We start from the raw sequence: 55558 nt of genomic DNA on the forward strand, positions 1-55558 counted from the left end.
GCGGGGCCGCCGGCCGGGCCACCCGGCCCGCCGGGACCACCCGGGCCGCCGAAGCGGTGCGGATGCATGAAGGCCGCGTGGTGCTTGTGGTGGTGGTGCATGCCGCCGTGACCGTGGTGCCCGAGCGCCATCCCGGTGAAGAAGATCACCGAGACGATGAACACGACGCCGGCAACGATGGCCACCCATGCTGCGGCAATGAAGACCCGAGGGGTCCGGAAGAGCGCCGGCTCGGCCGCCGGCGCGGGCGCGGTTGCGGTTGAGGTCCGCACAGTTGGTGTGTCAGATGTTTCACTCATGAGACTCATGATGCTGGCGTTAACAATAGTTATGGCTATGCGCTACTTAAGTAGCGGCTATGAGCTGGAAACCCGGTTGACCTGCAAAAACCGCCGGCCGAGAGGCTAATCGGGCTTGAACGGGTTGACCGCGAATCCGTTTCTCGGCGTTTGGCAAAGCGGACGTAAATTGGAAGAGATAGTCAACGCAGGTCAGGGGTGTTTGCATTGTTGGCGGCTAACGCGCTGTTCCTGATCTACTGCGGACGCACTGCGGACGGAAGGTGAAAGCCATGGCGAAACAGACATGCCCGCGGTGCGGGATGGAGTCGAAGCGCGACGCATGGTGGGACCGGCACCCGGTCGCCGCGGTGAGCGCGGGTCTGTACACGCTCACCTTCATGGCGATGATGCTGTCCGTGTACCCGGTCGCGGCCGCGGTGATGATCGTCGTCGCCGCGGCAGCCGGCGTGCTGTACGGCGCCGCCCGCGAACGACGACGAAGGGCCGCGATCGCCGCCCGGGCCGACTGGGAGCACCGCGAACTGATGGCTAAGGCCGTCTTTCGGGCGCAGCTACCTCAACCCAGGCGACGGACCCGGCCGCGGGGAGTCGATCACTGGTCGCGCACCGAGCCGATTATTGCGCTTGACTCGGGATCCATGGTCGGCCCTGGTTCAACCCCTCGCAAAACTGCTTGACGTCGTCCCACTGCTTTGTCAGTAGCGGGATCGCGGTCGAACCGAGCTGCGCAATGTCGTACCGCGTGCGCCGCGAGGCCTCGTACAGACTCCGGTACTGAAGGTGGATCTGCGGATACAGCGCCTTCACGAGCTGGTTGGTCCCACGGCTGCCAGCATCAACACCGGAGTGCTTCCGCGGATTGCGCTCGTCCTTATTGAGGCTCGGCTCATCTGCCAGTGACGAGTGCACATAGTGCATGGCCGAGTAGAACATCGCCACAACTGCCCAGTCATCGAAATGGCCAAGCAGATAATCCGAAGCATCCTTATGGTGCTCGGCACGCTTAAGGTGCCACTTGCGCACGCCCATCAGGCTTCGGCGAATTCCTCGTTCTGCACAGGTTCCAACGGCAAGACGTCGAACTCAAGAGCCCACTCGTCGGCGTGGTCCTCCTCGAATTTGAGAAGGGCCTCGAGCACCAACATGCGGGACTCCCAGGTGTAGCGGTCGATGCAGGCGCCCACCCGAACGATGCGCGCACCTGGCTCCCATCGAACGCTGAGATGGGTCTTCCCCGTCTCAGCGATCAAGGGTTGAAGGCGGCCATCGAGCTCAAACTTGAGGGTGTCGGCCGTGATCATGGGCTGCTTCTCCTGGCTGGACACACCATTAACGGTAACGCCAGTGAATCACTGGGCACCGACAAATCAGGTATTGAGGCTACTTCGTGACTGCTGATGTCGCATTTCCGGCCATTTTCGACTACCAGCGACCTGCGGAAATGCCTGCGTGGCAGACCAGTCAAAACAGCGGGATTTGCCATCTGAGCAGCGCGGATATTCGGTGTACGAAACTCGGGCTCGAAAAAGATTCGAGTTTTGCACGCACCGGCGGACGCTATGCCAACCGGCGGGAGGCCACCGGTGACCGTCGGGGTACCCCCCAGGTATGGCGGTTGCGGTGCCTCTTAGCTGCGGAAACTTTGGCCCTTTGGCTGGGCTGATGCTCGCCAACGTCAGCCCAGCCTCGGGGTTTGTCCCATCGGCCGCGACTGGCTAACGCCTACCAACCGCGGGGCTGATGGGTTTCGTGTGGAGCGGGCGCAGCGGTGCCGCCGCCATGACCCGACAACTGCTGCTGCTCCGTGCCGCGTCACGTCTAGCTGCCGCCGGCGTCGGCGACGGTGAACCTGCCGATGCGGACCAAGCCGATTCGAGCGGTTGGGAGGCGCGTCGTGATGCGCCGGTCCCTGTACGACGCCGCTGTGGCGGCGGAGCTGCTGTCGACCAGTCAGCGGCGTATTCACGAATTACGGCGCGCCGGCGTGCTCGGCGCCGTCCAGGACGGCCCGGGAGTTCAAGTTCACCGCCGACGAGCTGCAGCGCTACGTCGAGAGCATCCCCCGCCTACGAGCCGCCGGGAAGCCGAACCTCGATCTCGGCGACCGGTGCGGCGGTGCTGACGGCGATGTAGTCGCGTGCCATCGCTTCGATCTCGCCGGGAAATCTCGCTTGCGTCAGCCCGTTGATTGCGGGAATGTGGATCATCCACCAGCGGCCGTCTCGGGTGACTTCGATGTCGTAGCTGGGCATCCTCGGGTCTTCCTTCGTGGAGGGCAAGAGAGCGATGCTAGTAGCCGAGACCCCACGCCGTACAGCCTGGAAACGGAGGCAAGCCTTGTTGATCCCGGTCAGCAACGCGCGTGCGCGCCTATCGGAATTAGTGCGCCGATCCGCCGACGAAGACGTGGTGCTGACGAACCACTCCACGCCCACCGCGGTCATGGTGTCCGCCGACCGCTACAGCGCCATGCTCGAGGAAATCGAAGACCTCAAGGACAGGCTCAGCGTGCACGAACGCACCGGCGTGACGGTCTCATTCCACGATCTCGCCGCCGAAATAGGTTTGGACGCCTGACCATGGACCACAGAATGAGCCGCACGCCTAACCTCACACGATGCAAGACGGGCCAAATCGGGTAGTCGTGAACCCGTTTCGTGAAGTCACGCTGCAACTCCCAGATGCCCTGTTTGGCGGCGACCCACGTGGCCTTCTTCAACATCTCGGCCTCAACGGGCGTCGTTTGAGCGATGGACAGTGGGCGGTTAGGCCAAATGATGACCGAAGCTTCGTCAGCGTCCGCAACCTCGCTGGCGAAACAGGTTTCGCCAATAACTTCGCCCCTCTAAACCGCGTACCTGACCCAGGCATCCCCTTGGATGATCCTGACACGCTCCAACAATTCAGCGAGCTCCAAGAGCACTTAGCAGAGCGGACGGCCGGCGGCGACGCCGGCGCGGACCTCGCTGCGCCGTTCCACCAAATCCAAACCGACGTTCTCAGGTCGACCAATGGCCAGGAATTGATCGACGTCGTCCAACGGGCTTACGACAGCATCCGACTAAGGCGGCTAGAAAGCACAGGCGAGTCAGTCTTCCATGGTGCTAGCGCCACTCTGGTGAGCGGGACTGATCTACTCATCCACCGAGCCAAACTGCCCGCCATCTTGTTTCGTTTCGATCAAGAACCCGACGCCATGAAGACCATGAGCGCCGTGAAGGGAAACGACGCCGGGCACTTTGCATCCTCTGCACACTGGTACAACGAAGTCGTTGGCGTAATCCATTACCTAGGACCACTTTTGGGTTGTCTGACTCCCCGATTCTGGTGCCTACCCACCGGGCGGCCGCCCTTTGCCGTCCTATTCAGCCTGGGAACAGATATTGTCGGGCTCCGAAGATCCCCGATGGAGCCCCTACAGCTGCTGCCCGGGCTGGGTCGGATGGAACCGGCACCACCTGTAAGCATCACACCCGCGTCGTGTCGCCTTGCGATCATCTGGTGGGTCAACCAATTGAATCGAATGTTCGAATACCTATGCGATCCAACAACATTCGGCGACGTTGCCGGCTTCTACGATCCGTATGAACACCAACACTGGCTGCTCACTTTCGGGCAAGTTTTTGGCCTCACGACTGCCCTCCAAACGTCCGGACGAAATCACTCCGTGCAACGAGCGCTGATGAACACTCTGCTTGACACGTATGCGGATCGCATCTCGCGACGCAAATTTGAGCAGCTGTGCACCTACAGGACCGCCAAGGCAGTCGCTGACCGTGTGCGTACGCGGATGCCCGCAGATGTTGCGTCGGTGCTCATGCCGGTCGCGGACCGAGCCGTGGAAAGTCTTCAGCGCGTTCAAGACGGCTTCTTCATTCGAGAGCAGCGTGGGGATACGAACGTCGTCATTAGGATCCCGACCGACCGGCGGCCGCACCATCGGCAGCCGCAGCGGGCGGTTGCTGTTCTGTTGAAGGTTTTCCGAAACGCGACGCACGGATTCGGTGGTATCAACCCGAATCCGCGGGACGATAGGGATCTGGTGGCTGAACGGCTCTTGGCTCACCACACTGGCGAGATGCCAGCGGATCTAGTGTTTCTGCCCTACTTGTATCTGCTGGATACGCTGAGCGATCCCGCGCAAATTCGCGACAATATCGTGAGGCGCGTGCTGACCCGTCAACACCTCACCGCTCCTGCCGACCCCGGCGAGTCCACCGGACAGTGACCACCCCATAGCCCACCGCGGCGGACCGAACTGAGCGCTCATCTTCCGGCTTTCCTCACCGGTACAACGACGTCATCGCTGTGCACCAACCATCCGACGATTGATCGGTCCCGGTGGTGAGTTAGGCGAAGCCGCTCATCGGGCTCACTGTGACCGCCCAGGCGCCACGACGGCACCTCGACAGGCTCACCAGCCTCCAAAGCGTCCAACAGATCCGACTTTGAACGGAATTCATCGGGGCAGGGCTCGCCGCGCAGCCCGGCTTCGGTGTGGAGCCACCGCGGATCCGGGCGTCCGGCATTCTCGCGTTCGCGCTCAAGCAGCCGGCCATAGATGCCGGGCACCGTGATGCCGCCGCGCCGGCCGGGCGCCGAGCCGCGTCTAATGCGAGCCATGGCGCCACCTCACATGCGCAGCCGCACTGGCCTTCTGCGATACCCGCGACGGAGCCTCGACAAGGTCCGTCTTCACCTGCTTCAGCAACCGCGCGATACTCGCCTCAAGCAGCCGGATCTCGGTCGACACCTTGACCCGCACCTTGTTCTCATCGCTGGCCAAATAGCGGGCATACAGGTCGACCTTGCGGTCAACGGCGTCGGCCACCAGGTCCAAGATGGCGCGCTCGGCGGCCGACCACGACAACGCATCGTCGCCGGCCAGGCCGCGATCCTCCGAGTTCTCCGCGAGCTCGGCGTCGAGTGCCGCCAGCAGCGCCACAGCCTCCGCGGAATGACCACCTAGGGACGAAACTGCGGGCCTCTGGCCCTCGGAAGGAACGCGTTTGGAACGCGACCCTTGGCGAGCCGTAACCGTTGCATCAGTGCAACGTTTATCCGTCTGTCGCGACCGATGCCCCCGCGATCGACACGTCGCCGAGCAGTACCGTGCACCGCCACGGCCAATGAACCCATCGCCGCAGGCAGCACACACTTTCTTGGCAGCAGCCATCAATCACGCCCCTTCACCGGATTGACCCTGAAAGGCCCCGATTCGGCGGCTGTAACCGTTGCACGAACGGTGCGTTTATGCGTGCGGGCAGCATATTTCACAGAACAACGCGGCGGGGGAGGCAGGGCGGGCGTACCCCTCCCCCGTATGCCCGTGGTGGGTGACCGGCCACGTTGTCGACGCCAGCAATCTGGTTTGGCGGCGGCCGGCGCAGGTACGTCCTGGGCTGCATTGTCCTTGGGCCGTCGTGGGTCGTCCTTGCCCGTCGATGCAGTGCACGGGTTTGACGCCGGCCGCCGCCAAGTCATTAGGGGCCTTCGAGGGTCGTCACGCGGGTTTCGAGGCTGCTCAACGCATCCAACATCGCGCGTTGCGAGGCATCGTTGGCGCATGGCCCGATGACGTTGCCGCTCATGGTGGTTGGCATTGCTGCGATGATGGCGCGTGTCAGCGGCGGCACCGAGCTCGGGTTGGCTTGGTAGGTATCGAAGGTGTCGCTCACGCTGTAATTCCTTCCTTAGCAGTTAGTTTCGGGATTGGTGTGTTCAGCGCGGTCGGCGCTTGCCAACGTGGTAGGGGCTTCGGTGTCGGGTTCGGTGTCGGGTTGGCGCGCTTGCGGCGATCCTCGTTTAGCCGGTAGAGCTGGGCCAGGGTCGGCACCCAGGGCTTTGCGGTGCTGCTGAGCAGCCACACGAGCTGTTCGATCGGGTCGGTCGGCCACGGGCGGCGATCGGGTGGCGATCCGCTGATCACGACGTGCGCTGGTGCGCGTCCGCGCCAGCCGGGCAGTACGTCGTCGAGGTTGGCGATCGCGAGGTCGGTTGCCATCTCGTCGTCGAGGTGCGGGGACTGGGCTGACTGGATGTGTACGACGTCCGCGGCGTGCATCACGGTGAGCTGTGCGTCGCGGAGGTCGTCGTATTCCTCTCGCAGTGGCGGCAGTTCGCGCCAGGCGTCTGCGGTGCCGTTGGCGATGGCGGCGGTTGGCGTAGTTGCACCATGCAGCCTGCTCACGACATCGGCGACGTGTCCCATCAGGTCATCGAGGTCGGCGGCCAGTGATTTCAGCAGGGTTTCGGTGTGGACTTCGGCGATGGCCACGATTTCGGAGTCGATGTCGCGCAGTAGGTCGCCGAGCGCGCCGCGCTTAACTTCGCGGTCTCGTTGTGCGTTCGCGGCGTGGGCGACGTCGGCGAGCCATGCGTCGAGGTCGGTTTCTGCGTGGGCCGGCGGCGGGATTTCCGGGATTGGCGCGAGGGTGCGTTGATGCTCGAAAACACTGGCGCGCAACGCGACTAGGCGCTCGTAATCCGGCCACGATGTGAGCGCCTTGCGCATGTACTTGTTGGTTCCGGCTTTCGCCATCAGGGCTGGTGCGTTTGGCATGGTTTAGCTCTCTTTCTGTGGCTTGCCGAATCGGCGTTGCGCTGCGGCGCGACCCGCTGCGCCGGGGGTATCGCTACCGGCGGTGGCCTCGGCGTCGGGGTCGAGTTTCTGGCCGAACCGCTTCTCTGCCGCGGCGCGGCCGGCGGCGCCGGGACGCCCCCACTCCTGGTTTCCGCCGGCGCCTTGCGGCACACCATAGGCGGCGGCGAGATGATCACGAACCTTCACCTCGTCAATCCGCCCGTTAGCGCCGACGAACTTGCTCACGTCCGCGAACGCGACGAAGGAATTCGCCGCATCTTCGGAAAGCACCCGCGCAGCCGCGGTTCTGAGCGCTTCGGTGCTGTCGGGCGCGCGAACCCGTGCGGTGAGCGCCGCGAAGTCGGCGTCGGACAGGTCGGCCAGCTGCTGTTCGACGCCGGCGGGCAGATCAACCATCGATGCGTCCTCTCGCGTATTCCTCGACTGCCTGGCGTGGGAATAGCCAGCGGCCGCCGACGACCTTGGCGCCGGGGATTTCCGGTCCGAGCCGCTGCGCCTGCCGTTTGGACAGTTTCAAGACCGTCGCCGCCTCTCGTGCGCTGATGGAGTCGCTGATCTCAGATTGTGGTGCATCGCAATCAGATTCATGTCCTGACTCGGACATGGCTACCGCGATGTCCAAGTGCTGCGAAAGCTTCCGAATCCACGGCTGGACACCAGGCCCCTTACCCGCCGCCCGCGCACGCAGCTCTTCGCCCACGCAATAGGACAACTGACGCAGCTGATCTTTCGTGAACACCTCAGCGGCCCTTAGTATTTCGGCCAGCTGGCGGCTTCATCTGGGCCACTCCGAAAGTTGACCCCCAAAAACCCCAGACTCAGGCGGAATCCGAGCCGCAGAACGACGCGGCGAGGGAGGGCGGGGGCGGGGACGGGTGGGTGGATGGGGTGGTCGTGGGTGCCCTGTCCGCGGGTTCATGCTGGCAGGCCGCCCTCGTAGACGATCTGCAGCTCGGCGCCGCGGTCCTTGGCCGCCCAGTACGTCAGGGACGAGACCATGTCGTTGCTGCCCGTGTGTGCGGCGGCTTCCTTGGCTCGGCGCTTGCCGTTGCGGATCCACTCCTGGGGGATCGGTGTGTAGCCGTTGGCAAAGTCGCGGCGGGGGAGCGCTGCAATGAGTTGTTCGTCGACGCCGAGTAGCAGGGACATCGCGGTAGCGTCGAGCATGGGTTCACCGTTGATGACCTTCACGGTCAAAGTCAGTTGGTGATCGGGGCCGGTGGTGGTCATTGTTATGCCTCCCTGGCCGCCGGGTGGCGTGGCTCGCCGAAGTCGTGGCCGTAGGGCTTGCCGTCGCCGGTGCCGACGCCGGCGGCCGCCCGCTGGACGCAGGGCACACGGCGGACGCGGCCGTCAGGCTTGGTGCACCAGTGGCCTGGTTCGGCCGCGCAGTTCGGGCAGCTGATATCGAGCGCGCCGGTATCGGCGTAGGCCTGCCAGATCGGTCGCTTCACGACGCCTCTCCGTCGGATCGGAGGAGCCACACTCGTTCGTTCTTCGACAAGCCGCGGGCACGCTGGGATTCGACCCGAGGGTGACCTGTGGCGGCTTTGAGGGCTGCGTCCCAGCTGTACCCCGCTGCTGTTGCTGCACGCCGATAGTCGGTCTGATCGATCTCCGTCGAACCCGCCGGAAGGGTAGCCAGGTAGGAAGCAAAGAAGTCGGTGGCGGGACGGTAGGCGCTTTCGTGGTCGCCGAGAAGTGACCATGTCGCACCCCGGCTGGTGCGGTTGACGGTGACGATGTCGGGGTGGGCGGATGCGGCCTGACCGAGGCTGCCCCGCGTGTACCCGGCGTTCATGCCGGCCCGGTACACAGCAAACGATTCCGCGGTCGTGTGCCCGGCCGCGCGGAGTTCGGCGATGTGGTTGTTGAACCACTTCTGACACGACAGCTTCGGGCGCTCGGATTGGTGCGACCTGCGGGAATCAAGAGCGGTGATGTTATTCGATTGGTCACCCTGACCAATGTGGTCACCCTCGCCGACGTGCGGATATCTACCCTGACCGGGTTGGTCACCCTGACCACTTCGCAGTAACCGGTACCGCGTGCCGCGATCAACCGCCAACGACTCCACGTACCCATCCGCAGCTAACTCGCTGACGGCCTGGTCGAAGAGGTCACGTTTCTCTCGCTTGCCCAGTCGGCTACGGAGTTCGTTCCCGGCTTGCTCGCCATCGTGGTCGAGCATTCGCACGATGCTGCGTTTGACGCTGTCGAGTAGCCGGCGGTCGTAGACCTCGTCTCCGACGGCCCTGGCGATGGCCCTGGCGCGGACCTTCTCGCGCTCGGCCTTCCGGGCCTCGTTGACGATCCATTCGCGCGTGGCGTCGGAGACGGCCATGACGCCGGCGGACATCTCCCAGTCGGCTTGGGAGACCACGCTGCGGTGGTGCATGATCGCCAGGAGCGCGGCAACCTTGAGACGGGTCAGCATCCAGTGTCCGTCGAGTGGATCAGCTTCCCCGCGCTGGCGCGCGATATGAGCGGCAATGACCGCCTCCGCGATTTCCGGTACCCCGTAGGTAATCTCCACGACACCGTCTTCTCCCGGGCACCAGAGCGGCAATGCGGTATCCAGCGGGTCGGGGTCCGGCGATGCCGTGGCCGGCATACCGGGGTCGGTGGTCGGTGACCACAAAAACCGTTGCGGCGTGCCGCCGGTCGTGTCGTTGAAGATGACCCCGGTGTGGCCGGGTTGGGCGCCGACCGATAGGCAGCACCGATAGGAGTGGGCCGCGACGACGCGACTGGTGGCCTTCGAGGCGTTGGACTGACCCAGTTGTTCGCCCATCGCCATCGACTTGAGCTGAGCCAACAAGATCGAACCCTGGCGGGCTGCGATGCCGGCCAGCGTGTCGATCTCGGGAATGCTGAAGATCGCCGCAGTGATGGGCTCGTTGTCCGCGTCGGGCTTATCTGGCTTCTTGAATGTGGCGGCGATGCCTTCGCCGCTGCCGATGGGAAGCTCGAGGATCGGGGTTGGCCACGCGAGGCGACCAACCTTGTCGGAGATGCCTTTTCCGCCGCCGGAGGCGCTGACGAAGGCGCACATCAGGTTAAGGCTGGCGCGGCCGCCGATAGTGCCGGGCAGTTGCACGTGCGCCCCTACGCTCGCGGCCACCCGCAGCAGCACGGCGAAGAACACCGCCCACGGCGCCGCATACCGAGCACGGGCCCAGTGGTAGATCTTGGCCAGCTGGTCGCTGCCGGAATCGAGGAAGAACGCCTCGGTGTCGGTCAAGCTGACCTCCTCCTCGGGATGCACACCGCGTCGCGCCGGCGGATGTCGCGCGCGACGGCTGCCCAGTCGGTGGCTACCGAAACGCCTTGGGCGGCTTGGGCGAGTGCGGCTTGGGCGACCTCGACGCGCAAGACGTGGTGCTCGCCGTCGATGGCCAGGGCCAACAGTTTTCGTGGATCACCCTCGGCCAGTGCGCACCACGCCGGAGTTCCGGCTGCCGGCAACGGCCCGTAGTTGGCCTGTCGCACAACGGCTTCGATAAACTCGTGGACCGGCCACCAGCTTCGCTGCCTGGACGCAATCATGGCGTCGCCCATGCGCTGGCAGCGGCCGCCCGGATTTCGGAGTCGTCGACCGCGGTGTAACGCTCGGTGGTCAACACGCTTTCGTGGCCGAGTAGTTGCTGCACCGCCCGCAAATTGCGGCTCCCGCGGTAGGCGCGCGTGGCGAACCGATGCCGCAGCGTGTGCATCGACCATCCCGACGGCAGCACCCCGGCCACGAGATGGCCGACCTCGCGGGCGGTCAGGTGACCATCACCCTTGCGGGACGGGAACACCCAGCCGCCGGCGGCGCGGATCGCGGCCGCCAGCTCGGCGGACAGCGGCACAATCCGCGCCTTGCCGCCCTTCCCGTGCACGATCAAGCTCGGCCCGTCGATCAGGTCCCGGGAGTGAACGGCCGCGACCTCACCGCGCCGCAGCCCCGCCTCGGCGGCCAGCCGCAGCATCACGCCCACGCGCGGTTCGGCGGCCGCCAGCGCCGCGTTCCACACCGCGTCCGGCGCCGGGCGCGGCTGCGCTTTCGGCAACCTCACGGGAGGCAGATCGGCAGTGAAGTCCCGCGGGACGCGGCCAGTTTTCGCCGCCCACCGGAAAAAACCAAGCGCCGCTTCCCGGTGCGTCTTGCGGGTCGCCGGCGACCAGGTGCGGGTGCCGAGCCAGCCCATCAGCTGCTCGGCGGTGGCCTGCTCAGGTGCACCGCCGAGCCCGCGCGCGATCAGCGACAACTGCTCCGACCGAAGCTTGACCGTCGCGTCCCGATACCCAGCCCCGGTGATGTGCCCGAGATACGCAGCGATCGCGGGCGCCCATTCCGGCGGCGGTGGTTTACGCGCCCCAGGCCGCGGGGCCGCCGCGCTCACTGGATCTCCTCGGCGACCGCGATCAGCATGGCGGCGAGCTGGCGGGCCTCGTCCGCGGCCAGCTGGAGGTTGGCGTCCATGTCGATGTGGTCGTTCTCGCTGGGCCTGTACAAGTGGAGTAAGACACCGCTGCGCCAGCCGGGCCGCGCGCGGTACGAATTCACGCCGATGCGCGGCGGGTCGAAGTGGTGCGCCATGCCAGGCAACGCCTCGTGCGGATAACCCTCCTCCATCGTGAGATTCACGTAGTTATCCGTGCCCCAACAGGCCGGGTCGTGACTGACATGGTCAGGGGAAACGCACCACGGCGCGCACTGTGTCTCGGGGTAATCAAGCAGGTCTGTCACGGTTGGCGCCGATCCGGTCGGTGCCCGGAAGTTGCAGTCGGGCGTGCGCCGGCCGATACCCTGGCGGCAGTGGTGCAGCGTGCTGTCGACCGGGAACTCGCTGGTGGCCTGGTCGTCGTCGGCGGGGTGTGTAATCATGGTGGGACCTTTCTGTTGTTTGGTGATGGATGGGTTGCAGCGGCTCCCGCCCGGTGTTCGAGCACCGGGACCTACGGGGGCCGCTTTCTTGTTGGTGGCGGCCATCAGGCAGCGCCGCCGCCGCGGCGGGTTGCGGTTTCCTGCTCGGCGAGCCACCGCTCGATCTCCGACCGCCGGTACACGACACGGCCGCGGGGTCCGAGCGTCCACGAAGCCGGTCCTTGGCCGGACGCCCGCCAGAATCTCATCGTTCCCGGGGTGAAGACTGGGTACTGCTGGCACACCTGCTTGGTGGTCAGCAGCTCGTCACCTGCCATGCGTTACAACCTCCTGTTGTTGGTGATTAACAACAAAACGGTAACGCGCTGGCGTTGTTGAGTCAAGACAACACAACGTTGTATGGTTGGCGTGTGCCTGAGCCGCAAGTGACCGTCGATCAGCTTGTCGGGAAGAACATCCAGGTCCTCCGCGTGGCGAAGGGGCTGTCGCAGGCTGAGCTGGCAACGGCGATCAGCACTGACGACGAGCACATCCCTCAACAGACCATCGTGAAGATCGAGAAGGGAACCCGTCCGCTCAAATACGCTGAAGCACTGCGGATCTGCAATGTCTTGGGGGTCGGCCTAGCCCAGCTGGCCGTTGCCACGCCAGCCGCGCAGAAGAATGCCGGCTACGTTGCGCTGACCACGAAGCTTGCGGATATACAAGCCAAGCTGCCGATCCTCGCGTCGGAATTAGTGAAGCCGCTGGTGGATCTTTCAATGCTGATCGCACACGATTCGGCTACGAGTGACGACGAGCCCGACGCCGAACTGCTCAAGTCCGCGAGAGCTTGGTTACGTCAAAATTGGGGCGACGCTCTCAACGACATGATCGAAGTCGGGCTAAGCGTGGAGGGGCGCCTCGCCGAACTGCCACAGCATCTTCGAGGCATGAGCTACATTGAAGTGCTGCAACGTCTTTCCTCGATTTCCCCGGGAGCACCCGATGCAGATTCGTAACCGCCGCGCTGGTGTCGAGGATCGTTGGTCGAAGACGGTCCGGTTGCCTGATGGCACAACGGAGACGGTGGCCTCCGCCGTGTATGGCAAGGGAAAGCGTTGGCGGGCAAGGTATGTCGATGAAGATGGCCGCGAGCACGCGAAGGGCTTTGCCCGCAAGTCTGATGCGCAGTCGTGGCTGGATACCGAGATCACGACGAAGTTCGCCACCGGCACCTACGTTGACCCGAAGCTCGGAAAGGTCACGTTCGCCTCGTATTACAAGGATTGGTCGTCGCGGCAGGTGTGGGTTTCGGGAACGGCGCATTCGATGGACCTGGCCGCGAACTCGGTGACGTTCGGCAACATCGGCTTGGGCGATATCCGGCCTTCACACGTCGAGTCGTGGGTGAAGGCGATGCAGGACAACGAGCTCGAGCCGACGACGATACGCACCCGGTTCGCGAATGTGCGCAATGTGTTCCGCGCGGCCGTCCGGGACCGCTTCATGGCCCGAGACATCACCACCGGGATACGGCTGCCACGAGTGCGGAAAGCCTCGGCTGCAATGAGCATTCCGACCGCCCAGGAGGTCGGCGCGGCGATCCGCGCTACCGATGACATCGAGCCTTGGTATGCGGCGTTCATCGCGGTTTGCGCGTTCGCCGGCCTGCGCCGGGGGGAAGCCTCCGCGTTGAAGGTCTCTGATGTCGAGTTCCTGCGCGGGGAGATCCGGGTCCAGCGGCAGGTGCAGTGGACCGATGACGGACGGATGGAGATCCGCGGGCCCAAGTACGGGTCCGAGCGCACGCTGTACGTCCCTGATGGCCTGGTGAAGATTCTGGCCGAGCATGTGCGCCTGTACCGGCCGGGTGACGACCCGGACAGGTGGTTGTTCGAGGGCGCCCGCAACGAGCTGTTGCCGGCGCACGCGGCGACGGTGGCGCGGTGGTGGCGCAAGGTGCGCGAGAAGATCGGCATTGAGTACCGGTTGCACGATCTGCGGCACTTCTACGCCTCGGGTCTGATCGCTGCCGGGTGCGACGTGGTGACGGTGCAGCGCGCCCTCGGTCACTCGTCGGCATCCGTCACGTTGGACACCTACAGCCACCTCTGGCCGGACGCGAACGACCGCACCCGCAACGCGGCCGCGGGGCTGGTCGACCAGGCGCTCGGATCTGCTGCGGACGCACTGCGGACGGAAGGCTGAAATATGGCCTCTGATCAGGGCTTGAACGGGTTGACCGCGTACTGGATGACCCGGTACGGCGAACGGGCGCGGGGATCGATGTTGTTCCATTGGCTGACGAAGATCCGCAGCTCATCCAGGGTGGACCCGGGCGAGATGTACCCGCCGTAGGGCTGCGCGAGCCGGTTGTCGTACGGGGGCGGCAGGCTTTCGGCCGGATCGGGCCACTCGTCGTGCTGCACCACGGTGGTCACCGGCGCGGTGCCCAGCGAGGTCGGGTCGTCGGCCACCCGGACCTCCATGTTGCCGGTGCTGGCGTTGAAGTAGGACAGCACCGCCTTGCCGTCGATCTGGCGGATGGACATCTCGCCGACCTGATCCGGCCACAGGGGCGTCGGCGCCTTGTTCCACCCGCCGCCGGGGCCCGACGCCCAGCCCTGCCAGCGGGACCGGTCGGTGAACGTCTGGGGGGTGGCCCGGTATAGCAACACCGGATCGCGCCGCGTGAAGCTGTTGGCCACGATGTACACCCACCCGCTCGGCGAATCGGGCGCGGGAATCGGGTCGTAGTAGCCGCTGATCTGCGACTGCGAACCGCCCTGGTAGGAGCCGTCGCGCCGCGATCCGGCGACGGTCTGCCAGCTGCCGCGCGCCGGCTCGGGCGTCACGAGCCGGGAGCTCTGCGGCTCCAAGTTTTTCGTCGTCGTCACCATCAGATAGTTGCGCCGGTTGATCTGCACCACCCCGGCGGGCAGCTGGGAATCCCCCGGCGGCGTGGGGTCGGCCAGCAGCGGCTTGTTGATCCCGGTGACGCCGGTGTAGCGCACCCCGGCGGGGTCATCGACCGACGCGGTATCCACATGCAGCGCGATCGGCGAGTACCAGCCGCCGAAGCCGACGCCCTGGCCGGCGAAGCTGTCGCCGCAGACCTGCAGCAGTTCGGCGGGAAACTCGACGAACTCGCACAGGTCCGTCGCGCCGATGCCGTAGTCCCCGGTCGGGGTTCCGGTGCCGGCCGTCGGCCCGATTCGCAGCACCTGGCCCGGCGCCAACGGCTGCAGGATCGGCTCCGGCGCGGGCGCGGGCGGATCGGCACGCGCGGCCCAAAACCACTGCGGCACGAGCAAAGCAGCCGCAACTAGCGAGAACCGCGCGATCCAGGCGGGTCTCACCGGCGGACTACAGCTGGGCAGCCAGCAACTCGGCGATCTGGATCGTGTTGAGCGCCGCGCCCTTGCGCAGGTTGTCCCCCGAGACGAACAGCGCCAGGCCGCGCCCGTCGGGCACGCCCAGGTCACGCCGGATGCGCCCGACCAGCGATTCGTCGACACCGGCGGCGGCCAGCGGCGTCGGCACGTCGACCACCTTCACGCCCGGGGCGCCCTCGAGCAGCTCGCGGGCCCGCTCCGGGGCCAGCGGCCGCGCGAATTCGGCGTTGATCGACAACGAGTGGCCGGTGAACACGGGCACCCGCACGCAGGTACCGCTGACCAACAGGTCGGGGATGCCGAGGATCTTGCGGCTCTCGAAGCGCAACTTCGCGTCCTCGTCGGTCTCGCCCGAATCGTCGTCCAACAGCGATCCGGCGAGCGGCACGACGTTGAACGCGATCGGCGCCACGTAGGTCTTCGGCGCCGGGAAGTCGCACGCGCCGCCGTCGTACACCAGCTGCTCGGCGCCGTCGATGACCGCGCGCGCCTGGGTGGCCAATTCCTCGACGCCGGCGAGACCGCTACCGGAAACCGCCTGATAGCTGGACACCACCAGGCGCTGCAGCTGCGCCTCGTCGTGCAGCACCTTGAGCACGGGCATGGCGGCCATGGTGGTGCAGTTCGGGTTGGCGATGATGCCCTTCGGGCGGTTGGCGGCGTCGCGGGCGAAGTTCACCTCCGACACCACCAGCGGCACGTCGGGGTCCTTGCGCCACGCCGACGAGTTGTCGATCACGATCACGCCGGCGGCCGCGAACCGCGGCGCCTGCACCAGCGACATCGTCTTGCCGGCCGAGAACACCGCCAGGTCCAGCCCCGTCGGGTCCGCGGTCGCGGCGTCTTCGACCTCGATCTCCTGGCCGCGGAATCCCAACTTGCGGCCCTGCGAGCGGGCGGAGGCGAAGAACCGCACCGTCGTAGCGGGGAAGTCACGCTCTTCGAGAAGCGTGCGCATCACCTGGCCCACCTGACCGGTGGCCCCCACTACGCCTATCGCAACCATCTATCTGCCCGTCCCCGCATATACCGTCGCCGACTCCTCGCCGCCGAGCCCGAACGCCTCATGCAACGCCACGACCGCCTTGTCTAGTTCGGTGTCGCGGCACAGCACCGAGATCCGGATCTCGGAGGTGGAGATCAGCTCGATGTTGACGCCCACGGTGGCCAGCGCCTCACAGAAGGTCGCGGTGACGCCGGGATGGCTGCGCATGCCTGCCCCGATCAGCGACACCTTGCCGATGTGGTCGTCGTAGAGCAGCTGGGTGAACCCGATCTCGTCGCGCAGCGCGTCGAGCTTCTCCACCGCGGTGGGCCCGCTGTCGCGCGAACAGGTGAAGGTGATGTCGGTCTTGCCGTCCTCCACCTTGGAGACGTTCTGCAGCACCATGTCGATGTTCACGTCGGCGTCGGCGACGGCCCGGAACACCCGGGCCGCATAGCCCGGAATGTCGGGTATCCCCACGATGGTCACCTTGGCCTCGCTGCGGTCGTGCGCGACTCCGGTCAGGATGGGGTCTTCCATGGCGATGTCCTTGATCGATCCCTTGACGACGGTGCCCGGCTTGTCCGAGTACGACGACCGGACGTGCACCGGGATGTTGTAGCGGCGAGCGTATTCGACGCAGCGCAGCATCAGCACCTTGGCGCCGCACGCGGCCATCTCGAGCATCTCCTCGAACGTCACCGTGTCCAGCCTGCGGGCGTTGTGCACGATCCTGGGGTCGGCGCTGAAGATGCCGTCCACGTCGGTGTAGATCTCGCAGACGTCGGCGCCGAGTGCCGCGGCCAGAGCCACCGCGGTGGTGTCCGAGCCGCCGCGGCCGAGCGTGGTGACGTCCCGCGTGTCCTGGCTGACCCCCTGGAACCCGGCGACCAACACGATGCGGCCTTCGTCGAGCGCGGTTCGCAGCCGGCCGGGCGTGACCTCGATGATCTTTGCGTTGCCGTGCGTGCCGGTGGTGATCACGCCGGCCTGCGAACCGGTGAACGACCGGGCCTGCGCGCCGAGCGATTCGATCGCCATGGCGACCAACGCGTTGGAGATGCGTTCGCCGGCGGTCAGCAGCATGTCGAGTTCCCGCGGCGGCGGGGCCGGGCACACCTGCTGGGCCAGGTCCATGAGGTCGTCGGTGGTGTCACCCATCGCGGACACCACCACGACGACGTCGTTGCCCTGCTTCTTGGTCGCGACGATGCGCTCCGCGACGCGGCGGATCCGGTCGGCATCCGCCACGGATGATCCGCCGTACTTCTGCACGACGAGCGCCACTGTTTCCCTTCCCCGCTGGTCCTAAGTCCACAACAGAATACGTCGGGGCGCATCTCGATTTTCCGGGCCGCCGAGGCCGAATTCGTCCATAACCCCCGCGCCCGGCGACTCGATCCGCAGTTTTGGTGATCAAGCCCATCGCGGTAGAGTGCACAGCGTGCAGCGGGTGCTCCTCCTCGGACGCCGCGACGGGGTCTGATCCAGACCGGCTTCCCGTCGCGGGGGTTCGCGATGCGCCGGTCTGAGGTTCCTTCCAAACCCGGAGCAACTACCGTGACCAATCCTTCGCCCGACGCCTACAAGTCGGCACGCACCATCGTCAAACCCGCCGGCCCGCCGGGGCCCGGCCAGCCCGCGTGGAATCCCCAGCGCGGCTCGTCGATGCCGATCAAGCGGTACCGGCCCTTCGCCGAAGAGGTCGAGCCCATCCGCCTGGCCGACCGCACCTGGCCCGACCGGGTCCTCACCCGCGCCCCGCTGTGGTGCGCGGTGGACCTGCGCGACGGCAACCAGGCGCTGATCGACCCGATGAGCCCGGCCCGCAAGCGCCGCATGTTCGACCTGTTGGTGCGCATGGGCTACAAGGAGATCGAGGTCGGCTTCCCGTCGGCCAGCCAGACCGACTTCGACTTCGTCCGCGCGATCATCACCGAGGGCGCCATCCCCGAGGACGTCACCATCCAGGTGCTGACCCAGTGCCGGCCGGAGCTGATCGAGCGCACCTTCGAGGCGTGCGCGGGCGCGCCCCGGGCCATCGTGCACTTCTACAACTCGACGTCGATCCTGCAGCGCCGGGTGGTGTTCCGCGCCGACCGGGCGGCGGTGCAAGCGATCGCTACCGACGGCGCGCGCAAGTGCGTCGAGGAGGCCGCGAAGCACCCCGGCACGCAGTGGCGCTTCGAGTACTCGCCGGAGTCCTACACCGGGACCGAACTCGAGTACGCCAAGCAGGTGTGTGACGCCGTCGGCGACGTCATCGAGCCGACGCCGGACAACCCGATCATCTTCAACCTGCCCGCCACCGTGGAGATGGCCACCCCGAACGTCTACGCCGATTCGATCGAGTGGATGAGCCGCAACTTGAAGCGGCGCGATTCGGTCATCCTGAGCCTGCACCCCCACAACGACCGCGGAACCGCGGTCGCCGCAGCCGAATTGGGTTACCAGGCCGGTGCGGACCGGATCGAGGGCTGCCTGTTCGGCAACGGCGAACGGACCGGCAACGTGTGCCTGGTGACGCTGGGGCTCAACCTGTTCTCCCGCGGCGTGGACCCGCAGATCGACTTCTCCAACATCGACGAGGTCCGCCGCACCGTCGAGTACTGCAACCAGCTGCCGGTGCCCGAGCGACACCCCTACGGCGGCGACCTGGTCTACACCGCGTTCTCCGGCAGCCATCAGGACGCCATCAACAAGGGCCTGGATCAGATGAAGATCGCGGCGGACGAGGCCGACACCGACGTCGACGACATGCTCTGGCAGGTGCCCTACCTGCCGATCGACCCCAAGGACGTCGGGCGAACCTACGAGGCGGTGATCCGGGTCAACTCGCAATCCGGCAAGGGCGGGGTGGCCTACATCATGAAGGCCGACCACGGCCTGGCGCTGCCGCGGCGGCTGCAGATCGAGTTCTCCCAGGTAATCCAAAAGATCACCGACGGCGAGGGCGGCGAGGTCTCGCCCAAGGAGATGTGGGAGGCGTTCTCCGAGGAGTACCTGGCCCCGGTGCTGCCACTGGAGCGAATCAAGCAGCGCGTCGACGCCTCCGACGAAGACGGCGGCGTGACGACGATCGAGGCCACCGTCAAGATCGACGGCGTGGAGACCGAGATCAGCGGCTCCGGCAACGGCCCGCTCGCCGCCTTCGTCCACGCGCTGGGAACCGTCGGCTTCGACGTGGCCGTGCTGGATTACTCCGAGCACGCGATGAGTTCGGGCGACGACGCTCAGGCCGCCGCGTACGTGGAGGCTTCGGTGTCGATCGCGAGCGCGGCGCAGCCGGGTGAAGCGGGTCGGCGCCCATCAGGGCCGGTCGACGGACGCACGGTGTGGGGCGTGGGCATCGCGCCGTCGATCACCACCGCGTCGCTGCGGGCCGTGGTGTCGGCGGTCAACCGCGCGTCGCGTTAGACGCCGAAGAACGGGTTCAGAACAGCGCTAGCTGGGCGTCGGCCGCGGTGACATCGGTGAATTCCTCCATGCTGGTGCCGCCGGCGACGGCGCGGACGCAGTCCATGAACTGCGCGTCGGGCACCACCGGCACCCCCAGCTGTCGGGCGTGATAGCCCTTGCCCTGCTCGGGAGCGGCGTCGTTGCAGACCACCAGCGAGGTCTCCCGGTCCACGACGTCGCTGTAGGCGAGCCCGGCGTGCAGGATCCGCTCGACGAGCTCCTCGTGGGTGCGTCTCACCTCGGCCGCCAGCGCCACCCGCATGCCCTGGACCAGCGGCCTGCCCCGCACGAAGGGGCCCGGGTTGAGGTAGGGGCACGGCATCCGCGAAGCCAGCACCTTCAGCGGGCGCAGCTCGTCGTGGGTCACCCGGCCGTTCGGCCATTGCCGCCGGGTCACCGGGTGCACCGGCAGCCAGACGTCGCGTTCGCGCGCCCGCTCCAGCGCCGACTCCAGCACGCCGGTCAACACCAACGCGTCGTCGAAGGCGTCGTGCGGCCGCTCCTGCACCACACCCCAGTGCGCCGCGAGGGTCTCCAGCCTCAGATTCTCGACCCCGAGGTCCAGCCGCCGCGCCAGCTCGACCGTGCACATGACGTCGTCGACGGGCAGCTCGGCCTCGGCGAGCTCGGCCTCCGCGGCCAGGAAGGCGTAGTCGAAGGCGACGTTGTGCGCCACCAGTGTCCGGCCGCGCAGCACCTCGACCAGGTCACCGACGATGTCGGCGAACTGCGGCTGGTCCTCGAGCATCGCGGCGGTCAGGCCGTGCACGTGGGTGGGACCCGGATCCACCCCGGGATTGAGCAGGCTGACCACCGACTGCTCCACTCTGCCGTCGGCGTCTAGCCCGAGCGCGGCGACGCTGATGATCCGCGCCTGACCCGGCCTAAAGCCCGAGGTCTCGACGTCGATGACTGCCCAACCCCCGCCCGGCTCGCTAGCCGGCCGCCCCCAGGACACCCGGTTCATGAGCTGAGCATGGCACGCGCGACCGACATCTCCGGTTCGCTCCGTGCCGTGTCGTGAACTTAAACTCACGCGGGTGATCACCACCCGTGCCCGCCTGGCACTCGCCGCGGGAGCGAGCGCGCGCTGGGCATCGCGGGTGACCGGACGCGGGGCCGGCGCCATGATCGGCGGCCTGGTCGCGATGACGCTGGACCGTTCGGTGCTGCGCCAGCTCGGGGCGGGGCGGCGCACCGTCATCGTCACGGGCACCAACGGCAAGTCGACGACCACGCGGATGACGGCGGCCGCGCTCGCGACGCTGGGCCCGGTGGCCACCAACGCCGAGGGCGCCAACATGGACGCCGGCCTGGTCGCCGCGCTGGCCGCCGACCGCGAGGCCGAGCTGGCCGCCCTGGAGGTCGACGAGATGCACGTGCCGCACGTTGCCGACGCCGTCGAGCCCAGCGTCATCGTGCTGCTCAACCTGTCGCGTGACCAGCTGGACCGGGTGGGGGAGATCAACGTCATCGAACGCACGCTGCGGGCCGGCCTCGCGCGTCACCCCAAGGCGGTCGTCGTCGCCAACTGCGACGACGTGCTGATGACCTCCGCGGCGTACGACAGCCCCAACGTGGTGTGGGTGGCCGCGGGCGGCGCGTGGGCCAACGACTCGGTCAGCTGCCCACGCAGCGGCGAGGTCATCGTCCGCGACAGGGGGCACTGGTATTCCACCGGCGCCGATTTCAAGCGACCCAGCCCGCAGTGGTGGTTCGACGACGAAACGCTGCATGGACCCGACGGCCTGGCCCTTCCGATGCGGTTGGCGTTGCCGGGCGCGGTGAACCGGGGCAACGCCGCCCAGGCCGTGGCCACCGCCGTCGCGCTGGGCGCCGAGCCNCGGTGAACCGGGGCAACGCCGCCCAGGCCGTGGCCACCGCCGTCGCGCTGGGCGCCGAGCCGTCGAAAGCGGTGGCGGCGGTTTCCCAGGTCGACGAGGTCGCCGGGCGCTACCGAAGCGTCCGCGTCGGCGACCACGAGGCGCGAATCCTGCTGGCCAAGAACCCCGCCGGCTGGCAGGAGGCGCTGTCGATGGTCGACAAGCGCGCGGCGGGGGTGGTCATCTCGGTCAACGGGCAGGTGCCCGACGGCGAGGACCTGTCCTGGCTGTGGGACGTGCGCTTCGAGCACTTCGAGGAGACCCGAGTCGTCGCCGCCGGGGAACGCGGCACCGACCTCGCGGTGCGCCTGGGATACGCGGGCGTCGAGCACACGTTGGTGCACGACACCGTGGCCGCCATCGCGTCGTGCCCGCCCGGACGTGTCGAGGTCGTCGCCAACTACACCGCGTTCCTGCAACTGCAGCGGGCATTGGCACGCCATGGCTGACTCCACCGTGCGGATCGGGCTGGTGCTGCCCGACGTGATGGGCACCTACGGCGACGGCGGCAACGCCCTGGTGCTGCGCCAACGGCTGCGGTTGCGGGGTATCGAGGCCGAAATCGCCGAGATCACGCTGGCCGATCCGGTGCCCGAGTCGCTGGACCTGTACACGCTGGGCGGGGCCGAGGACTACGCGCAGCGGCTTGCCACCCGGCACCTCCTTCGCTACCCGGGCCTGCAGCGGGCGGCCGAGCGTGGCGCGCCGGTGCTGGCGATCTGCGCGGCGGTCCAGGTGCTCGGGCACTGGTATGCGACGTCGTCGGGCGAACGGGTCGACGGCGTGGGCATGCTGGACGCGACCACGTCGCCGCAGGACGCGCGCACCATCGGCGAGCTGGTCAGCAAGCCGTTGCTGAGCGGCTTGACCCAGCGGCTCACCGGCTTCGAGAACCACCGGGGCGGCACGGTTTTGGGGTCGGCGGCGACACCGCTGGGCGCGGTGGTGAAGGGCGCGGGAAACCGGGCCGGGGACGGCTTCGACGGCGCGGTGCAGGGCAGCGTGGTCGCGACCTACATGCACGGGCCGTGCCTGGCCCGCAACCCGGAGCTGGCCGACCTGCTGCTCGGCAAGGTGGTGGGCGAGCTCGCGCCGCTGCAGCTGCCCGAGGTGGATCTGCTCCGCCGCGAGCGACTGGCGGCTCGCTGAGCGCGGCCCTCGTCCGCGACACGTAAACCTCTGCGACGACACGCGGGGCACGTCGCAATGGTCTCTATCTCGGGGCTGACGCCCCCCAACTGGGCTCCAAGGTTCCTTCAAGAATCCGCCTAGCGGCATCGCCCACCCTTTTCTCGACCCACCGAGGAAAGGCAGCCCATGAGCAACCCCAGAACCATCATCGTCCAGGCGGCCCGAATGGTCGGGCTCGCGGCCGTCTTGAGCGCGGCAACCGGCTCGATGGTTGCGTTCGCCGCGAAGGCCGACGCGGCCCATGACGGGATGCATGGCAACCCGGCCGCCGCAGCGCCCTACTGGCGCTACCAACAGCAGGACCGCGACTGCGGGGAGATGGCGGTGGCCGACGTCGTCGGCCAGGTCACCGGCCACGAACCCACCGAGGACGAGATCACCGCAGCCGCGGGAAACATCCCGAGCATCAGCCATCCCGGACCGATCTACCGGCCCGGGGGCAACACCAAGAACGCGGACCTGCCCGTGCTGCTGGCGCACTACGGCGTCCCGGCCGCCGCGGTCCACCCCAACCTCGACGCCCTCGCCCAGGACCTGGATCGGGGGCGCAAGGTGATCGTCGGGCTTAACGACAAGATCCTGTGGAATAAGCCCGGCGACCGCACCCAGGAAAACCACTTCGTCGTCGTCATCGGCGTCGACACCGCAGCCAACGTGGTGCACCTGAACGACAGCGGCATCGCGGCCGGCCGCGACGAACAGGTTTCCGTTGCCACCTTCGAAGCGGCGTGGCAGACGAGCGACAACTTCGCCGTCGTCACCAACTGACGAGTCAGACCATGGCCCGGCGGCCGGTGAGCGCGCGGCCCAGCGTCAGCTCGTCGGCGAACTCCAAGTCACCGCCCATCGGCAGCCCGGACGCGATCCGCGTCACGGTCAGGCCGGGGATGTCGCGCAGCATCCGGACGAGGTAGGTGGCCGTCGCCTCCCCCTCGGTGTTGGGGTCGGTGGCGATGATCACTTCGGTGATGTCGACGTCGTCGACCCGCTCACCGATTCGCGTCAGCAGCTCGCGGATGCGCAGCTGCTCAGGACCCACGCCGGAGAGCGGGTCGAGCGCGCCGCCCAGCACGTGGTAGCGGCCGCGGAACTCGCGGGTGCGCTCGACGGCCTGGATGTCCTTCGGCTCCTCGACGACACAGACCTGCGAGCCGTCCCGGCGGGGGTCGGCGCAGATGCGGCAGCGCTCGTCGTCGGACACGTTGCCGCAGACCGCGCAGAATCGCACGCCCTCGCGGACCTTCCCCAGCACCGCGGTCAGCCGGTCGATCTCCGGTGGTTCCACCGACAACAGGTGGAACGCGATGCGCTGCGCGCTCTTGGGCCCGATGCCCGGCAACTTGCCGAGCTCGTCGATCAAATCCTGGACAGGTCCCTCAAACATGTCGGTGCAGCGTCAGAGCCCCGGCATCTGCGTCGGCGGCGGCGCCGGCGGCTGGGCCGGTGGCGCGCCCATGCCCCCGGCCAGGGCCCCGAGCCGCTCCTGCGCCATCTTGGTGACCTGCGCCGACGCGTCGCGCATGGCGCCGACGATCAGGTCCTGCAGAGTCTCGATGTCGCCGGGGTCGACGACCTTGGGGTCGATCTCTACCCCGATCACCTCACCGCTGCCCTTGACGAGGACCTTGACCAGGCCCCCGCCGGCCTCACCGTGTATCTCGGCGGTGGCGAGCTGGTGCTGGGCCTCCAGTAGCTTCTGCTGCATCTGCTGCGCCTGAGCGAGCAGCGCTGACATATCGCCTCCGGGTTGCATGACAATCCCCTCGCATCTTGGTCTCGAGTTGGTTTCGCCTGTGGGTGCCGGGCGATTCGAAACACCCAGCGTAGACCGCGCGAGGTTACCTTTGCGCCGTGGACCTACGAGTGAGCAGGCGTGTCGGAATCAAATCGATGGTCGGTGCGCTGGTCGCCGCCTCAACGGTGCTCCTACCGACGGCAACCCCGCCCGCCTGGGGGGTGCCGTCCAATATCGCGGGCATGGTCGTTTTCATCGACCCCGGCCACAACGGGTCCAACGACGCGTCCATCTCCCGCCAGGTGCCGACCGGGCGCGGCGGCACGAAGGACTGCCAGACCAGCGGGACGTCGACCAACACCGGGTACGCGGAGCACACGTTCACCTGGGACACCGCGCTGCGGGTGCGCGCCGAGCTCAACGCGCTGGGCGTCCGCACGGCCTTGTCGCGCGGCAACGACACGGGCCTGGGGCCCTGCGTCGATGAGCGGGCCAACATGGCCAACGCGTTGCACCCCAACGCGGTCCTGAGCATCCACGCCGACGGCGGTCCCCCGTCGGGGCGGGGGTTCCACGTCAACTACTCGGCGCCACCACTCAATCAGGTGCAGGCCGGGCCCTCGGTGCAGTACGCCCGGATCATGCGCGACCAGCTGCAGGCGTCGGGCATTCCGCCCGCGAACTACATCGGCCAGGACGGGCTGTACGGGCGCTCGGACCTCACCGGTCTGAACCTGGCGCAGTATCCGTCGATCCTGGTCGAGTGCGGCAACATGAAGAATCCGGTGGACTCCGCGTTGATGGAGTCAGCCGAGGGCCGGCAGAAGTACGCCGACGCGCTCGTCCGCGGCGTCGCGGGCTTCCTGGCCACTCAGGGCCAGGCCCGCTGACCGCGCTAGCCTTCCAGTTCTTTCTTCAGGTTGGCCAGCACCTCGCCCTGAATCCTCTTGAGCCCCAAGGGCGCAAAGGTCTTCTCGAAGAAGCCTTTGACGCCGCCGGCGCCGGTCCAGCTGGTCTTGACCGTGACGGACGATCCCGGCCCGGCGGGCGCCACCGTCCAGTTGGTGATCATCGAGGAGTTCACGTCCTTTTCGATGACGGTGTGGCCGGCCACGTCAACGTTCACCTGCACGTCGCGCACCCGTGACTTGGTGGCCTGCAGCTTCCACTTGGCGACGGTGCCCGCCCCCTGCCCGCCCTGCAGCACCTGGTACTCGCTGTACTGCGGGGACAGGATCTTCGGGCGCATCGTCTGATAGTCCGCGACCGCGGCCAGGGTTGCCCCGGGCTCGACGTTGATCAAGATCGTGCTGGCTGCGCTCACCTGGCCCATCAGGCCTGACTCCTCTTTTCGATGACTATGTGATCCCCCGCGCGCGGGTGCACGGGCTGTTTCCGAAGACTAGGGTATATGTGGTGCCTGTCCCTGGATCTGCACTCTCGGCTCACGCAGCGGGCGTCGACCGGTTGATGGCGAGTTATCGATCCATCCCCGCGACGTCCGCCGTCCGGCTAGCCAAGCCCACCTCAAACCTGTTCCGCGCCCGCGCCAAACGCGATGCGCGCGGCCTGGACACCTCCGGCCTGACCGCCGTCCTGTCGGTCGATCCCGACGCCCGCACCGCCGACGTGGCCGGCATGTGCACCTACGAGGACCTGGTGACCGCGACCCTGCCGTACGGCCTTTCGCCACTGGTTGTTCCGCAGCTGAAGACCATCACGCTCGGCGGTGCGGTCAGCGGCCTGGGCATCGAGTCGGCGTCCTTTCGCAACGGACTGCCCCACGAATCGGTGCTGGAGATGGACATCCTCACCGGCGCCGGTGAATTGCTGACCGCATCGCGCAGCCGGCACCCGGACCTGTTTCGCGCATTTCCCAATTCCTATGGCACGCTGGGGTATTCGACCAGGCTGCGGATCGAGCTGGAACCCGTCGCGCCGTTTGTGGCGCTACGGCATATCCGATTCCGCTCGCTGCCCGAAATGGTCGCGGCGATGGAACGCATCGTCGACACCGGCGGGCAGGGCGGCACCCCGGTGGACTATCTGGACGGCGTGGTTTTCAGCCCCGACGAAAGCTACCTGTGCCTGGGCCGTCGGACCGCCACCCCGGGACCGGTCAGCGACTACACCGGGAAAAACATTTACTACCAATCGATTCGGCATGACTCGGTTGGGGAGGAAGCCACCAAGGACGACCGGCTGACCATTCACGACTACCTCTGGCGCTGGGATACCGACTGGTTCTGGTGCTCCCGCGCCTTCGGCGCCCAGAACCCGCGAGTGCGGCGCTGGTGGCCCCGGCGGTACCGGCGCAGCAGCTTCTATTGGAAGCTCGTCGCCCTGGACCAGCGTTTCGGCATCGCCGACCGCATCGAAAAACGCAATGGACGTCCGCCGCGCGAGCGGGTGGTGCAGGACGTCGAGGTGCCGGTCGAACGGACCTGCGAGTTTTTGGAGTGGTTCGCCGGCAACGTGCCGATCACGCCGATCTGGTTGTGCCCGCTGCGGCTGCGCGATCACGACGGCTGGCCGCTGTATCCGATGCGCCCGGACCACACCTACGTCAACATCGGATTTTGGTCGTCGGTGCCGGCCGGCGCGACCGAGGGCGCCACCAATCGCGCGATCGAGGCGAAGGTCAGCGAGCTGGACGGGCACAAGTCGTTGTATTCCGACTCCTATTACACCCGCGAGGAGTTTGACGAGCTCTACGGCGGGGAGGCTTACAAGACGGTCAAGAAGATCTACGACCCCGATTCGCGTCTTTTGGACCTGTACGCAAAGGCGGTGCAACGGCGATGACGACCACCCGAGAACCCCATCACACCACGACCGGGAAGCTCAGCATGGCGGAGATCCTCGAGCTTTTCGCCGCGACCGGACGACACCCGCTGAAGTTCACCGCGTACGACGGCAGCACCGCGGGCAGTGAGGACGCGGAGCTGGGCCTGGACCTGTGCTCGCCTCGCGGGGCCACCTATTTGGCCACCGCCCCCGGCGAACTCGGCCTGGCCCGCGCCTACGTGTCGGGTGACCTGCGGACGTACGGCGTGCATCCCGGCGATCCGTACCAGTTGCTCAAGACGCTGACCGACCGGGTCAACTTCAAGCGGCCCTCGGCGCGGACGCTCGCCAACGTCGTGCGATCGATGGGTGTCGAGCACCTGCTGCCCGTCGCCCCGCCGCCGGAGGAGGCGCCGCCGCGGTGGCGGCGGGTCGCGGCCGGTGTCATGCACAGCAAGACCCGGGACGCCGAGGCCATCCACCACCATTACGACGTCTCCAACACCTTCTACGAGTGGGTGCTGGGTCCGTCGATGACCTACACCTGCGCGGTCTACCCGCACGCCGACGCGACGCTGGAAGAAGCGCAGGAAAACAAGTATCGGCTGATCTTCGAGAAGCTGCGCCTGCGGCCGGGCGACCGGCTGCTCGACGTCGGCTGCGGCTGGGGCGGCATGGTGCGCTACGCGGCGCGGCACGGCGTCCGCGTGATCGGCGCCACCCTGTCGGCCGAACAGGCGAAATGGGCGCAACAGGCGATCGAAGACGAGGGCCTCGCCGACCTGGCCGAGGTGCGCCACTCCGACTACCGCGACGTCGCCGAGGCGGAATTCGACGCCGTCTCCTCCATCGGCCTGACCGAGCACATCGGCGTCAAGAACTACCCCGCGTACTTCGGTTTCCTGAAGTCCAAGCTGCGCACCGGCGGCCTGCTGCTCAATCACTGCATCACCCGCCACGACAACAAATCGACCTCGTTCGCCGGCGGGTTCACCGACCGCTACGTCTTCCCGGACGGCGAGCTCACCGGCTCGGGCCGCATCGTCACCGAGGCCCAAGACGCCGGCTTGGAGGTGCTGCACGAGGAGAACTTCCGGCATCACTACGCGATGACGCTGCGCGACTGGTGCCGCAACCTCGTCGAGCACTGGGACGAAGCGGTCGACGAGGTCGGCCTGGCGACGGCCAAGGTGTGGGGCCTGTACATGGCGGCCTCACGGGTGGCCTTCGAGCAGAACAACCTTCAGCTGCATCACGTGCTGGCCGCCAACGTCGCCGCCCGCGGAGACGACGCCCTGCCGCTGCGGCCGTGGTGGACACCCTAGGCCGCCACTAGCTCGGTTCGATCCGGCGGGCGCCCAGCTCGTTCTGCAGCAGCTCGAGCGCGGCCTCCTCTGGGTCGCGGCGCGGCGCCGACGGCTCGGCGCGGCCCGCCTCGGCAAGCATGTGCTCCTCTTCATCGCGCTGAGCCGACTCCGTCTCCGCCGGCTCGTCGACGGGTGCTACCCGGCTGGCGGGCGCAGGGGCGCTCGCGGCCGGCTCGCCCGCGCCGACCTCGCAGCGCACCCGCCAGCTCACCCCCAGCGCGTCTTTGAGCGCTTCGGCGATGACGTCGGCGTTGCGCTGCTCGGACAGCCGCTTGGCCAGCGGAGCCGACGCATGGGTCAGCACCAGCGTGTTGTCCTGCACCGCCCGGACCGTGGCGCCCGCCAGCATCACCTCGGTAGTGCGGCTGCGCTGGCGTACCTTGTCGCGCACCGTCGGCCACATCGATCGCAGCGCGGCGGCGTTGAGTTCGCCTGGGGCAGCGGCCGATTCGGGCTCGGGCGGCGGCGGAGCCGATTCGGGCGGCGGAGCCGGTTCGGGCGCCGGCGTCGGCGTCGGCTCCGGCTTCGACTCCGGTTTCGACTCCGGTTTCGGCTCGGGCCAAGCGACGGGCGCAGCGGCCTCCTGGCGGGGCCGGACGGGCGTTGCCGCGGGCCGAGATGTGGGTGCGGCGCTCGCTGGGCTATCTGCGGCGGGAAGGGACACGCCCAGCCGGGTCTCGATCCGCTCGACGCGCTGCAGCAGCGCCGACTCGGCGTCGCTGGCCGACGGCAACAGCAGCCGCGCGCACACCACCTCGAGCAGCAGGCGCGGCGCGGTGGCACCGCGCATCTCTCCCAGCCCGGCCTGCACGACCTCGGCGTACCGGGTCAGGGTCGCCGGGCCGATCCGCACCGCCTGCTCGCGCATCCGGTCCAGCACGTCCTCGGGCGCGTCCACCACGCCGCGGCTCACGGCATCCGGAACCGATTGCAGGACAATGAGATCCCGGAACCGTTCCAGCAGATCGGTGGCGAAGCGCCGCGGGTCGTGGCCGGCGTCGATCACCGATTCGACCGCGCCGAACAAGGCCGCGGCATCCGATGCGGCCAGCGCGTCCACGGCGTCATCGATCAGCGCGACGTCGGTGGCGCCGAGCAGCCCCAGCGCGCGCTGATAGGTCACATGGTTGCCCTCGGCGCCGGCCAGTAGCTGATCGAGGACCGAGAGCGTGTCGCGCGGCGAACCCCCGCCGGCCCGGATCACCAACGGGTACACCGCGTCATCGACGACGACGTCCTCCTGCTCGCAGATCCGCCCGATCAACGCCCGCATGGTCTTGGGCGGCAGCAGCCGGAACGGGTAGTGGTGGGTGCGCGACCGGATCGTCGGCAACACCTTCTCCGGCTCGGTGGTGGCGAAGATGAAGATGAGGTGCTCGGGCGGCTCCTCGACGATCTTGAGCAGCGCATTGAACCCCGCGGTGGTCACCATGTGCGCCTCGTCGACGATGAACACCCGGTAGCGCGACTGCGCGGGGGCGTAGAAGGCGCGGTCGCGCAGCTCGCGCGTGTCGTCCNAGCCAGCCACGTCGATGCTGCCGGGCGCGTTGGGGGCCAGCGCGACGCAGGAGTCGCACACGCCGCACGGGTTGGCCGTCGGCCCCTGCGCGCAGTTCAGCGACCGGGCCAGGATGCGCGCCGACGACGTCTTGCCGCAGCCGCGCGGCCCCGAAAACAGGTAGGCGTGGTTGATCCGGCCGGCCTCCAGGGCGATCGACAGCGGACCGGTGACGTGCTCCTGCCCCACCACCTCGGCGAAGGTTGCCGGTCGATACTTGCGGTAGAGGGCCACGGTCAGCAGGCTACCGGCGGGCGCTGACTGGAGCCCGGCTGGCGTCGAGTGTGCATCGCCGGCTTTGAGCGTGAAGCAGCGGTCGACTCGCCCGTGTCGTCGCCGTCAGCTCACGCTCGACGCGGAGGAGACCAGCATCGACTCCGTCGCCGCCAGCAGCGCGCACGTCGCCAGCCCGTCGACCGCGTCGCGTAGGTCCGGCAGCGACGGGAAGGTGGGCGCGATCCGGATGTTCTTGTCCTCCGGATCTTTCCGATACGGGAACGACGCGCCCGCCTCGGTCACCGCGATACCGGCGTCCTTGGCCAGGGCGACGGTGCGCCGGGCGGTGCCGGGTAACACGTCGAGGCTGATGAAGTAGCCGCCCTTGGGTTCGGTCCACGAGGCGATTTTGGAATCGCTCAGCCGGTCGTCCAGGATCTCGAGCGCCAGCGCGAACTTCGGCGCCAGGATCTGCTGGTGGCGCAGCATCTGCAGGCGCACCCCGTCGGCGTCGCCGAAGAAGCGCAGGTGCCGCAGCTGGTTGACCTTGTCCGGGCCGATCGACTTCTTCCCCGCGTATTGCAGATACCAGGCGATGTTGCCCAGCGACCCGCCCAGGAAGCTGACCCCGGCGCCGGCGAAGGTGATCTTCGAGGTGGACGCGAAGACATAGGGCCGGTTGGGGTTGCCCGCGGTGGCCGCCAGGCCGAGCACGTCGACCTGGCGGAGGAAGTCGTGCGTCAGGGTGTGCACCGCGTAGGCGTTGTCCCAGAACAGCCGGAAGTCGGGCGCTGCCGTCCGCATCTGCACGAGCCGGCGCACCGCTTCCCAGGAGTAGGTGATGCCGGTGGGGTTGCCGAACACCGGTACCGCCCACATTCCCTTGATCGCGGGATCCACGGCGACCAGCTCCTCGATGAGGTCGACGTCCGGCCCGTCCTGCAGCATCGGGACCGCGATCATCTCGATGCCCATCGTCTCGGTGATCGCGAAGTGCCGGTCGTAGCCGGGAACCGGGCACAGGAATTTGACGGCCGGCTCCTTTGTCCACGGCCGCGGCGAGTCCACCCCGCCGTACAACATCGAGAAGGCGACGAGATCGTGCATCAACTCCAGGCTGGAGTTGTTGCCTGCGATCAGGTTTTGCACCGGGATCCCGAGCAGCTCGCCGAAGATGGCCCGCAGTTCCGGCAGGCCGTGCAGGCCGCCGTAGTTGCGCGTGTCGGTGCCCTCGGAATCGCGGAAATCGTCGCCGGGGAGGCTCAGCAGCTGGTTGGACAGGTCGAGCTGCTCGGGCGAAGGCTTGCCGCGGGTCAGATCCAACGCCAGCTTCTTACCCTGCAACTCCGCGTAATCCCGCTGGTTGCGCGCGTGCACCGCGGTCAGCTCGTCAGGGCTGAGGGAATCGAAAGACACCATGGGCCCTTTCGCTGTCGAGACGGTGGCTTCGGGGTCAGGTGTTGGACATGCCGTAGGCCCCGAACCGTGGCGATCGCTAGCGCGGCGCAGCCGAGCGAAGCGGGTCGCCACTCATCGAACATAGGGGACCCCGCGCACCCGACAGAGCCTATTGACCCTTGCTGCCTTCCGGCCCTGGGGGAGTTCACAGGATAGACGCCACGCGGGGTCCATGGCGAGTGTAATACCCGGCCCGGGGCAACCGGCGGCGACCATTGAAGCGGGGCCCGCACCCTCGGTTACCATGGCCCACGGAGGATTCGCCTAGTGGCCTATGGCGCTCGCCTGGAACGCGGGTTGGGTTAACAGCCCTCGCGGGTTCAAATCCCGCATCCTCCGCCACCGGTCGCACTCGATAGGGCGCGACCACGCACGGGGGTTGTTTGGAATCGCTTTGACCGGCCTTTAGGCTGGCTTACCGGCCGACAAGGCTCACCGGCAGCACGAGGAGGCGTATGGGGCGCAAGGTCGCCATACCGTGGCACGCGACGTTTTCGATCGCTGCCGGCGTCCTCTACTTCTTTTTCGTGCTGCCCCGCTGGCCTGAGCTGATGGGCGACACCACGCATTCGGTGGGGACGACGCTGCGGATCGTGACGGGCGCGCTGGTCGCCCTGGCCGCGTTGCCGGTGGTTTTCACCCAGTTGCGGACCCGCAAGCCGGAGTTGGGCACGCCGCAGCTGGCGCTGACCATCCGGCTCTGGTCGATCGTGGCCCACGTGCTGGCCGGCGCACTGATCATGGGCACCGCGATCAGCGAGATCTGGCTCAGCCTCGACGCCGCCGGGCGCTGGTTGTTCGGCGTTTACGGCGCCTCCGCCGCGATCGGCGTGCTCGGCGTCTTCGCGTTTTATCTGTCGTTCATCGCCGAGTTGCCGCCACCGCCGCCGAAGCCGATCAAGCCGAAGAAGGAAAAGCGCAAGAAGCGGGGCCTGCGCGGCAAGAAGGGCGACGAGACCGAAGAGGCGACCGAAGAAGCCGCCGAAGAGGGCGCCCAGCCCGAGGTCGAGGAAACCGAAGCGGCCCCGGAAACCGAAGCGAGCGAAGAAGCCGCGGCGGAGGAGCAGGCCGAAGAGCCCGGAGAACCGGTCGAAACGGCCGAAGCTGCCGAGGAAACAGCGGCCGCGCCGGAATCCGAAGAGCCCAAGGGTGGGCTGCAGAACCGCCGCCCGACGGGCAAGGGCACCCATCGGATGCGGCGCCGGCGCACCCGAGGCGGCGTCGCGGTCGACGAATGACCGCAGCCCGCGACGTCAGCGGCGCTTGAGGCTGTCCACGTAGGCGGCGATCCGTCGCTGCGTCTGCTCGGCGCCCCAAAGGCGGCGGACCTCGCTGTCGATGAGGGCGCCCTCGCGCATCCGCGCCAGGGCGGGGGCTCGCAGCTGCACTTTGGTGTGGCGATAGGCGTCGGCCGGGATGCGGCCGAGGTCGGCGGCCTCGGCTATCGCCGCCTCGACGAGGTCGTCGGCGACGACCCGATGGGCGAGTCCGTTGGCGATCGCCTCGTCACCCCGGTAGACGCGGCCGCCCAGCAACACGTCCTCGGCGCGGTCCCCGCACGCGTACCGCATCACCTCGAGCGCGGCGACCGGAAACGGCACTCCGACACGGACCTCGGATGCCCCGATCTGCGCCTCGGGGCTGATCAGCCTGCGGTCGCAGGCGCACGCCAGCACGCATCCGCCGGCGATGGCGGCGCCGTTGATCGCGGCCACCGTCGGGCCGGGGTAGCAGAACATCGCCTCGAACGCCTCGGCCAGCGCGGGGATCAGCCGGTCGGTGTAGTCGGCACCGCCGTCGACCACGCGGTTGAGGTCGACCCCGGCGCTGAACGCGCGGCCGGCACCGGTGACGACGAGCGCCTTCGCGCCGGAGTGCTGCAGCTCGCCCAGCGCGTCCGTCAGCTCTTTAAGCAGCTCGAGGTCTTGGGCGTTGACCCGCCCGGAGGACAGGGTCAGTACCTGAACCGCGCCGGCGGCTTCGATCTCGATCACGATGAGACGATAACGACGGGGATGTCGGTGTTCTCGTCGGTGTGGTAACTCGCGCACACCCGGTGGTAGCCGTCGGCGATCTGCAGCGGGACGCCCGTCGTGAAGTCGCCGCGCACCAGCAGGATCGGGGACAACGCTTGTCCCTTCTTGATCTTGGACAGATCGGCGGCGACGTGGGGGTTGTCCTCGGGTAGCAGCCGCAGCTGCGCCGCGCGGAGGATGTCCTTCGCCTTTTTGTGGCCGACGGTTCCGGCCTTCAGCTTTTCCGCCAACTGATTGGCGGTGCCCGGCTCCGCGAGCATGGCCAGGTAGTCGGCCGCCGCCGGGAAGTCATGCGCCTCAGGCTTTTCCAGCCATTTCACGCTCGCCATCGCGCGTCTCCCTTCATCGGCCGTGTCGAGGCAGCCTACCGGGCCGGGCCGAAAATTGGGATCGGTAGCGGCCCGGCACGGCTGTACTTGCGCTCATGGCGGCGCCAATCCGGCGGCGCATGAAGGAAGGAAAACCAGTGAAACGTCTTATCGCGGGAGCGATTGGAACCCTTGGCGTCGCGTCGGCGCTGGTGGGCTGCTCGAGCGGCGGCCACACGGCCAGCCCCGCGTCGAGCACGGCGCCCAGCGCCGCCCCCGCCGGCACCAACGCGCAGGTCAAGGTGGGCGGCACCGATCTGGCCGGGCTGAACCCGTCCTCGGTGACCTGTGTCAGGACCGGCGGCAAGATCGACATCGGCAGCGGCAACTCGGGCGCCCAGCAGGCGCTGGCCGTCGTGATGACCGACGAAGCGACCCCCAAGGTCGAGTCGCTGGCACTCTTCGTCGACGGCAGCGCTCTGTCCGTCAGCAACGGCATGGGCGCCAAGGTCGGCTCGGCCGACGTGGCGGTGGATGGCAAGACCTACACCATCACCGGCCAGGCGCAGGGCGCCGACATGAAGAACCCGATGGCCGGAATGATCACCAAGGACTTCAACATCAAGGTGACCTGCGGTTGATCGATCGAACTCCGCGGCGGCGGGCGTGCCCTCACTCACACGCCCGCCGCTCCGGATCCTCGCCACGCCCGCGACGGCGGACTTATGATGCAGCCGTGTCGATCCCCGTCGAATTGGCGAACGCCCGCCGGTTGGCGTATGCCGCCGACGAGACACGCGCCCGGGATCTGCTGTTGTCGCTGGTGCCGCAGATCGAGCGGGAAGACCGCGACGATCTGATGTTGGAAGTCTTTGCGCAGCTTGGTGAGATCTACCTGGCGCGCGGGACGAACGACGGGGTGCGGGAGTCCATCCGGCGCATCCGCGACTGCCTGGGCAGCTATTCGGGGATCGCCGCCGGAACGATGCCGGACGCCGCCGCACAGGTAAGCATGTCCGGCGCCGAGGTAACGCACCTGGTTTGCCGCTACTCACGGCGGGCGCTGTTCCTGGAGGCTGGCCTGGCCGCGGCCGCCGGCGACCATGAGGGCGCCGCGTCGGCGCTGAGCGCGTTGAGCGACACCGCGTCCGAATTCGACGACCTGGTGGACGAACACACCTACCTGCGCACCCACGCGCAAGTCTTGTGCGCCACGGCGCTCTGCGACGACGACCTGCATGTGCGCTCGGTCCCGTTGTGGGAGCAGGTGCTTGACGGCCTGGACCAGCTCCGAGATGGCAGCGAGTCGGCCGACCATCTCCTGATCGCCGCTAGCACCGCGTTCGGCAGATTCTGCGTGGAGACCGGCCGGTTGGCCGAGGCCGAGCCCTGGTTGCGTCGCGCGGGGGCCAGGGCCGAGGCGCGAGGATGGGAACTCGCAAGCGCCAGAACAAAATTGGAGCGCGCGTCGGCCCGCTGGTTGGTCGGCGACCACGCTACGACCGAGCAGCTGGCGTCCGAGGCCCAGCCCGTCATCGCTCGATACGGCCGGGCGCACGACGTCGCACGTTGCTGGCTGTACATGGGGCTCACCCGGCTGGGATCCGGTGCGCTCGAAGCCGCCGACGAGTGCTGGGAGCATGCCGAGCGGCACTGGCGGGAATTGGGGAAGCCCTTGCACCTGCACCGCATCTTGTTGCAGCGCAGCTGGATTGCCATCTTCTGGAGTCGCTTTGCCGACGCCGTCGAGCTGATCGCGCAAGCCCGCGAGCTACTCGACTCCTCGCCCCGCAGCAGTTGGTTGCAGTACGCCCAGCTCGACAGCCATCTCGGCACGGTGTGGCGCGCGGATGCTTTGGCCGACCTCGGATTCGACAGTTCGGGCGACCCCGACGAGACGCTGCAGGAAACCGAGGCGCGGCAGGCCGAGGGGCTCGGCATCCTGCGCGGCGAGGTCGGCACCCCGCAGTACTGGCACGCGATGACCAAACTCGAACAGGCCGCGGAGCTCAAGGTGCCGGCCGCGCTCGCGGTCGACTCTGTGCGGTATTCGATCGCCGATGCCGACGCGAGATCGCGCTGGGCGACCAGCATCTCGGCGCCCATCCTGGCCGGCGCGTTCGCCGTCGCGTGGGAGTGGGAAAACACTCAACTGATCAGCGAACTGGTTGAATACCACAGCGCGCGAGGCACTTTCGACACGGATCTGCAGCGGCCGAAAGTCGGCGAATGGGCGTCGACGGCTACCGCGACCGTCGTCATCGACACCGACGCGGACTTGGCCCTGGCCGCGGCCGGCCCGGCGGCGCCGCGCGCCGGCGCCTCACTGACGCGGCTCGGGCCGTTGCCGCCGCTACAGATGCAGCCCGACAGTCCGCCGATCATGAGCCACTATCGCGACCTGGCGCGGCAGCGCTACGGCCGCGACGTCACCGCCGCCGAGCCGGCCTGGTCGACCTGGCCATGAGCGATCCGGACCGGCTGACTTTGGTACTGCGGTTCGCCGACGTCGGGATCGCCACCTACGGCAGTTTGCGAATCGTCGGGCAGCCCTCCAAGACCGTCAATTGGGTGGTGGAGGAACCGATTCTGCTCGCGGCGTTGCAAGAGTTGGCCGACGCCCTCCCCGAGCCACACGGCGCCGAGAGCCGGCCCGACGCCATCGAGCGGGCCCTGACCAGCGGTCCGTTCGCGACGCCGGAAGCCGAACTCACGGTGGCCTACATCCTCGGGGTACTGCTGATCGGGTCAGCAGGGTGGGAGCTGTTGCTGGGGTGCGCGGCATCGCCGCGGGCGGTGTTGTTCGTCTCGCCCAGCGCGCGGTTGGCGCGCGTTCCCTGGGGCCTGCTGGCGGTGCCGAAGGCGGGACCGAGCAAGGAAGAGCTGGTGCGCGCCCGCCAGGACGCCATCACCCGCAGCGGGCGAGTAGCCGCCCGAATCCCCTGGCAGCTGGCCGACATCGGCGCNCCGGCCCTCGCCGGCGGTGACCCGTGTGGAGCCGGTCGCGACCGCGGTTCCCCGCCGGCTGCCCGCCTCGGACTTGTTGTCGCTGCACCTGCCGATCCCGCCGCGGGTTGCCCTGTTGGCTTGCGGATCGGGCGGGGACTATCAATTCGACGAGGCCAACGGCCTGGTGGCGGCGATGATTCTCGGCGGCGCCGAGCTGGTGACCGCAACCCTGTGGTCGCTGCCCACCTCCGCGGCATATCGACGGTTTACCGCGGACCAAGCGGCCGACCCGATGGCCGATGTCGTTGTCGCAGTGGACGACGCGCACGACGGCGCCGACGCGGGGTGCGCGGTGAATCGTTGGCAGCGTGCGCAGATGCGGCGCTGGCGGGACGGCGACGTCACCGCCAGCCCGCTGTACTGGGGCGCCCTGGTCACTTTCGTGGTGGACGGCGCACGATAGCGCTCAGACCGACGCCAGCCAGGCGGCGTGGACGGCCAGCACGTCATCCGGCAGCGAAAGCTCTTCGCGGGCAGCGGGATCGAACGCCACCAGCACGACGAGCCCGGGCCGCAGCATCGACACGTCCGGATCGCCCGCACCGCCCGCCAATTTCCCGATGAACGTCTCGCCGGAAACGGCCACCACCTCGATGAAAACCTGGCGCTCCTCGCCGACGTTGCGCACGGTGCCGACCCCGACGGTGGGGCCCGCGGGGACCCGGCGCCGAGCGAACGGGAACCGGTCCAGCAACATGATCAGCTTCTTCATGCCACCAGGCTCCAACCGCCGCCCGGCTACCGAACCCAACTTTTCGGCTGCCGATATTTTCCGAATGCCCCTATCCTGTGCAGATGAGCGCGGATTCGCAGATCGCGACCGACGTCGCCGTGGGCCAGCCGCGCCGGTCGGTGATCGAGGCGGCGTGGCGCAGGATCGGCCCGGGCGTCGAGGTGCTCAGCAGCGACGACGGCGGACCCCTGAGCCGCACTGTCAAACGCATCGTCGACCCCTTGGTGCTCCGGCTGCGCGCCAATCCCCAGTACTCCGCCCCCGTCGTCCCACCGGATACCGCGGCCGCGATGCACGACCTGATCGTCGGGAGCGCGCGCGAACTGCGTTACACGGCATCATGGTTCGACACGCTCAAGCTCGAGCGCCGCAGGCAGCGGATCCGTACCGGCAACGCCCAGGAACTGTATTTCCCGGTGTGCTTCGAACTCGCGGTGACGAAAGGCCCACCGGCGCCGCAGGATCGAGAGACGGCCGCCGCCGTGCTCACCGATATCCACCAGGGCCGCGACCGCACCGCGATCGAGGTACTGCGCCAATACGTGGCGAGCCCCGACGTCGTCGGCAGGCTGGCCGAGCAGCTCGACCGCAGCTGGCGCGACGTGCGGGCCGCACCAACGGCCGCCGGCCCGTTCCTGGCCGAACTCGGCACGGTGCTCGGACCCGTCAACGGCCATCGCGCCGCGGCGGCCCGGCAGCGCGTCTGGTCGGCCGTGATCGCCGACGCAACCCCGTACAACCTGGGGGCGCTGGCGCGGTTGGAGGGGGCCGAGCTGCCGTGGTCGATCGTCGAGCTTGGGTTGAGTTCGGCTGAGCCACAACGACAACCCCGCATCGCGGGCGAATCAGACAGCGATCGTCCGNTCGCCGGCGTCGAGATCGTGCCCGGTTCCCTCGCCCCGCTCCGGCGGCTGGCCGTGGGCCATTGGCTGCGGCGGTGGTGGCCCGTCAGCCGCGTGGACGGCATCGCCGGACTCGATCGAGCCCTGCTCGACGCGGAGGTCGCGCTGCTGACCTCCGGCGCGCAGGACTTCTTCACCGACGACACCCTGGACTCGGATGTGGAGGAGCTGCTGGCGCCGCACGCCCTGGCCCTCGTCGCCCACGCGCGGGGCGGCGATCCGCGGGTCCTCGATGTGGTGCGCGCCGCCGCCGGGCTGGCCGACGAGGTGGGCGTGGACGGCGCGGGATGGGCGCAACTGCATGCGCTGCTGCATGATTCGGGCATGGCACCGGCCGGCGAGCCGATGCAGCCGGGCGGGCGTCGTGACGACTACGCGCTGGCCGCCGGCACCGGGGCAGGCGCACGGGACGTGGCCCCGATCGCCCGCGGCGTCGCGTCCGTCAGCTGGAGCGCGGTGCCGCCCGGGATCTTCGACGCGGGCGAGAACACCGTCGACTGGAGCGTCCAGCTGGCCGGCGCCGCGGTGGTCGCCGTCGTTCGGGCGGGCGTGATCGGGCCCCGTCCGGCCACCGGGATCGCGGTGCACTTGCGGTCCGGGGCCATCAGCGGCAGCGGCGCCCTGGACGCCGACGGCGACGCCACCCTCCCCCTGGTCGACCGCGAGCGACGGCCGGTGACGGAATCGGCCGCCTGGGACCATGATTGGTCGGCGACGTCGGTGACCGTCGGCGCCGAGGTGTCGGGCGGGATCGAGACCCGCGACACCCGGGACAGGGTCCGCCGGTGGGCGCGGGCGCGGCTGGATCGGCCGCCGGGCGACGCCTTCCTGGCCGAGATCCTGACCGCCGAATCGGATTACTGATCTTTCTCGCCCGGCCCGGCGTCATTCCCTATGCTGAGCGAGTGCCAAACAACTATCGGGTCGTCCAGTGGAACACCGGGAATGTCGGAAAGAGCTCGCTGCAATCGATCGCCGACAATCCCGCGCTCGAGCTCGTGGGCTGTTATGCCTGGTCAGAGGCGAAGGTGGGCCGCGACGCCGGCGAGCTGGTCGGCATCGCGCCGCTGGGTGTGGCCGCCACCAACGACGTCGACGCGCTGCTCGCCCTGAAACCCGACTGCGTCGTCTACAACCCGATGTGGATCGACGTCGACGAGTTGGTCCGCATCCTGTCCGCGGGCGTCAACGTGGTGACGACGGCGTCGTTCATCACCGGGGCCAACCTGGGCGAGGGCCGCGACCGAATCGTCGAAGCCTGCCAGAAGGGCGGGTCGACGATGTTCGGCTCCGGCGTCAGCCCGGGCTTCGCCGAGCTGTTGGCGATCGTCTCGGCGATGGTCTGCAACAGGATCGACAAGGTCAGCGTGATCGAGGCGGCCGACACCACGTTCTACGACTCGCCGGACACCGAGAAGCCGGTGGGCTTCGGTCACCCGATCGACCACCCGGAGCTGCAGGAGATGGCCCGCAAGGGGACCGCCATTTTCGGCGAAGCCGTGCTGCTGGTGGCCGACGCGCTCGGTGTCGAACTCGACGAGGTGCGTTGCGTGGCCGAATTCGCCCAGACCACAGCCGATCTCGAGATGGCATCCTGGACGATTGACGCGGGATGCGTCGCGGGCGTCTACATCAGCTGGCAGGGCATCGTCGGCGGCAAAACCCTGATCGACCTCAATGTCCGGTGGCGCAAGGGGCAGACGCTGGAGCCCGATTGGAAGATCGAGCAGGACGGCTGGGTCATCCAGATCGACGGGCAGCCAACGGTGACCACCAAGGTCGGGTTCCTGCCGCCCCCCTACTTCCAGGCCGAGACCATCGCCGACTTCATGACGCTCGGGCACATCATGACGGCGCTGCCCGTCATCAACGCGATCCCGGCCGTCGTCGCCGCGCCGCCGGGCATCGTGACGTACACCGACCTGCCGCTCACGCTTCCGCGCGGCTACGCAAAGATCTAGCCCTCGCCCGACGCCGCCGTCGCCGGCGCGGCCTTTCGCCGAGCGGGCCTGGCGTAGGTCGCGCCCAGCTGTGGCACCTGGAAGGGGCCCTGGTGACGGGCGGCCTCGATGGCGTTGCGCAAGGGGCCGGCCAAACCCGCGAACGATCCCATGTCGAACAGCAACGGAGTCAACAGCCTGTTGTGGACGAACCCGAACGCGCTGCCGGATTCCGGGTCGGCCCAGCCGAGCGTTCCACCCAGCCCCACGTGACCGAAACCCTTGAGCAGGCCGGGGACCGGCGACTCGTGGTAGCCCAAATGAAATGGCATGGGCACCACCATGTTTGCGTCGGGCCACTTGCGCTGCGGCTGGCCCGTGAGACCGCGCACCAACTCCTTGGACAAATACTTCTTGCCGTCGATGCGGCCGTCGTTGGCCAGCACCGCGTACATCTTGGCCAACCCGCGTCCGGTCACCACGCCGTTGGCCGCCGGCACCTCGCCGTCCAAAAATCCGGTCTCCCCCTTGATGAGCGATATGACGCCGGGGAAGTACATCGCGCCCAGCGCGCCGGAGAACGGCAGGCCGGCCAGTTTCGGTGCGATGAAATTGAACACCGGGGCGCGCAGCTTCCCCTGCGGTATCAGGATCTGGGCCGGCCGGGTCGGCGCGCCCTGGGGCGGGCGGCCCAGGTGCAGGCCGTCGGTGTTGAGCGGCCGCGCGATCTCCTGCCGGATCAGCTCTCGCATGCCCTGGCCCGTGATCGCCCTGGCCAGACCGGACAGCAGCCATCCGTAGGTCAGCGCGTGATACGCCTGCACGCCGCGCAGGTGATCGACGGGCGCGGCGGCCAGGCGCTCCTCCATCAGGAGGTGGTCCATCAGCTCCGCCTTGGTGACGCCCCGCAGGTGCGACAACCCGGACCGGTGCCGCAGGACGTCGCGGACCGTGATGTCGGCCTTCCCGTTGGCGGCGAATTCGGGCCAGTACTCGGCGACGGGATCGTCGTAGGACAGCAGACCCCGGTCGGCCAGGCGGTGGATCACCGTCGACGCGACGCCCTTGGTCGCCGAGAACACCATCGCGCCGGTGTCTGCGGTCCAGGGCTCGGTGCCGGCGCGGTCCGACCAGCCCGTCCAGACGTCGACGACGGGCACGCCGTCGATGTAGACGCTCAGCGCTCCCCCGCCGAACCGGCGGCCGGGGAACAGCCGCGCAAAAATCCCGATGACGTTGGCGAAGTGCGGGTCGGCCGCCCCGGAGACACCGCGCGGCAAGCCGTCGTCGGTCACCAGCAGGGCCGAGCCGCGACGCGAGGCCATCACGGAAATCAAGCTATCAGCCGGGAAAAGCCCCGGACACAAATCACTCCTGGGGGTGGTGGGCTTCTTCGCCGGGCGGCGGCGGCTCGGGGGGCTGGGCATTCAGCCACTTCCTGAGCCGGAGGAGCTGATTGACCACCATGCCGATGCCCAGCAACATCAGCGTCACGACGATCGCCACCACTATTGCGGTGCCCACGCAGTCCATGATGACAGCCCGGACGAGCCGCGGTTTCAATATCGCCCGCCGCTGGGTAGCCACAAGAGCACGAATAACGCAGCTATGACGAGGGAGTGAGCACGAATGAGCGCCACAGACAAAGCGAAGAACAAGATCGAGGACCTGGGCGGCCGGGCCAAGGAAGCCATCGGCAAAGCCACCGGGGACCACGACACCAAGAACGAAGGCCGCGCCGATCAGGCGAAGTCCAGCTTGAAGGATGCAGGCGAGAAGGTGAAGGACGCCTTCAAGAAGTAACCGATCGCTCGACCAGCGGGCCTGCCCGTACGGCTGCCGGGCCCGCTGGTCGTTCGCTGTGGCCATCCGCAGCGCGATCGGCGCCGAATATCAAGTAAGGACATCGATGATGCGAAGGTTGACGAGCATGCGCCGATTCACGACATCCGTGGGGGTTGCGGCGGTGCTGGCCGCCTTCGCACTGTTGGGCGCCCCCACCCCGGCGTCCGGCGATCCGTGCCCGGACGTCGAGGTCGTCTTCGCCCGCGGCTCCGGCGAGCCGCCCGGTGTCGGCGGCGTCGGCGGATCGTTCATCGACGCGTTGCGCGGGCAGCTCGGCGCCCGCTCACTCGGGGTGTATCCGGTCAATTACCCTGCGAGCACTGACTTTTCCAACCCCGATTTCCCAGCGACCGTCATCGACGGCATCCGCGACGCCGGTACCCACATCGAGTCGATGGCGAAAAACTGCCCGAACACCAAAGAGGTGCTCGGCGGGTATTCCCAGGGCGCCGCGGTGGCGGGTTTCACCACCTCGGCCGCCGTGCCGGCGGGCGTCCCGGCTTCCGCGGTGCCCCCGCCGATGCCACCGGAGATCGCGAACCACGTCGCGGCGGTCACGCTGTTCGGGACGCCGTCGGGCCCGTGGCTGCAGAAGTACGGCGCACCGGTGATCGTCATCGGCCCGCTGTATCAGCCCAAGACGCTCGAGTTGTGCGCGCCGGGCGACGGGATCTGCGGTGACGGCAACGACGCCTTCGCGCATATGTCCTATCCGATGAACGGCATGACGGGCCAAGCCGCGACCTACGCGGCGAGCCATTTGTAGGCCCGTGCAGAATCGCACCATGCACGTTCTGGTCACGGGCGGGACGGGATTCGTCGGCGGGTGGACCGCCAAGGCGATGGCCGACGCCGGGCACTCCATCCGGTTCCTGGTGCGCAATCCCGATCGGCTGCAGACCTCGGTGGCCAAACTGGGCGTCGACGTCTCGGACTTCGCCGTCGGGGACATCACCGATCGCGTTTCGGTGCGGGAGGCGCTGCGCGGCTGCGACGCCGTCGTGCACAGCGCCGCCCTGGTGGCCGTCGACCCCCGGCAGAACAAGGAGATGCTGACCACCAACATGCAGGGCGCGCAGAACGTCCTCGGGCAGTCCGTCGAGCTGGGCCTGGACCCGATCATTCACGTGTCGAGCTTCACCGCGCTGTTCCATCCGGGCCTGGCGACGCTGACCTCGGACCTCCCGGTCGTCGGCGGGGCGGACGGATACGGGACGTCCAAGGCGCAGGTCGAAATCTATGCTCGCGGACTCCAGGACGCCGGCGCACCGGTGAACATCACCTATCCCGGCATGGTGCTCGGCCCGCCGGTCGGCAACCAGTTCGGGGAGGCCGGCGNCGATCGCAAGGTCGCCCAGCAGCGGCTCCATGATCAACTCAACGTGTTGTGTCCGGGCTTGTCTGCGCCGGCCGGCCATGGCAGGGCGCTGGCGCTGGACACGCCGACCGGGCTGGCCGTGTTGGCCTGTGCTGCGGCGTTCGCGGGACGGCCACCAAAATCACGGTCCTTGATCTGCCGTGCACCGGGGCGATTGACCGTCGCCACCGCCGACTATTGGGCGGCTCGGTGGCGACAGTGTTTGCCACCACCGGCCGACGCGGCTGGCCGGGCTCAACGCCTGGGACGCGACCTCGACCGCTACCGTCGGCTACTTGTCGACATCACCGAACTTGACGCCCAGACCAGCGAACTGCTGGCGGCGACCGACGGGCAGGTGTTGACCACGCTGCCCGGCGTCGCGTCGATCCGGGCGGCCGCCTTTGCTGCGCACAGTCTGCCCATCGAGCGGTTTCCTGATGCCGAACACCTCTATTCGGCCACAGGTTTGGCCCCTGCGCTCTACCAGTCGGCCACGCTGAACCGGCGTGGGCGCATCTCCCGCCAGGGCTTGGCCGAGCATCGTGACGCCCTGATGGGCATCGCCTGGGGACTTTCCCAACAATCGCCCTCCTTTGCCGGCCGCGACGCTGAACTCCGAGCTCGGGGTATGGCTCCCATACAGGCCCGTGTCGCGTTGGCCCGCCACGCCTGCCGACTGGCGTATCGACTGCTTCGAACCCAACAACCTTTCGATGAACAGCGCTATCGTCGAGGAAGGCTCAGTCGCGAGCGGTGACGGCTGTTCCGGCTATGCCGCACGACGGCGCAACTTAGCTTGCCGCCCGCTCGCGCTGGGCCGCTCTACGGCGCACACGAAAGCCTGCCGCCCCACGGCGACTAATCAGCCTGCCGACCATCACGGCCCAGCCGACCTCACGACCCAACCGTTTATCGGGCGACAACCGAGGTTGGCACCCCGGGCGATCAACACTGCCTACCCCACGCCTTGACTGCCGGCGCGAAAGCTAAGCCGCGATGTCAGGCCTTCCGGTGCCGGCGGACCATGCCGAACAAGCCGGCGCCGACGAATGGCACCGGCGCCAGCGTGGCGATCAGTGCGCTCCTGGTACCGACGAGGGGCTTGCTCCGCAGCCCCAGCAGCAGATCGGCGCTATCGCTGATCAAACCGATCGTCGCCCAGCCCCGGAACTCGTTGTCGACACCGCGGAGCCAGGCCGCGCACCCGCCCGACCCCAGGACGAGGTCGCGAATCCCGATCGTCTGCATCAGCAGGGTCTCCGTTCCCGATTCGGGTGAGAAGAACCGGTCCGGCGCGAGGAGCATGGTCGCGCCCACCCCGACGCGCGCCGCTGCCACCAATGCCAAGATCGGTGGCGATGTCCGGGCGCGGTCATGCGGCATGGATCAACCCTAAGCGCTGAGGACTTACGACCGCCCTAACGGTGCCCTAGTGCCCTCGCGGGCGCCGGTCCCCGGAGAGACCATCACCGTGGGGTTTTTCGTTTCTGCGCGCTCCGGCAAGCGCCGCGGACGTCGGCCAGGAGGTACGGCATGACCAAACCGATTCCGCCGCTGGACCTTTCGTGGCTGTTGATCGAATCACCGGCCGGCACGACGCACGTCGGCGCGATGCTGCTGTTCAAGAAGCCGGCCGGCCGCGCGCCCATCGTGCGGGAGATCGTGGATGCCTATCGGGCGTGCACGCCGCTGCCGCCGTTCAATTACGTCCCCGAGCTGCTGGGCCGAAGTGCGCCCCATTTCCGGGAGGTGACGGACTGGGACCCCTACTACCACGTCGGGCACCTGGCGCTGCCCGCCGGGGCGTCCTACGACGACCTGTTGCGGCTCGTCGCCGATCTGCACGAGCCACAACTCGACCGCGATCGGCCGCTCTTTCGCTGCTGGGTCATCGACGGTGTGCCGGACGGAATGTTCGCGATCTACACCAAGACCCACCACTCGATCATCGACGGAGAATCGGGCCTGCGGCGGCTCTATGCCGGGCTGAGCACCACCGACCGGCGCACCGTCCCACCCCCCGCCTTCGCGTTGGGCACACCGGAGCCCCCGGCGCCCTCCCCGACCTCACTGGCAGCGCGCATCGCCGATTCGGTTCGCGGGGCGCTCATGCAAGTCGAGGCGCTGAACCAGGTTTCGGTCGGCGCGCTGCGCAAGGTGTGCGCGGGCGCGTTGCGATCGCATCTCGAGGGCAGCCTGCCGTTCGTGGCGCAGCACGGCCCCACCAACGCCCCGCTCCACATCGGGCGGAGCTTCGCGACGCTGTCGCTGCCGCTCGACGAGATGCGCCAGGTCGGCCACCACTTCGGGGCGACCCTGAACGACGTGGCGGTCACCGTCGTCGACGCGGGGCTGCACGCCTACCTACGCGAGACCGGCCGGGCCGTCGCGCATCCCTTCATCGCGATGTGCCCGGTGTCGATGCGGGCCGACGGGGACACCGCGATCGGCACGCGCGTGTCGGCGATATTCCCGCGTCTCGGCGACCCCGGCTCCGGCGCGGCGGAACGAATCCGCCAAGTGGCCGACTCGGTTGCGGCGTGCAAGAAGGAACTCGGCCGCATGTCCAGCGAGGCGGCGATGACCTATGCGGTGGGGCTCGTCGCGCTCGCCGGCCTCGGGGCATCGACACACCTGGACCGGGTGGCGCGGCCGGCGTGCAACCTCGTCATTTCAAATGTGGCGGGAGCCAAGGAAACTCGATATCTCAACGGTGCGCGCCTCGTTGGCATCTACCCGGTTTCGGCCCTCGCCGCCTCGATCGGGCTCAACGCCACGTTGGCGTCCTACCACGACAGCATGGACTTCGGGTTCGTCGGCAACAGCGCCGCGCTGGACGGCCTTCCGCAACTCGCCCGCTGCACGAGGCAAGCCTACGAGGAGTTGCGGGAGGCGGCGGGACTGCAACCCGCGGCAGTGTAGGAGGATCGGCACATGAAATCCGTCACCTGCACCAATGCGAAGCTCGAGGTGGTCGACACCCCGACACCGGTCCCGGCGAAGGGCCAGTTGCTGATCGAGGTCCTGCGGTGCGGCATCTGCGGATCGGACCTGCACGCGCGCCACCACTGTGACGAGCTCGCCGACGTGATGGCCGAATCCGGGTACGACGCGTTCATGCGATCGAATCAGCACGTCGTCTTCGGTCACGAATTCTGCGGCGCGGTGCTCGATTACGGCCCGGGCACCCGCAAGGCGCCGCGGCCCGGCAGCACGGTCGTCGCCCTGCCGCTGCTGCGCCGCGGCAAGGAGGTGCATGGGATCGGGTTGTCCACGATGGCACCGGGAGCCTATGCCGAGCAGCTCCTCGTCGAGCAGTCGCTGACGTTGGCCGTCCCGAACGGGTTGTCCCCCGATATGGCAGCCCTCACCGAGCCGATGGCCGTCGGCTGGCACGCGGTCCGTCGCGGCGAGGTGGGCAAGGGTGACGTGGCGATCGTGATCGGCTGCGGGCCAATCGGTCTCGCGGTGATCTGCATGCTCAAGGCGCACGGGGTGCGCACCGTGGTCGCCAGCGACTTCGCACCGGGCCGGCGCGCACTGGCGACCGCCTGCGGGGCCGACGTCGTCGTCGATCCCGCGCAGGATTCGCCGTACGCGACGGACGCGAGCCGCAAACACCTGCAGGGCATCCTCGAGGCGTTCGATCTGGCGGTCGGCACGATCGAGAAGCTGCAAAGGTTGCGGCTGCCCTGGTGGCACGTGTGGCGCGCCGCCGAAGCGGCCGGCGCCGCAACGCCGAAGCACCCCGTCATCTTCGAATGCGTCGGCGTGCCGGGCATCATCGACGGCATCATCGCGAGCGCGCCGGTGTTCTCGCGCGTCGTCGTGGTCGGCGTCTGCATGGGCTCGGACCAGCTCCGGCCGGCGATGGCGATCAACAAGGAGATCGACCTTCGGTTCGTGCTCGGCTACACCCCGCTGGAGTTCCGCGACACGCTGCACATGCTCGCCGACGGCAAGGTCAACGTCGCGCCGCTGATCACCGGGACGGTCGGGCTGGCCGGCGTCGAGGCCGCGTTCGACGCGCTCGGCGACCCCGAGGCGCACGCGAAGATCCTCATCGACCCCCGCAGCGACGCTACGCAGCCGGCGTGATCTCCAGCCCCACGTGCACCTTGTCGATGCCGCCCCGCACGATCGAGTGCGCATAGAACCACCAGGCGTGGTACCAGTACCGCTTGAGCACGGCGTTGTAGACCCGCCGCGTCTCGGATTTCGGCAGGACCCGCGCGATCCCTTCGACCGGTTCGCTCTTGGGCTTGCCCAGCGCCGCGCTGCGGGCGATCGTCACCCGGGGCGTGTTGTTGATCCTCCTGACCTTCCACGACCCGTCGTCGGTGATGACCAGCAGCTTGTCGCCGTCCGGCACGCCCCAGATCGGCGTCGGCTTGGGACGGCCGTCCTTGGTGAAGGTGGTCAGGAGCAGGTACTTGGACGTGATGACGTCCTGGAAGCAAAGAGCCACGCTTATTCCTTCCCCCTTGACGCGAATTCCTAACCCCGGGGGCTCAGGTGTTGCGCCCGCCGTTGACGCCCAGTATCTGGCCGGTGATGTAGCCGGCCTCCTCGGACACGAAGAACGCGCACGCCGCCGCGATGTCCTCCGGCCTGCCCACCCGGCGCACCGGCGTGCGCGCGACGTGGTCTTCGACGGTGCCACCGAGCAGCTGCCGCCGCTCGGCGCTGCGCAGCATCGGGGTGTCGATGAACCCCGGCGGTATCGCGTTGACGGTGATCCCGCTCGGCCCGTATTCCAGGGCCAGCGACTTGGTCAGGCCGTTCACCGCGGACTTGGCCGCCACGTAGTGGGACATGAAGGGCTGCCCGGAGTGGGTGCTGGACGACGAGATGTTGACGATGCGCCCCCATCCCGCCTCGACCATGTCGGGGAGCGCGGCCTGGATGGTGTGGAAGACGCCGTTGAGGTTGACGTCGACCACCTTCGACCACTGCTCGAAGGACATGTCCAGGAATTTCTTGAAGCCCTCCACGCCGGCCGCGTTGACCAGCACCAGGATCGGGCCGAGCGCATCCCGGATCGCCAAGAGCGCGGCGTCGACCTGCGCACGATCGGTCACGTCCGCGACGTAGCCGAACCCGTCGTCGGTGGGCGACAGGTCGATGACGGCCACCCGGAACCCGTCGCTGCGCAGCCTTTCCGCGACCGCTCGGCCAATCCCGGACGCCCCGCCGGTCACCACCGCAGTTTTCACACGCACCCACCTTCCTGAGCGACCGCCCAGCATGCGGGCTTGACATTGCCTATCACCCCCGCGCGACGACGGTCAAGCTGTCCCGTTTTCGTCGCGTATAACGGTTGATTTTTGGCGATCGCCCAATTTAGGGTCCGTGGATGGCCCGGGATTCCACCACTCGCGACATGCTGATCGACGCGACGAGCCGAATCATGGTCGAGGAGGGTTACGCCGCGGCCACGTCGCGGCGGGTGGCCGCCGCGGCCGGGGTCAAACCGGCCCTTGTGCACTACTACTTCCCGACGATGGACGAGCTGTATCTGGACGTGTTCCGCCGGGGCGCAGCGGCCTACCTGGAACGGCAACGAGAGGCGCTCGCCTCCGACCGGCCCCTGCATGCCTTCTGGGAGACGCTTATCGAACCCAAGGACGCCCGGCTGCTGCTGGAGTTCATGGGTCTTGCCAACCACCGCAAGGAGATTCGGGCGGAAATCTCCGCCTGGCAGGACCGGTGGCGCGAGATGCAGATCACCGCGCTGAACTTCATCGTCCGCGAACATGGCCTCGACACAAGCGAATTCCCGCCCGCGGGCATCGCGGTCGTCATCGCCGCGGTCGGGCGCACCCTGATCCTCGAGCAGACGCTCGGCACCAAGGGCGGCCACGACGAGGCGGTCGCGCTGGTCACCCGATTCCTCGACCGGTTCGAGATGCCGACCCCGAAGCGGCGCCGGGATTGACCTACGGCAGCACGACCCGCAGCCGCTCCCAGCCGCGGACGGTCGACGTCGACGCCAATTGCGCGGTGTCGTGGTCGATGTCCCACTCCGGCCAGCGGTTGAGGATCTCGTCCAGCGCGACGCGGCCCTCGAGTCGCGCCAGGTTCGCGCCCAGGCAGTAATGCACGCCCTTGCCGAAGGTGATGTGCGAGATGTTGTCGCGGCGGATGTTGAACGTGTCCGGATCGGTATAGCGGCGGTGATCGCGGTTCGCCGCGCCGAACAGCAGCAGCATGGCGCTGCCGGCCGGAACAGTCCTGCCGTAGCACTCGAAATCCTTTGTCATCCAACGGGCGACGTGGGGACCGGTGGGCTCGAACCGCAGCGTCTCGTCGACGGTCCGGGTCAGCAGCGACCGGTCTTGGCAGACCTCGCGGCGCTGGTCCGGGTGCTCGGCGAGGACCTTGGCCAGCCAGCCGATCAGCCGGCCCGTCGTCTCGTTTCCGGCGCCCGCCACCACCTGGGTGTAATGCAGCACCTCTTTGCGCGTCAGCTTTCGGTGCACCCCGTGCTCGTCGTCGAACTCGACGTTGAGCAACGTCGTCATGAGGTCGTCCGACGGGTTCTTGGACCGCCATTCGACGTAGTCGGCGTAGATGCGACCGTCGGCGATGGAGTCGGCGTCGGCGACCTTCATCGGGGCGCCCGGCTTGGTGCGCAGGTTGGCGTCGTTGGCGTCGCGGACCGAAACCTGTTCGGACTCGGGGATTCCCAGCAGCATCCCGATCACCCGCATCGGCATCATCGATGCGAGTTCGGCGATGATGTCGAATCCGCCCGACCCGACGAGCGGATCGAGACACCGCACGCAGTACCGCCGGATCTGGTCTTCGAGCTCGGCCATCCGGCGCGGGGTGAACACCCGCGACATCAGGCCACGCAGCCTGGTGTGTTCGGGCGGATCCTGGAACATCATGACGCCGCCGGGCATGTCGAATTTCGACTGGATCAACTCGAGGATGTCGCTGCGGCGGTTGGAGAAGACCTCCCAATTGGCCAACGCGCGTTCGACGTCGGAATGCCGTGATATCGCCCAGAAGTCGAACCGTTCGTTGTAGTAGATCGGCGCCTCCTCGCGCAGCCGGGCGTACGTCGGGTACGGGTCGGCGATGATGCCGGTGTCGTAGGGGTCGTAGTAGACGTCGGTGTCGCTGGTGAGGGTCATCGATGCTTCCTTACTTCAGGCAGCTGCCGGCATCCACCGGGAGCGCGACGCCGGTGATGTAGCGCGCTTCGTCGGAGGCCAGAAACAGCACGGCGTTGGTGATGTCTTCGGGGGTCACCCAGGGGACCGGCAGGTAATGGAAGCTCTGGCACACCGGCGCCAGGTCCTCGGGCCCCGGGTTATCCAGCTCCGGACGGAAGGCGCGATACGTCGCCTCGTTCATCAGCAGCGGCGAGTTGACGTGCGTGGGGAGCACGGCGTTGACCCTGATCATCCGCCGGCCCAATTCGACCGCGAACGAACGCATCAGCCCGATCACGCCGTGCTTGGCCGCCACGTAGTGGCCCACGTGCGGATAGGCCTTGAAACCGGCCACCGAAGACGTCAGCACGATGGAGCCGCCGCGGCCGCCGTCCAGGATGTGCGGAACGCCGGCCTTCACCGTCTTCCACACACCGCTGAGATTGACGTCGATCATCTGCTGCCACAGCGCCTCGTCGGTCTTGTGCAGCTTTCCCGCCGTCGTCCCGATGCCGGCGTTCGCGACGATCACGTCCAGGCGGCCCAGCTGTTCGACCCCGCTGCCGACGGCGGACCGCAGCGCGTCGAAATCGCGAACGTCGACCTCGGCGGTGACGACGCGGCCGCCGGCGTTTTTCACCAGGCCCGCGGTCTCGTCGAGGTCCTCGGGCGTCGCGCCGTCCGCCGGCGAGGCCTCGAACTTCCGGCAGATGTCGACGGCGATGATGTCGGCGCCCTCCTGCGCGAGCCCTACCGCGTGGCTTCTGCCCTGCCCGCGCGCCGCGCCGGTCACGAATGCGACCTTGCCGTCCATCCGCCCCGCCATAGCCACCTCGATTCCAGTTTTGGGCGATCGCCCAATTTCTGCCGCACGCCATGTGTAGCAGCACCGAGACGAGCCCGTCAAGGCGCGGATGAGCCGGGCGGCCGTGCAGATTCTGTGAAGATTAATCACACGGGTGTGAAAGCTTCGTTAAGAGCGAGGCGGATCCCCCGCTGTACCTGCACCGTGGACGCATGACGCTGTCCGAGCTGGTTTCATCGTCGCGGCGCGAGGTGGATCCGCACCTCGACCCGGCGATCTGGCCGCTGAACAGCTACGTCGACGAGATGGGCCAGTTGTGCGTCGGCGGGGTCGCCGCGACCGAGCTGGCCGCCTCGTTCGGCACCCCCGGCTACGTCGTCGACGAGGAGGATTTCCGGGCCCGCATCCGCAACTATCGGGCGGCGCTTCCCGGCGCCGAGGTGATTTACGCCGGTCGGGCGCTGCTGAGCGCGGCCGTGGCCGGGTGGGCCGCCGACGAGGGGGCGGGCGTGGACGTCTGCTCGGGCGGCGAACTGGCCACCGCCCTCACCGGCGAGGTGCCGCCGTCGAAGATCATCCTCAACGGCAACGCGAAAACCGCCGGCGAACTGGACGATGCGGTCGCCGCCGGCGTGGGGCGAATCGTGATCGACACCCCGCACGAGATCGCGCTGCTGGCCGGGCGGGTGCGCCGCCGCCAACGCGTGCTGATCCGGGTGATTCCCGACATCGACGCCGGCGCGGTGAGCGCCGGGGTGCTCGACCAGAAATTCGGCTTCACGTTGGCGGGCGGCCAGGCTTACGGCGCGGTGAAGCGCGTCCTGGATCAGCCGTGGCTCGACCTGGTCGGGCTGCACTGCCAGTTAGGGTCGCAGCTAGCCGATGTCGGGCTGTACGGCGAGGCGATCCGGCAGCTGATCGCCGTGATGGCCCAGGTGCGTGACCGCCACGGGATCGCGCTTGGCGAGCTCAATCTCGGCGGCGGCCACGCGGTCCCCTATCGGTCCGGGGATCCCGAGCTCGGCCCGCGGGCATTGGGCGCCGTCATCGACTCCACACTCCAATCCGCCTGCACGAAATACGGTTATCCCCGACCGCGGATCGTCATTCAGCCGGGCCGCGCGATCGCGGCCCGCGCCGGGATCACGCTGTACCGGGTGGTCGCCGTCAAACGCCAGAGTGACGGACGCACCTTCGTCGCGGTCGACGGCGGCATGAGCGACAATCCGCGAGTGGCCGGCGCCGACGCGAAATACACGGTGGCACTGGCCAATCGACATTCGTCGGCCGACACCACGCTGGTAACGGTGGTGGGCCGTCATTGCGAGGCCGGCGATGAGATCGCCAGCGATGTCGAGCTGTCCGCCGACATCCATCCCGGCGACCTGCTCGCGGTGGCCTGCACCGGCGCCTACCACTACTCGATGGGATCCAGCTGCAGCCTGGTGGGCCGTCCGCCGCTGGTCGCCGCCGCCGCGGGCAGGGCCCGTGAGCTGGTGCGCCGCGAGACCATCGCCGACCTGCTCGCCCGAGACCGCCGCTGGTCGGGCCACTCGGACGGGGGCGAATGACGTTGGTTGCCATCGCTGTTCGCGAGAAGACCGAGAGCTGGGCCGCGCGGGCGGTGTCCCGCGCGGCATCGGTGCGCATCACGGCGGCCTACGCCGTCCTGCTGGTCGCGATCTCGGTCATGTTGAATGCGCTCGGTCCGCGGGCGCGCGACGTCGTCGTCAGCCGGATGAGCACCAACCTGCACAACCTGGCCCACGGACGCCTCACCACGTTGGTCGGCAGCGCCTTCGTCGACGACGGCGGCGAGGTCTATCTCTGGCTGCCGTGGCTGGTCTGCCTGCTGGCCCTGGGTGAATTGCTGTGGCGCGGAAGGGGTTTGGTCATCGCGTTTGCGGTCGGCCACATCGGTGCCACGTTGCTGGTCGCGGCCGGGCTGGTGGTCGCAGTGAAGGCGGGGTGGCTGCCGTTCTCCATCGCGCGCGCGAGCGACGTGGGGGTCAGTTACGGCGCGGTTTGCGTCCTCGGCGCGCTGACAGCGTCCATCCCGTCGCGCTGGCAGCCGGCGTGGATCGGGTGGTGGCTCGGCATCGCGGTGACGGTGGCGATTGGAGCCGATTTCACCGCCGTCGGTCATGTCCTGGCCCTGCTGCTCGGCATCGGTTTGTCCTACCGGCTGCCCTCCGCGGCCGCGTGGACGCCGCCGCGCATCGCTTTGCTCTGCGGCGGCTGCGCTTTCGGGTATTTCGTGCTGTCGGGGTCGTCGGTGGTGGCGACCGCTACCGGGGTGGCCGCGGCGCTCATCGGGCTACTGGCCGGCCGCGCATCGCGGCCGCAGCCCTCGCCGGCATAGCCGCCGAGCCGGGGTCATCTTCGTACCGGGCGCTCAGCGCCGCTGGGCGCCAACCGATGCGGTATCGGCCTGCAAGTCGTCCAGGATGGCCTGCTGAGCCTTGGGCGGAAGGGTGTGCAATATCTCGCGTACGCGAGCGCGGCGGCGCTCGACGGCCTTGCGCACCGGCATGCCGGGAGTGGCAACCACCTGCGGCGGCACCCCCTCGATGTCATCCACGCCACCCGCGTGTTGACCCGCGTCGACCATCGCCTGCTCCTCGGCCATGGTCGCCTCGTCCTTCTCCTCGGACATGCCGATCGGTCCGATGCGGCGGCCGTTGAGGAACTGTCCCACCACCGGCTCGTCGCTGGTCAGCAGCACCTCGCGCGGTCCGAACATCACCAGCTTGTGCCGGAACAGCATGCCGATGTTGTCCGGCACGGTGCGCGCGACGTTGATGTTGTGGGTCACGATCAGGATCGTGGCATCGGTCTGGGCGTTGATGTCGATGAGCAGCTGGCACAGGTAGGCCGTCCGCACCGGGTCCAGACCCGAGTCCGGCTCGTCACAGAGGATGATCTCCGGGTCGAGCACCAGCGAGCGGGCCAGGCCGGCGCGCTTTTTCATGCCGCCGGAGATCTCGCCGGGGTACTTGTTTTCGTCGCCTTGCAGGCCCACCAGCTCGAGCTTCTCCATGACGATGTCGCGGATCTCGCGTTCGGTCTTTTTGGTGTGCTCACGCAACGGGAACGCGGTGTTGTCGTACAGGTTCATCGAGCCGAACAGCGCGCCATCCTGGAACATGACGCCGAACAACCTGCGGATCTCGTACAGCTCCCTGGCGGTGCTCTGCATGATGTCGACGCCGTCGACGACGATCGAGCCGCGCTCCGGGCGCAACAGCCCGATCAGCGACTTCAAAAACACCGACTTGCCGGTTCCCGACGGGCCGATCAGCCCGCTCACCTCCCCCGGCGGGATGTCCATCGTGACGTCTTCCCACACTCGGGCAGGCCCAAATGACTTGCTCAACCCCCGGACCGAAATTCCGATGCCCATGGTGACCTCCAGTTGATCGTGCATTTCTGTGGTCGATGGTTTTTGAGGTCGGAATAACCGGTCGGCCGCCCCGAAAAACCCGTGAGATGGAGATTTACGGATTGAAGTCCGACAGTGAGCGCGACTCGGCCGCTCAGGCCTGTCGGGCCGCCTCCTGCGCCAATTGGACCCGCGAGGAGAGGCCGAGTTTGGCGTAGACGTGGGTGAGGTGGGATTGCACGGTGCGCGGTGAGACGAACAGCCGGGTGGCGATGTCGTT

At 67.9% G+C, this 55558-nt stretch carries 59 protein-coding genes, 1 tRNA gene, 1 other RNA gene and 5 pseudogenes (1 of these 66 only partly in view); 28 read left to right on the forward strand and 38 right to left on the reverse strand.

All coding sequences use genetic code 11. The features are described 5' to 3' along the window. A pseudogene (locus BN4348_RS53475) lies at positions 1-308 on the reverse strand (hypothetical protein); the annotation flags it as partial. A gap of 263 nt (positions 309-571) precedes the next feature. Between BN4348_RS53475 and BN4348_RS59740 the strand changes: the two are divergent. Continuing rightward, positions 572-979, forward strand: a complete 408-nt coding sequence (locus BN4348_RS59740; protein ID WP_142308759.1) for a hypothetical protein — start codon at positions 572-574, stop codon at positions 977-979. On the opposite strand, the gene BN4348_RS53480 is transcribed toward BN4348_RS59740, so the two are convergent. The 3 genes from BN4348_RS53480 to BN4348_RS53490 form a co-directional block, all read right to left on the reverse strand. Continuing rightward, complete coding sequence (locus BN4348_RS53480) at positions 918-1325, reverse strand: hypothetical protein (protein ID WP_211145763.1); 408 nt, start codon at positions 1323-1325, stop codon at positions 918-920. The genes BN4348_RS59740 and BN4348_RS53480 overlap by 62 nt on opposite strands. 5 nt (positions 1326-1330) lie before the next feature. Continuing rightward, on the reverse strand, positions 1331-1627 hold the full coding sequence (locus BN4348_RS53485; protein WP_066916734.1) for a hypothetical protein: 297 nt from the start codon (positions 1625-1627) through the stop codon (positions 1331-1333). A gap of 741 nt (positions 1628-2368) precedes the next feature. Continuing rightward, entirely contained in the window at positions 2369-2581 is a 213-nt protein-coding gene (locus tag BN4348_RS53490) for a hypothetical protein (RefSeq protein ID WP_235852810.1), read from the reverse strand. A 58-nt stretch (positions 2582-2639) separates the two neighbouring features. Here BN4348_RS53490 and BN4348_RS53495 point away from each other — a divergent pair, with 58 nt between their 5' ends. Continuing rightward, positions 2640-2879 carry a type II toxin-antitoxin system Phd/YefM family antitoxin gene (locus BN4348_RS53495; protein ID WP_235852811.1) on the forward strand — a complete coding sequence of 80 codons (240 nt, stop codon included), beginning with the start codon at positions 2640-2642 and terminating at the stop codon, positions 2877-2879. 40 nt (positions 2880-2919) lie between these two features. Next, a complete protein-coding gene (locus BN4348_RS59750; RefSeq protein WP_142308760.1) occupies positions 2920-4530 on the forward strand; it encodes a hypothetical protein in 1611 nt (536 codons plus the stop codon). Between the two features lie 381 nt (positions 4531-4911). Here BN4348_RS59750 and BN4348_RS53505 read toward each other — a convergent pair whose 3' ends face one another. From BN4348_RS53505 to BN4348_RS53560, 12 genes are all read right to left on the reverse strand, one after another. Then, entirely contained in the window at positions 4912-5247 is a 336-nt protein-coding gene (locus tag BN4348_RS53505) for a hypothetical protein (protein ID WP_235852812.1), read from the reverse strand. A gap of 538 nt (positions 5248-5785) precedes the next feature. Beyond that, positions 5786-5980: a hypothetical protein gene (locus BN4348_RS53510; protein WP_066916739.1), complete on the reverse strand. Its 195-nt coding sequence runs from the start codon at positions 5978-5980 to the stop codon at positions 5786-5788. Continuing rightward, positions 5977-6864, reverse strand: a complete 888-nt coding sequence (locus tag BN4348_RS53515; protein WP_066916741.1) for a hypothetical protein — start codon at positions 6862-6864, stop codon at positions 5977-5979. Before BN4348_RS53515 ends, BN4348_RS53510 begins: the two co-directional genes overlap by 4 nt. Before the next feature lie 3 nt (positions 6865-6867). Beyond that, entirely contained in the window at positions 6868-7302 is a 435-nt protein-coding gene (locus BN4348_RS53520; RefSeq protein ID WP_066916743.1) for a hypothetical protein, read from the reverse strand. Continuing rightward, a complete protein-coding gene (locus BN4348_RS53525) occupies positions 7295-7645 on the reverse strand; it encodes a helix-turn-helix domain-containing protein (protein WP_084454536.1) in 351 nt (116 codons plus the stop codon). Before BN4348_RS53525 ends, BN4348_RS53520 begins: the two co-directional genes overlap by 8 nt. A 176-nt stretch (positions 7646-7821) precedes the next feature. Beyond that, complete coding sequence (locus tag BN4348_RS53530) at positions 7822-8136, reverse strand: hypothetical protein (RefSeq protein WP_066916745.1); 315 nt, start codon at positions 8134-8136, stop codon at positions 7822-7824. A gap of 2 nt (positions 8137-8138) precedes the next feature. Then, on the reverse strand, positions 8139-8360 hold the full coding sequence (locus tag BN4348_RS53535; RefSeq protein ID WP_066916747.1) for a hypothetical protein: 222 nt from the start codon (positions 8358-8360) through the stop codon (positions 8139-8141). Then, entirely contained in the window at positions 8357-10150 is a 1794-nt protein-coding gene (locus BN4348_RS53540) for a hypothetical protein (protein ID WP_066916909.1), read from the reverse strand. Before BN4348_RS53540 ends, BN4348_RS53535 begins: the two co-directional genes overlap by 4 nt. Continuing rightward, positions 10147-10467 (reverse strand): DUF2742 domain-containing protein, encoded by a 321-nt coding sequence (locus BN4348_RS53545; RefSeq protein ID WP_084454537.1) that lies wholly within the window; start codon positions 10465-10467, stop codon positions 10147-10149. The genes BN4348_RS53540 and BN4348_RS53545 overlap by 4 nt, the downstream gene beginning before the upstream one ends. Beyond that, positions 10452-11294: a tyrosine-type recombinase/integrase gene (locus BN4348_RS53550; protein WP_235852814.1), complete on the reverse strand. Its 843-nt coding sequence runs from the start codon at positions 11292-11294 to the stop codon at positions 10452-10454. Before BN4348_RS53550 ends, BN4348_RS53545 begins: the two co-directional genes overlap by 16 nt. After that, positions 11291-11884, reverse strand: a complete 594-nt coding sequence (locus tag BN4348_RS53555; RefSeq protein ID WP_142308761.1) for a hypothetical protein — start codon at positions 11882-11884, stop codon at positions 11291-11293. Before BN4348_RS53555 ends, BN4348_RS53550 begins: the two co-directional genes overlap by 4 nt. Further along, positions 11884-12096, reverse strand: coding sequence for a helix-turn-helix transcriptional regulator (locus BN4348_RS53560; protein WP_066916751.1), 213 nt, complete (start codon positions 12094-12096; stop codon positions 11884-11886). Before BN4348_RS53560 ends, BN4348_RS53555 begins: the two co-directional genes overlap by 1 nt. A 93-nt stretch (positions 12097-12189) precedes the next feature. On the opposite strand from BN4348_RS53560, the gene BN4348_RS53565 reads away from it, so the two are divergent. Both BN4348_RS53565 and BN4348_RS53570 read left to right on the forward strand, forming a co-directional pair. Further along, positions 12190-12780 carry a helix-turn-helix transcriptional regulator gene (locus BN4348_RS53565; protein ID WP_160040574.1) on the forward strand — a complete coding sequence of 197 codons (591 nt, stop codon included), beginning with the start codon at positions 12190-12192 and terminating at the stop codon, positions 12778-12780. A 67-nt stretch (positions 12781-12847) separates the two neighbouring features. Further along, positions 12848-13969 (forward strand): tyrosine-type recombinase/integrase, encoded by a 1122-nt coding sequence (locus BN4348_RS53570; RefSeq protein WP_066916753.1) that lies wholly within the window; start codon positions 12848-12850, stop codon positions 13967-13969. Positions 13970-13983: 14 nt separating this feature from the next. Here BN4348_RS53570 and BN4348_RS53575 read toward each other — a convergent pair whose 3' ends face one another. Genes BN4348_RS53575 through BN4348_RS53585 form a run of 3 tightly spaced genes read right to left on the reverse strand, consistent with a single transcriptional unit; the run spans position 13984 to position 17428 of the window. Beyond that, on the reverse strand, positions 13984-15120 hold the full coding sequence (locus tag BN4348_RS53575) for a DUF4185 domain-containing protein (protein WP_066916754.1): 1137 nt from the start codon (positions 15118-15120) through the stop codon (positions 13984-13986). 7 nt (positions 15121-15127) lie between these two features. Beyond that, positions 15128-16162 (reverse strand): aspartate-semialdehyde dehydrogenase, encoded by a 1035-nt coding sequence (locus BN4348_RS53580; RefSeq protein ID WP_066916756.1) that lies wholly within the window; start codon positions 16160-16162, stop codon positions 15128-15130. Beyond that, positions 16163-17428, reverse strand: a complete 1266-nt coding sequence (locus BN4348_RS53585; RefSeq protein ID WP_066916757.1) for an aspartate kinase — start codon at positions 17426-17428, stop codon at positions 16163-16165. 231 nt (positions 17429-17659) lie between these two features. Between BN4348_RS53585 and leuA the strand changes: the two genes are divergently transcribed. Then, positions 17660-19558, forward strand: a complete 1899-nt coding sequence (gene leuA, locus BN4348_RS53590; protein WP_066916758.1) for a 2-isopropylmalate synthase — start codon at positions 17660-17662, stop codon at positions 19556-19558. Between the two features lie 16 nt (positions 19559-19574). On the opposite strand, the gene BN4348_RS53595 is transcribed toward leuA, so the two are convergent. Beyond that, positions 19575-20567: a DEDDh family exonuclease gene (locus BN4348_RS53595; protein ID WP_066916759.1), complete on the reverse strand. Its 993-nt coding sequence runs from the start codon at positions 20565-20567 to the stop codon at positions 19575-19577. A gap of 73 nt (positions 20568-20640) precedes the next feature. Between BN4348_RS53595 and BN4348_RS53600 the strand changes: the two are divergent. The 3 genes and pseudogenes from BN4348_RS53600 (at position 20641) to BN4348_RS53610 (ending at position 23442) form a co-directional block, all read left to right on the forward strand. Continuing rightward, a pseudogene (locus tag BN4348_RS53600) lies at positions 20641-21932 on the forward strand (MurT ligase domain-containing protein). Further along, positions 21925-22632: a type 1 glutamine amidotransferase gene (locus BN4348_RS53605; protein WP_066916761.1), complete on the forward strand. Its 708-nt coding sequence runs from the start codon at positions 21925-21927 to the stop codon at positions 22630-22632. The pseudogene BN4348_RS53600 and the gene BN4348_RS53605 overlap by 8 nt, the downstream one beginning before the upstream one ends. Before the next feature lie 168 nt (positions 22633-22800). After that, a complete protein-coding gene (locus tag BN4348_RS53610) occupies positions 22801-23442 on the forward strand; it encodes a C39 family peptidase (protein WP_066916763.1) in 642 nt (213 codons plus the stop codon). A 4-nt stretch (positions 23443-23446) separates the two neighbouring features. On the opposite strand, the gene recR is transcribed toward BN4348_RS53610, so the two are convergent. Beyond that, positions 23447-24058, reverse strand: a complete 612-nt coding sequence (gene recR, locus BN4348_RS53615; protein WP_066916765.1) for a recombination mediator RecR — start codon at positions 24056-24058, stop codon at positions 23447-23449. A gap of 12 nt (positions 24059-24070) precedes the next feature. Then, positions 24071-24427, reverse strand: coding sequence for a YbaB/EbfC family nucleoid-associated protein (locus BN4348_RS53620; RefSeq protein WP_084454543.1), 357 nt, complete (start codon positions 24425-24427; stop codon positions 24071-24073). Positions 24428-24525: 98 nt separating this feature from the next. Between BN4348_RS53620 and BN4348_RS53625 the strand changes: the two genes are divergently transcribed. After that, positions 24526-25299, forward strand: coding sequence for an Rv3717 family N-acetylmuramoyl-L-alanine amidase (locus BN4348_RS53625; RefSeq protein ID WP_084454545.1), 774 nt, complete (start codon positions 24526-24528; stop codon positions 25297-25299). A 5-nt stretch (positions 25300-25304) separates the two neighbouring features. Here BN4348_RS53625 and BN4348_RS53630 read toward each other — a convergent pair whose 3' ends face one another. Continuing rightward, positions 25305-25742, reverse strand: a complete 438-nt coding sequence (locus BN4348_RS53630; protein ID WP_066916769.1) for an SRPBCC family protein — start codon at positions 25740-25742, stop codon at positions 25305-25307. A gap of 137 nt (positions 25743-25879) precedes the next feature. On the opposite strand from BN4348_RS53630, the gene BN4348_RS53635 reads away from it, so the two are divergent. Together BN4348_RS53635 and BN4348_RS53640 are read left to right on the forward strand one after the other, a co-directional pair. Beyond that, positions 25880-27214, forward strand: a complete 1335-nt coding sequence (locus BN4348_RS53635; protein ID WP_211145764.1) for an FAD-binding oxidoreductase — start codon at positions 25880-25882, stop codon at positions 27212-27214. Then, positions 27211-28521 carry a class I SAM-dependent methyltransferase gene (locus BN4348_RS53640; RefSeq protein ID WP_211145765.1) on the forward strand — a complete coding sequence of 437 codons (1311 nt, stop codon included), beginning with the start codon at positions 27211-27213 and terminating at the stop codon, positions 28519-28521. Before BN4348_RS53635 ends, BN4348_RS53640 begins: the two co-directional genes overlap by 4 nt. Positions 28522-28528: 7 nt before the next feature. On the opposite strand, the gene BN4348_RS53645 is transcribed toward BN4348_RS53640, so the two are convergent. The 3 genes from BN4348_RS53645 to ffs all read right to left on the reverse strand — a co-directional run bounded on the left by BN4348_RS53645 (position 28529) and on the right by ffs (position 31970). Continuing rightward, positions 28529-30355 carry a DNA polymerase III subunits gamma/tau gene (locus tag BN4348_RS53645; protein ID WP_066916771.1) on the reverse strand — a complete coding sequence of 609 codons (1827 nt, stop codon included), beginning with the start codon at positions 30353-30355 and terminating at the stop codon, positions 28529-28531. A 105-nt stretch (positions 30356-30460) separates the two neighbouring features. Continuing rightward, positions 30461-31753: a PLP-dependent aminotransferase family protein gene (locus BN4348_RS53650; RefSeq protein ID WP_096866322.1), complete on the reverse strand. Its 1293-nt coding sequence runs from the start codon at positions 31751-31753 to the stop codon at positions 30461-30463. Between the two features lie 122 nt (positions 31754-31875). Then, positions 31876-31970: signal recognition particle sRNA small type (ffs, locus tag BN4348_RS53655), an RNA gene on the reverse strand. A gap of 78 nt (positions 31971-32048) precedes the next feature. On the opposite strand from ffs, the gene BN4348_RS53660 reads away from it, so the two are divergent. Further along, positions 32049-32137 (forward strand) — tRNA-Ser (locus BN4348_RS53660). Positions 32138-32250: 113 nt separating this feature from the next. Continuing rightward, positions 32251-33033: a hypothetical protein gene (locus BN4348_RS53665; protein WP_066916775.1), complete on the forward strand. Its 783-nt coding sequence runs from the start codon at positions 32251-32253 to the stop codon at positions 33031-33033. A gap of 15 nt (positions 33034-33048) precedes the next feature. Here the strand turns inward: BN4348_RS53665 and BN4348_RS53670 are convergent, their stop codons facing one another. Both BN4348_RS53670 and BN4348_RS53675 read right to left on the reverse strand, forming a co-directional pair. Further along, a complete protein-coding gene (locus BN4348_RS53670) occupies positions 33049-33789 on the reverse strand; it encodes an enoyl-CoA hydratase/isomerase family protein (protein WP_066916777.1) in 741 nt (246 codons plus the stop codon). Continuing rightward, the gene (locus BN4348_RS53675; protein WP_066916779.1) at positions 33786-34160 is read right to left on the reverse strand and encodes a hypothetical protein; all 375 of its coding nucleotides are present in this window, start codon (positions 34158-34160) and stop codon (positions 33786-33788) included. The genes BN4348_RS53670 and BN4348_RS53675 overlap by 4 nt, the downstream gene beginning before the upstream one ends. 137 nt (positions 34161-34297) lie before the next feature. On the opposite strand from BN4348_RS53675, the gene BN4348_RS53680 reads away from it, so the two are divergent. From BN4348_RS53680 to BN4348_RS53690, 3 genes and pseudogenes are all read left to right on the forward strand, one after another. Then, positions 34298-34780: a lipoprotein LpqH gene (locus BN4348_RS53680; RefSeq protein WP_066916918.1), complete on the forward strand. Its 483-nt coding sequence runs from the start codon at positions 34298-34300 to the stop codon at positions 34778-34780. Positions 34781-34875: 95 nt separating this feature from the next. Continuing rightward, on the forward strand, positions 34876-36606 hold the full coding sequence (locus tag BN4348_RS53685; protein WP_066916781.1) for a hypothetical protein: 1731 nt from the start codon (positions 34876-34878) through the stop codon (positions 36604-36606). Further along, a pseudogene (locus BN4348_RS53690) lies at positions 36603-37551 on the forward strand (CHAT domain-containing protein). Before BN4348_RS53685 ends, BN4348_RS53690 begins: the two are co-directional and overlap by 4 nt. Positions 37552-37554: 3 nt before the next feature. On the opposite strand, the gene BN4348_RS53695 reads toward BN4348_RS53690, so the two are convergent. Then, complete coding sequence (locus BN4348_RS53695; protein ID WP_066916782.1) at positions 37555-37899, reverse strand: hypothetical protein; 345 nt, start codon at positions 37897-37899, stop codon at positions 37555-37557. A gap of 635 nt (positions 37900-38534) precedes the next feature. Between BN4348_RS53695 and BN4348_RS53700 the strand changes: the two genes are divergently transcribed. Together BN4348_RS53700 and BN4348_RS53705 are read left to right on the forward strand one after the other, a co-directional pair. After that, positions 38535-39647 carry a hypothetical protein gene (locus BN4348_RS53700; protein WP_407937932.1) on the forward strand — a complete coding sequence of 371 codons (1113 nt, stop codon included), beginning with the start codon at positions 38535-38537 and terminating at the stop codon, positions 39645-39647. 41 nt (positions 39648-39688) lie between these two features. Beyond that, on the forward strand, positions 39689-40744 hold the full coding sequence (locus BN4348_RS53705) for an NAD(P)H-dependent amine dehydrogenase family protein (RefSeq protein WP_066916784.1): 1056 nt from the start codon (positions 39689-39691) through the stop codon (positions 40742-40744). Here the strand turns inward: BN4348_RS53705 and lipL are convergent. Further along, a complete protein-coding gene (gene lipL / locus BN4348_RS53710) occupies positions 40741-42048 on the reverse strand; it encodes an esterase/beta-lactamase LipL (RefSeq protein ID WP_066916922.1) in 1308 nt (435 codons plus the stop codon). The two genes, BN4348_RS53705 and lipL, sit on opposite strands and share 4 nt — an antisense overlap. Positions 42049-42091: 43 nt before the next feature. Then, complete coding sequence (locus BN4348_RS60165) at positions 42092-42247, reverse strand: hypothetical protein (RefSeq protein WP_167670454.1); 156 nt, start codon at positions 42245-42247, stop codon at positions 42092-42094. Positions 42248-42352: 105 nt separating this feature from the next. On the opposite strand from BN4348_RS60165, the gene BN4348_RS53715 reads away from it, so the two are divergent. The 4 genes and pseudogenes from BN4348_RS53715 (at position 42353) to BN4348_RS61885 (ending at position 44685) form a co-directional block, all read left to right on the forward strand. Beyond that, a complete protein-coding gene (locus BN4348_RS53715) occupies positions 42353-42526 on the forward strand; it encodes a CsbD family protein (RefSeq protein WP_066916786.1) in 174 nt (57 codons plus the stop codon). 109 nt (positions 42527-42635) lie between these two features. After that, a complete protein-coding gene (locus BN4348_RS53720; protein WP_066916924.1) occupies positions 42636-43334 on the forward strand; it encodes a cutinase family protein in 699 nt (232 codons plus the stop codon). A gap of 19 nt (positions 43335-43353) precedes the next feature. After that, a pseudogene (locus tag BN4348_RS61880) lies at positions 43354-43902 on the forward strand (SDR family NAD(P)-dependent oxidoreductase); the annotation flags it as partial. Between the two features lie 381 nt (positions 43903-44283). Then, positions 44284-44685, forward strand: a complete 402-nt coding sequence (locus BN4348_RS61885; RefSeq protein ID WP_235852935.1) for a transposase — start codon at positions 44284-44286, stop codon at positions 44683-44685. A 242-nt stretch (positions 44686-44927) separates the two neighbouring features. Here the strand turns inward: BN4348_RS61885 and BN4348_RS53730 are convergent, their stop codons facing one another. Continuing rightward, positions 44928-45311, reverse strand: coding sequence for a hypothetical protein (locus tag BN4348_RS53730; protein ID WP_066916788.1), 384 nt, complete (start codon positions 45309-45311; stop codon positions 44928-44930). Between the two features lie 150 nt (positions 45312-45461). On the opposite strand from BN4348_RS53730, the gene BN4348_RS53735 reads away from it, so the two are divergent. Next, positions 45462-46850: a wax ester/triacylglycerol synthase family O-acyltransferase gene (locus tag BN4348_RS53735; protein WP_066916790.1), complete on the forward strand. Its 1389-nt coding sequence runs from the start codon at positions 45462-45464 to the stop codon at positions 46848-46850. Between the two features lie 12 nt (positions 46851-46862). Next, a complete protein-coding gene (locus BN4348_RS53740) occupies positions 46863-48026 on the forward strand; it encodes a zinc-binding dehydrogenase (protein WP_066916792.1) in 1164 nt (387 codons plus the stop codon). On the opposite strand, the gene BN4348_RS53745 is transcribed toward BN4348_RS53740, so the two are convergent. Continuing rightward, positions 48010-48396, reverse strand: coding sequence for a PPOX class F420-dependent oxidoreductase (locus tag BN4348_RS53745; RefSeq protein ID WP_066916794.1), 387 nt, complete (start codon positions 48394-48396; stop codon positions 48010-48012). The two genes, BN4348_RS53740 and BN4348_RS53745, sit on opposite strands and share 17 nt — an antisense overlap. 43 nt (positions 48397-48439) lie before the next feature. Next, positions 48440-49144: an SDR family NAD(P)-dependent oxidoreductase gene (locus BN4348_RS53750; protein ID WP_066916796.1), complete on the reverse strand. Its 705-nt coding sequence runs from the start codon at positions 49142-49144 to the stop codon at positions 48440-48442. Between the two features lie 167 nt (positions 49145-49311). On the opposite strand from BN4348_RS53750, the gene BN4348_RS53755 reads away from it, so the two are divergent. Beyond that, positions 49312-49866, forward strand: coding sequence for a TetR/AcrR family transcriptional regulator (locus tag BN4348_RS53755; protein WP_096866323.1), 555 nt, complete (start codon positions 49312-49314; stop codon positions 49864-49866). A gap of 1 nt (position 49867) precedes the next feature. Here the strand turns inward: BN4348_RS53755 and BN4348_RS53760 are convergent, their stop codons facing one another. Continuing rightward, positions 49868-51070: a cytochrome P450 gene (locus BN4348_RS53760; protein ID WP_066916800.1), complete on the reverse strand. Its 1203-nt coding sequence runs from the start codon at positions 51068-51070 to the stop codon at positions 49868-49870. Positions 51071-51080: 10 nt separating this feature from the next. Further along, complete coding sequence (locus BN4348_RS53765; RefSeq protein ID WP_066916802.1) at positions 51081-51917, reverse strand: mycofactocin-coupled SDR family oxidoreductase; 837 nt, start codon at positions 51915-51917, stop codon at positions 51081-51083. Positions 51918-52108: 191 nt separating this feature from the next. Between BN4348_RS53765 and lysA the strand changes: the two genes are divergently transcribed. Both lysA and BN4348_RS53775 read left to right on the forward strand, forming a co-directional pair. Next, positions 52109-53467, forward strand: a complete 1359-nt coding sequence (gene lysA / locus BN4348_RS53770; RefSeq protein WP_066916804.1) for a diaminopimelate decarboxylase — start codon at positions 52109-52111, stop codon at positions 53465-53467. Continuing rightward, entirely contained in the window at positions 53464-54258 is a 795-nt protein-coding gene (locus BN4348_RS53775; RefSeq protein ID WP_066916806.1) for a rhomboid-like protein, read from the forward strand. Before lysA ends, BN4348_RS53775 begins: the two co-directional genes overlap by 4 nt. A 33-nt stretch (positions 54259-54291) precedes the next feature. Here the strand turns inward: BN4348_RS53775 and BN4348_RS53780 are convergent, their stop codons facing one another. Together BN4348_RS53780 and BN4348_RS53785 are read right to left on the reverse strand one after the other, a co-directional pair. Beyond that, the gene (locus tag BN4348_RS53780) at positions 54292-55299 is read right to left on the reverse strand and encodes an ABC transporter ATP-binding protein (protein ID WP_066916926.1); all 1008 of its coding nucleotides are present in this window, start codon (positions 55297-55299) and stop codon (positions 54292-54294) included. Positions 55300-55432: 133 nt separating this feature from the next. Further along, positions 55433-55558, reverse strand: a pseudogene (locus BN4348_RS53785) (helix-turn-helix transcriptional regulator); it runs 3107 nt beyond the window's last position.

The sequence above is a fragment of the Mycobacterium interjectum genome, from assembly GCF_900078675.2.
GTDB lineage: Bacteria > Actinomycetota > Actinomycetes > Mycobacteriales > Mycobacteriaceae > Mycobacterium > Mycobacterium interjectum.

What these genes read in the sequence shown, in the direction of transcription:
- BN4348_RS59740 (WP_142308759.1), top strand. Translation starts at nt 572, where the DNA reads ATGGCGAAACAGACATGCCCGCGGTGCGGGATGGAGTCGAAGCGCGAC.
- BN4348_RS59750 (WP_142308760.1), top strand. Translation starts at nt 2,920, where the DNA reads ATGCAAGACGGGCCAAATCGGGTAGTCGTGAACCCGTTTCGTGAAGTC.
- BN4348_RS53515 (WP_066916741.1), bottom strand. Translation starts at nt 6,864, where the DNA reads ATGCCAAACGCACCAGCCCTGATGGCGAAAGCCGGAACCAACAAGTAC.
- BN4348_RS53520 (WP_066916743.1), bottom strand. Translation starts at nt 7,302, where the DNA reads ATGGTTGATCTGCCCGCCGGCGTCGAACAGCAGCTGGCCGACCTGTCC.
- BN4348_RS53530 (WP_066916745.1), bottom strand. Translation starts at nt 8,136, where the DNA reads ATGACCACCACCGGCCCCGATCACCAACTGACTTTGACCGTGAAGGTC.
- BN4348_RS53545 (WP_084454537.1), bottom strand. Translation starts at nt 10,467, where the DNA reads ATGGGCGACGCCATGATTGCGTCCAGGCAGCGAAGCTGGTGGCCGGTC.
- BN4348_RS53555 (WP_142308761.1), bottom strand. Translation starts at nt 11,884, where the DNA reads ATGGCCGCCACCAACAAGAAAGCGGCCCCCGTAGGTCCCGGTGCTCGA.
- BN4348_RS53560 (WP_066916751.1), bottom strand. Translation starts at nt 12,096, where the DNA reads ATGGCAGGTGACGAGCTGCTGACCACCAAGCAGGTGTGCCAGCAGTAC.
- BN4348_RS53580 (WP_066916756.1), bottom strand. Translation starts at nt 16,162, where the DNA reads ATGGTTGCGATAGGCGTAGTGGGGGCCACCGGTCAGGTGGGCCAGGTG.
- leuA (WP_066916758.1), top strand. Translation starts at nt 17,660, where the DNA reads ATGCGCCGGTCTGAGGTTCCTTCCAAACCCGGAGCAACTACCGTGACC.
- BN4348_RS53595 (WP_066916759.1), bottom strand. Translation starts at nt 20,567, where the DNA reads ATGAACCGGGTGTCCTGGGGGCGGCCGGCTAGCGAGCCGGGCGGGGGT.
- BN4348_RS53605 (WP_066916761.1), top strand. Translation starts at nt 21,925, where the DNA reads ATGGCTGACTCCACCGTGCGGATCGGGCTGGTGCTGCCCGACGTGATG.
- BN4348_RS53610 (WP_066916763.1), top strand. Translation starts at nt 22,801, where the DNA reads ATGAGCAACCCCAGAACCATCATCGTCCAGGCGGCCCGAATGGTCGGG.
- recR (WP_066916765.1), bottom strand. Translation starts at nt 24,058, where the DNA reads ATGTTTGAGGGACCTGTCCAGGATTTGATCGACGAGCTCGGCAAGTTG.
- BN4348_RS53620 (WP_084454543.1), bottom strand. Translation starts at nt 24,427, where the DNA reads ATGCAACCCGGAGGCGATATGTCAGCGCTGCTCGCTCAGGCGCAGCAG.
- BN4348_RS53630 (WP_066916769.1), bottom strand. Translation starts at nt 25,742, where the DNA reads ATGGGCCAGGTGAGCGCAGCCAGCACGATCTTGATCAACGTCGAGCCC.
- BN4348_RS53635 (WP_211145764.1), top strand. Translation starts at nt 25,880, where the DNA reads ATGGCGAGTTATCGATCCATCCCCGCGACGTCCGCCGTCCGGCTAGCC.
- BN4348_RS53640 (WP_211145765.1), top strand. Translation starts at nt 27,211, where the DNA reads ATGACGACCACCCGAGAACCCCATCACACCACGACCGGGAAGCTCAGC.
- BN4348_RS53665 (WP_066916775.1), top strand. Translation starts at nt 32,251, where the DNA reads ATGGGGCGCAAGGTCGCCATACCGTGGCACGCGACGTTTTCGATCGCT.
- BN4348_RS53675 (WP_066916779.1), bottom strand. Translation starts at nt 34,160, where the DNA reads ATGGCGAGCGTGAAATGGCTGGAAAAGCCTGAGGCGCATGACTTCCCG.
- lipL (WP_066916922.1), bottom strand. Translation starts at nt 42,048, where the DNA reads ATGGCCTCGCGTCGCGGCTCGGCCCTGCTGGTGACCGACGACGGCTTG.
- BN4348_RS53715 (WP_066916786.1), top strand. Translation starts at nt 42,353, where the DNA reads ATGAGCGCCACAGACAAAGCGAAGAACAAGATCGAGGACCTGGGCGGC.
- BN4348_RS53720 (WP_066916924.1), top strand. Translation starts at nt 42,636, where the DNA reads ATGCGAAGGTTGACGAGCATGCGCCGATTCACGACATCCGTGGGGGTT.
- BN4348_RS53730 (WP_066916788.1), bottom strand. Translation starts at nt 45,311, where the DNA reads ATGCCGCATGACCGCGCCCGGACATCGCCACCGATCTTGGCATTGGTG.
- BN4348_RS53735 (WP_066916790.1), top strand. Translation starts at nt 45,462, where the DNA reads ATGACCAAACCGATTCCGCCGCTGGACCTTTCGTGGCTGTTGATCGAA.
- BN4348_RS53740 (WP_066916792.1), top strand. Translation starts at nt 46,863, where the DNA reads ATGAAATCCGTCACCTGCACCAATGCGAAGCTCGAGGTGGTCGACACC.
- BN4348_RS53755 (WP_096866323.1), top strand. Translation starts at nt 49,312, where the DNA reads ATGCTGATCGACGCGACGAGCCGAATCATGGTCGAGGAGGGTTACGCC.
- BN4348_RS53760 (WP_066916800.1), bottom strand. Translation starts at nt 51,070, where the DNA reads ATGACCCTCACCAGCGACACCGACGTCTACTACGACCCCTACGACACC.
- BN4348_RS53765 (WP_066916802.1), bottom strand. Translation starts at nt 51,917, where the DNA reads ATGGCGGGGCGGATGGACGGCAAGGTCGCATTCGTGACCGGCGCGGCG.
- lysA (WP_066916804.1), top strand. Translation starts at nt 52,109, where the DNA reads ATGACGCTGTCCGAGCTGGTTTCATCGTCGCGGCGCGAGGTGGATCCG.
- BN4348_RS53775 (WP_066916806.1), top strand. Translation starts at nt 53,464, where the DNA reads ATGACGTTGGTTGCCATCGCTGTTCGCGAGAAGACCGAGAGCTGGGCC.
- BN4348_RS53780 (WP_066916926.1), bottom strand. Translation starts at nt 55,299, where the DNA reads ATGGGCATCGGAATTTCGGTCCGGGGGTTGAGCAAGTCATTTGGGCCT.